Source organism: Pseudoalteromonas sp. SS15 (genome assembly GCF_049257195.1).
Classification (GTDB): Bacteria; Pseudomonadota; Gammaproteobacteria; order Enterobacterales; family Alteromonadaceae; genus Pseudoalteromonas.
The window spans coordinates 1-57,671 of sequence record NZ_JBMMUD010000014.1 but is presented as its reverse complement, the minus strand read 5'-3'; the positions used below and the strand labels follow the sequence as shown (position 1 = coordinate 57,671).

General features: G+C 42.9%; 57 protein-coding genes and 1 tRNA gene (1 of these 58 running past the window's edge). 30 read left to right on the top strand and 28 right to left on the bottom strand.

Features of this window, described 5'->3' with window-relative positions; translation table 11 throughout:
• Positions 1-448: the 3' portion of a hypothetical protein gene (locus AAEU28_RS20165; protein WP_421965695.1), read on the top strand. It extends 53 nt beyond the left edge of the window; only the last 448 of its 501 coding nucleotides appear in the window; its start codon lies off the left edge, out of view; the stop codon is at positions 446-448.
• Between the two features lie 119 nt (positions 449-567).
• Here the strand turns inward: AAEU28_RS20165 and AAEU28_RS20160 are convergent, their stop codons facing one another.
• Positions 568-1,776, bottom strand: a complete 1,209-nt coding sequence (locus AAEU28_RS20160) for a dipeptidase (RefSeq protein WP_421965694.1) — start codon at positions 1,774-1,776, stop codon at positions 568-570.
• Between the two features lie 185 nt (positions 1,777-1,961).
• Here AAEU28_RS20160 and AAEU28_RS20155 point away from each other — a divergent pair, with 185 nt between their 5' ends.
• The 3 genes from AAEU28_RS20155 to AAEU28_RS20145 all read left to right on the top strand — a co-directional run bounded on the left by AAEU28_RS20155 (position 1,962) and on the right by AAEU28_RS20145 (position 4,459).
• On the top strand, positions 1,962-2,612 hold the full coding sequence (locus tag AAEU28_RS20155; RefSeq protein ID WP_421965693.1) for a hypothetical protein: 651 nt from the start codon (positions 1,962-1,964) through the stop codon (positions 2,610-2,612).
• A 61-nt stretch (positions 2,613-2,673) separates the two neighbouring features.
• Positions 2,674-3,738: a sensor histidine kinase gene (locus AAEU28_RS20150; protein WP_421965692.1), complete on the top strand. Its 1,065-nt coding sequence runs from the start codon at positions 2,674-2,676 to the stop codon at positions 3,736-3,738.
• A complete protein-coding gene (locus tag AAEU28_RS20145) occupies positions 3,728-4,459 on the top strand; it encodes a LytR/AlgR family response regulator transcription factor (RefSeq protein WP_421965691.1) in 732 nt (243 codons plus the stop codon). Before AAEU28_RS20150 ends, AAEU28_RS20145 begins: the two co-directional genes overlap by 11 nt.
• Before the next feature lie 36 nt (positions 4,460-4,495).
• Here AAEU28_RS20145 and AAEU28_RS20140 read toward each other — a convergent pair whose 3' ends face one another.
• The 5 genes from AAEU28_RS20140 to AAEU28_RS20120 form a co-directional block, all read right to left on the bottom strand.
• The gene (locus AAEU28_RS20140; protein ID WP_421965690.1) at positions 4,496-4,759 is read right to left on the bottom strand and encodes a YheU family protein; all 264 of its coding nucleotides are present in this window, start codon (positions 4,757-4,759) and stop codon (positions 4,496-4,498) included.
• Positions 4,760-5,737: a hydrolase gene (locus AAEU28_RS20135; RefSeq protein ID WP_421965700.1), complete on the bottom strand. Its 978-nt coding sequence runs from the start codon at positions 5,735-5,737 to the stop codon at positions 4,760-4,762.
• A 418-nt stretch (positions 5,738-6,155) separates the two neighbouring features.
• The gene (locus AAEU28_RS20130) at positions 6,156-6,296 is read right to left on the bottom strand and encodes a DUF3149 domain-containing protein (protein WP_083496476.1); all 141 of its coding nucleotides are present in this window, start codon (positions 6,294-6,296) and stop codon (positions 6,156-6,158) included.
• Positions 6,297-6,431: 135 nt separating this feature from the next.
• Positions 6,432-6,878, bottom strand: a complete 447-nt coding sequence (locus AAEU28_RS20125; RefSeq protein WP_421965689.1) for a TIGR02444 family protein — start codon at positions 6,876-6,878, stop codon at positions 6,432-6,434.
• Positions 6,878-8,794 (bottom strand): ATP-binding cassette domain-containing protein, encoded by a 1,917-nt coding sequence (locus AAEU28_RS20120; RefSeq protein WP_421965688.1) that lies wholly within the window; start codon positions 8,792-8,794, stop codon positions 6,878-6,880. The genes AAEU28_RS20125 and AAEU28_RS20120 overlap by 1 nt, the downstream gene beginning before the upstream one ends.
• A 175-nt stretch (positions 8,795-8,969) precedes the next feature.
• On the opposite strand from AAEU28_RS20120, the gene AAEU28_RS20115 reads away from it, so the two are divergent.
• Positions 8,970-9,170, top strand: a complete 201-nt coding sequence (locus AAEU28_RS20115; RefSeq protein ID WP_058028474.1) for a YheV family putative zinc ribbon protein — start codon at positions 8,970-8,972, stop codon at positions 9,168-9,170.
• 39 nt (positions 9,171-9,209) lie between these two features.
• On the opposite strand, the gene AAEU28_RS20110 is transcribed toward AAEU28_RS20115, so the two are convergent.
• Positions 9,210-9,422 (bottom strand): SlyX family protein, encoded by a 213-nt coding sequence (locus AAEU28_RS20110; RefSeq protein ID WP_421965687.1) that lies wholly within the window; start codon positions 9,420-9,422, stop codon positions 9,210-9,212.
• Positions 9,419-10,408: a WD40 repeat domain-containing protein gene (locus AAEU28_RS20105; RefSeq protein WP_421965686.1), complete on the bottom strand. Its 990-nt coding sequence runs from the start codon at positions 10,406-10,408 to the stop codon at positions 9,419-9,421. The genes AAEU28_RS20110 and AAEU28_RS20105 overlap by 4 nt, the downstream gene beginning before the upstream one ends.
• Before the next feature lie 238 nt (positions 10,409-10,646).
• On the opposite strand from AAEU28_RS20105, the gene fkpA reads away from it, so the two are divergent.
• Positions 10,647-11,405 (top strand): FKBP-type peptidyl-prolyl cis-trans isomerase, encoded by a 759-nt coding sequence (fkpA, locus tag AAEU28_RS20100; protein WP_421965685.1) that lies wholly within the window; start codon positions 10,647-10,649, stop codon positions 11,403-11,405.
• A 96-nt stretch (positions 11,406-11,501) separates the two neighbouring features.
• On the opposite strand, the gene rsd is transcribed toward fkpA, so the two are convergent.
• A complete protein-coding gene (rsd, locus tag AAEU28_RS20095) occupies positions 11,502-11,972 on the bottom strand; it encodes a sigma D regulator (RefSeq protein ID WP_421965684.1) in 471 nt (156 codons plus the stop codon).
• Positions 11,973-12,432: 460 nt separating this feature from the next.
• Between rsd and hemE the strand changes: the two genes are divergently transcribed.
• Complete coding sequence (gene hemE / locus AAEU28_RS20090; protein WP_058028479.1) at positions 12,433-13,497, top strand: uroporphyrinogen decarboxylase; 1,065 nt, start codon at positions 12,433-12,435, stop codon at positions 13,495-13,497.
• 89 nt (positions 13,498-13,586) lie between these two features.
• Here the strand turns inward: hemE and mtnK are convergent, their stop codons facing one another.
• Positions 13,587-14,789 carry an S-methyl-5-thioribose kinase gene (gene mtnK / locus AAEU28_RS20085; RefSeq protein ID WP_421965683.1) on the bottom strand — a complete coding sequence of 401 codons (1,203 nt, stop codon included), beginning with the start codon at positions 14,787-14,789 and terminating at the stop codon, positions 13,587-13,589.
• A gap of 119 nt (positions 14,790-14,908) precedes the next feature.
• Here mtnK and mtnA point away from each other — a divergent pair, with 119 nt between their 5' ends.
• On the top strand, positions 14,909-15,931 hold the full coding sequence (gene mtnA / locus AAEU28_RS20080; protein WP_421965682.1) for an S-methyl-5-thioribose-1-phosphate isomerase: 1,023 nt from the start codon (positions 14,909-14,911) through the stop codon (positions 15,929-15,931).
• A gap of 89 nt (positions 15,932-16,020) precedes the next feature.
• Here mtnA and AAEU28_RS20075 read toward each other — a convergent pair whose 3' ends face one another.
• From AAEU28_RS20075 to AAEU28_RS20065, 3 genes are read right to left on the bottom strand one after another with little or no spacing between them, the layout of a single operon-like run.
• The gene (locus AAEU28_RS20075) at positions 16,021-16,563 is read right to left on the bottom strand and encodes a 1,2-dihydroxy-3-keto-5-methylthiopentene dioxygenase (RefSeq protein ID WP_421965681.1); all 543 of its coding nucleotides are present in this window, start codon (positions 16,561-16,563) and stop codon (positions 16,021-16,023) included.
• Positions 16,560-17,246, bottom strand: coding sequence for an acireductone synthase (mtnC, locus tag AAEU28_RS20070; RefSeq protein ID WP_421965680.1), 687 nt, complete (start codon positions 17,244-17,246; stop codon positions 16,560-16,562). Before mtnC ends, AAEU28_RS20075 begins: the two co-directional genes overlap by 4 nt.
• Complete coding sequence (locus tag AAEU28_RS20065; RefSeq protein WP_421965679.1) at positions 17,246-17,857, bottom strand: methylthioribulose 1-phosphate dehydratase; 612 nt, start codon at positions 17,855-17,857, stop codon at positions 17,246-17,248. The genes mtnC and AAEU28_RS20065 overlap by 1 nt, the downstream gene beginning before the upstream one ends.
• A 145-nt stretch (positions 17,858-18,002) precedes the next feature.
• Here AAEU28_RS20065 and AAEU28_RS20060 point away from each other — a divergent pair, with 145 nt between their 5' ends.
• Positions 18,003-19,097, top strand: coding sequence for a methionine aminotransferase (locus AAEU28_RS20060; RefSeq protein ID WP_421965699.1), 1,095 nt, complete (start codon positions 18,003-18,005; stop codon positions 19,095-19,097).
• Positions 19,085-19,873, top strand: a complete 789-nt coding sequence (locus AAEU28_RS20055; protein WP_421965678.1) for an amidohydrolase — start codon at positions 19,085-19,087, stop codon at positions 19,871-19,873. Before AAEU28_RS20060 ends, AAEU28_RS20055 begins: the two co-directional genes overlap by 13 nt.
• An 82-nt stretch (positions 19,874-19,955) precedes the next feature.
• Here AAEU28_RS20055 and AAEU28_RS20050 read toward each other — a convergent pair whose 3' ends face one another.
• The gene (locus AAEU28_RS20050; protein ID WP_421965677.1) at positions 19,956-20,429 is read right to left on the bottom strand and encodes a peroxiredoxin; all 474 of its coding nucleotides are present in this window, start codon (positions 20,427-20,429) and stop codon (positions 19,956-19,958) included.
• A 190-nt stretch (positions 20,430-20,619) separates the two neighbouring features.
• On the opposite strand from AAEU28_RS20050, the gene AAEU28_RS20045 reads away from it, so the two are divergent.
• Positions 20,620-21,024 carry a hypothetical protein gene (locus tag AAEU28_RS20045; RefSeq protein WP_421965676.1) on the top strand — a complete coding sequence of 135 codons (405 nt, stop codon included), beginning with the start codon at positions 20,620-20,622 and terminating at the stop codon, positions 21,022-21,024.
• Between the two features lie 56 nt (positions 21,025-21,080).
• On the opposite strand, the gene AAEU28_RS20040 is transcribed toward AAEU28_RS20045, so the two are convergent.
• From AAEU28_RS20040 to AAEU28_RS20010, 7 genes are all read right to left on the bottom strand, one after another.
• The gene (locus AAEU28_RS20040; RefSeq protein WP_421965675.1) at positions 21,081-22,217 is read right to left on the bottom strand and encodes a nuclear transport factor 2 family protein; all 1,137 of its coding nucleotides are present in this window, start codon (positions 22,215-22,217) and stop codon (positions 21,081-21,083) included.
• A gap of 86 nt (positions 22,218-22,303) precedes the next feature.
• Positions 22,304-23,332: a helix-turn-helix domain-containing protein gene (locus AAEU28_RS20035; RefSeq protein WP_421965674.1), complete on the bottom strand. Its 1,029-nt coding sequence runs from the start codon at positions 23,330-23,332 to the stop codon at positions 22,304-22,306.
• Between the two features lie 92 nt (positions 23,333-23,424).
• Complete coding sequence (locus tag AAEU28_RS20030) at positions 23,425-24,141, bottom strand: helix-turn-helix domain-containing protein (protein ID WP_421965673.1); 717 nt, start codon at positions 24,139-24,141, stop codon at positions 23,425-23,427.
• A 112-nt stretch (positions 24,142-24,253) separates the two neighbouring features.
• The gene (locus AAEU28_RS20025; RefSeq protein ID WP_421965672.1) at positions 24,254-25,351 is read right to left on the bottom strand and encodes an NAD(P)/FAD-dependent oxidoreductase; all 1,098 of its coding nucleotides are present in this window, start codon (positions 25,349-25,351) and stop codon (positions 24,254-24,256) included.
• Between the two features lie 63 nt (positions 25,352-25,414).
• Positions 25,415-25,633, bottom strand: a complete 219-nt coding sequence (locus AAEU28_RS20020) for a hypothetical protein (protein ID WP_421965671.1) — start codon at positions 25,631-25,633, stop codon at positions 25,415-25,417.
• A gap of 153 nt (positions 25,634-25,786) precedes the next feature.
• On the bottom strand, positions 25,787-26,242 hold the full coding sequence (locus tag AAEU28_RS20015) for a PaaI family thioesterase (protein ID WP_421965670.1): 456 nt from the start codon (positions 26,240-26,242) through the stop codon (positions 25,787-25,789).
• A gap of 28 nt (positions 26,243-26,270) precedes the next feature.
• On the bottom strand, positions 26,271-26,636 hold the full coding sequence (locus tag AAEU28_RS20010) for an RNA-binding S4 domain-containing protein (RefSeq protein ID WP_421965669.1): 366 nt from the start codon (positions 26,634-26,636) through the stop codon (positions 26,271-26,273).
• A 333-nt stretch (positions 26,637-26,969) separates the two neighbouring features.
• Between AAEU28_RS20010 and AAEU28_RS20005 the strand changes: the two genes are divergently transcribed.
• Entirely contained in the window at positions 26,970-27,245 is a 276-nt protein-coding gene (locus tag AAEU28_RS20005) for a hypothetical protein (RefSeq protein WP_421965668.1), read from the top strand.
• Positions 27,246-27,341: 96 nt separating this feature from the next.
• Complete coding sequence (locus AAEU28_RS20000) at positions 27,342-28,028, top strand: hypothetical protein (protein ID WP_421965667.1); 687 nt, start codon at positions 27,342-27,344, stop codon at positions 28,026-28,028.
• On the opposite strand, the gene AAEU28_RS19995 is transcribed toward AAEU28_RS20000, so the two are convergent.
• On the bottom strand, positions 28,025-28,975 hold the full coding sequence (locus tag AAEU28_RS19995) for an extracellular solute-binding protein (protein ID WP_421965666.1): 951 nt from the start codon (positions 28,973-28,975) through the stop codon (positions 28,025-28,027). The two genes, AAEU28_RS20000 and AAEU28_RS19995, sit on opposite strands and share 4 nt — an antisense overlap.
• Before the next feature lie 173 nt (positions 28,976-29,148).
• Here AAEU28_RS19995 and AAEU28_RS19990 point away from each other — a divergent pair, with 173 nt between their 5' ends.
• Both AAEU28_RS19990 and AAEU28_RS19985 read left to right on the top strand, forming a co-directional pair.
• Positions 29,149-31,779, top strand: coding sequence for a putative bifunctional diguanylate cyclase/phosphodiesterase (locus AAEU28_RS19990; RefSeq protein ID WP_421965665.1), 2,631 nt, complete (start codon positions 29,149-29,151; stop codon positions 31,777-31,779).
• 85 nt (positions 31,780-31,864) lie between these two features.
• Positions 31,865-33,202, top strand: a complete 1,338-nt coding sequence (locus AAEU28_RS19985) for a tetratricopeptide repeat protein (protein ID WP_421965664.1) — start codon at positions 31,865-31,867, stop codon at positions 33,200-33,202.
• Between the two features lie 87 nt (positions 33,203-33,289).
• Here the strand turns inward: AAEU28_RS19985 and cysQ are convergent, their stop codons facing one another.
• The 6 genes from cysQ to cysG are packed head-to-tail and all read right to left on the bottom strand — an operon-like array spanning position 33,290 to position 40,205.
• Positions 33,290-34,060: a 3'(2'),5'-bisphosphate nucleotidase CysQ gene (cysQ, locus tag AAEU28_RS19980; RefSeq protein ID WP_421965663.1), complete on the bottom strand. Its 771-nt coding sequence runs from the start codon at positions 34,058-34,060 to the stop codon at positions 33,290-33,292.
• A gap of 3 nt (positions 34,061-34,063) precedes the next feature.
• Positions 34,064-34,660 (bottom strand): adenylyl-sulfate kinase, encoded by a 597-nt coding sequence (gene cysC / locus AAEU28_RS19975; protein ID WP_421965662.1) that lies wholly within the window; start codon positions 34,658-34,660, stop codon positions 34,064-34,066.
• Positions 34,661-34,672: 12 nt separating this feature from the next.
• Positions 34,673-36,397, bottom strand: a complete 1,725-nt coding sequence (locus tag AAEU28_RS19970; protein WP_421965661.1) for an SLC13 family permease — start codon at positions 36,395-36,397, stop codon at positions 34,673-34,675.
• Positions 36,398-36,431: 34 nt separating this feature from the next.
• The gene (gene cysN, locus AAEU28_RS19965; protein WP_421965660.1) at positions 36,432-37,847 is read right to left on the bottom strand and encodes a sulfate adenylyltransferase subunit CysN; all 1,416 of its coding nucleotides are present in this window, start codon (positions 37,845-37,847) and stop codon (positions 36,432-36,434) included.
• Entirely contained in the window at positions 37,847-38,746 is a 900-nt protein-coding gene (cysD, locus tag AAEU28_RS19960; protein WP_058028504.1) for a sulfate adenylyltransferase subunit CysD, read from the bottom strand. Before cysD ends, cysN begins: the two co-directional genes overlap by 1 nt.
• Positions 38,747-38,783: 37 nt before the next feature.
• A complete protein-coding gene (gene cysG / locus AAEU28_RS19955; protein WP_421965698.1) occupies positions 38,784-40,205 on the bottom strand; it encodes a siroheme synthase CysG in 1,422 nt (473 codons plus the stop codon).
• Between the two features lie 338 nt (positions 40,206-40,543).
• On the opposite strand from cysG, the gene deoC reads away from it, so the two are divergent.
• The 15 genes from deoC to AAEU28_RS19880 all read left to right on the top strand — a co-directional run.
• Complete coding sequence (deoC, locus tag AAEU28_RS19950; protein ID WP_421965659.1) at positions 40,544-41,287, top strand: deoxyribose-phosphate aldolase; 744 nt, start codon at positions 40,544-40,546, stop codon at positions 41,285-41,287.
• Positions 41,280-41,780 carry a hypothetical protein gene (locus tag AAEU28_RS19945; protein WP_421965658.1) on the top strand — a complete coding sequence of 167 codons (501 nt, stop codon included), beginning with the start codon at positions 41,280-41,282 and terminating at the stop codon, positions 41,778-41,780. Before deoC ends, AAEU28_RS19945 begins: the two co-directional genes overlap by 8 nt.
• 142 nt (positions 41,781-41,922) lie before the next feature.
• Positions 41,923-41,999, top strand: a tRNA-Trp gene (locus tag AAEU28_RS19940).
• 132 nt (positions 42,000-42,131) lie between these two features.
• A complete protein-coding gene (gene secE, locus AAEU28_RS19935; RefSeq protein ID WP_390448884.1) occupies positions 42,132-42,509 on the top strand; it encodes a preprotein translocase subunit SecE in 378 nt (125 codons plus the stop codon).
• Positions 42,510-42,513: 4 nt separating this feature from the next.
• Positions 42,514-43,071, top strand: a complete 558-nt coding sequence (nusG, locus tag AAEU28_RS19930) for a transcription termination/antitermination protein NusG (RefSeq protein ID WP_130256507.1) — start codon at positions 42,514-42,516, stop codon at positions 43,069-43,071.
• A 162-nt stretch (positions 43,072-43,233) separates the two neighbouring features.
• Positions 43,234-43,662, top strand: coding sequence for a 50S ribosomal protein L11 (gene rplK, locus AAEU28_RS19925; RefSeq protein WP_010387320.1), 429 nt, complete (start codon positions 43,234-43,236; stop codon positions 43,660-43,662).
• A 6-nt stretch (positions 43,663-43,668) separates the two neighbouring features.
• Complete coding sequence (rplA, locus tag AAEU28_RS19920) at positions 43,669-44,373, top strand: 50S ribosomal protein L1 (protein ID WP_404392765.1); 705 nt, start codon at positions 43,669-43,671, stop codon at positions 44,371-44,373.
• Positions 44,374-44,705: 332 nt separating this feature from the next.
• Entirely contained in the window at positions 44,706-45,200 is a 495-nt protein-coding gene (gene rplJ / locus AAEU28_RS19915) for a 50S ribosomal protein L10 (protein WP_421965657.1), read from the top strand.
• A 77-nt stretch (positions 45,201-45,277) separates the two neighbouring features.
• Complete coding sequence (gene rplL, locus AAEU28_RS19910) at positions 45,278-45,640, top strand: 50S ribosomal protein L7/L12 (RefSeq protein WP_058028511.1); 363 nt, start codon at positions 45,278-45,280, stop codon at positions 45,638-45,640.
• Positions 45,641-45,903: 263 nt separating this feature from the next.
• Positions 45,904-49,929 carry a DNA-directed RNA polymerase subunit beta gene (gene rpoB / locus AAEU28_RS19905; RefSeq protein WP_421965656.1) on the top strand — a complete coding sequence of 1,342 codons (4,026 nt, stop codon included), beginning with the start codon at positions 45,904-45,906 and terminating at the stop codon, positions 49,927-49,929.
• A 96-nt stretch (positions 49,930-50,025) separates the two neighbouring features.
• Entirely contained in the window at positions 50,026-54,207 is a 4,182-nt protein-coding gene (rpoC, locus tag AAEU28_RS19900; protein WP_421965655.1) for a DNA-directed RNA polymerase subunit beta', read from the top strand.
• Between the two features lie 189 nt (positions 54,208-54,396).
• On the top strand, positions 54,397-54,771 hold the full coding sequence (gene rpsL, locus AAEU28_RS19895; RefSeq protein WP_010387308.1) for a 30S ribosomal protein S12: 375 nt from the start codon (positions 54,397-54,399) through the stop codon (positions 54,769-54,771).
• 102 nt (positions 54,772-54,873) lie between these two features.
• Positions 54,874-55,344: a 30S ribosomal protein S7 gene (gene rpsG / locus AAEU28_RS19890; protein ID WP_058028514.1), complete on the top strand. Its 471-nt coding sequence runs from the start codon at positions 54,874-54,876 to the stop codon at positions 55,342-55,344.
• A gap of 27 nt (positions 55,345-55,371) precedes the next feature.
• Positions 55,372-57,486: an elongation factor G gene (gene fusA / locus AAEU28_RS19885; protein WP_138632009.1), complete on the top strand. Its 2,115-nt coding sequence runs from the start codon at positions 55,372-55,374 to the stop codon at positions 57,484-57,486.
• Between the two features lie 62 nt (positions 57,487-57,548).
• On the top strand, positions 57,549-57,671 hold a 123-nt coding region (locus AAEU28_RS19880; RefSeq protein ID WP_249297365.1), incomplete at its 3' end, for a GTP-binding protein.

Genomic DNA, 57,671 nt, shown 5'->3' with positions numbered 1-57,671 from the left:
TTTTGCGTTGCTTGGATCTGCTTTCTTAAAACAAGACTTGATTACAGCGACACTGTTTTCCTCTATTGCAATCTTATTCTTGGTGAGCGGCCCTGAGAAAGAGGAGAATATTTTATGGTTGACTATTTTTAGTATTTTAGCGGTGTCTTTAATTGGGTCGATCATTTTCGCTATTCAGAACAGTTTAGAGCACAACTGGTACTTACCATATGTGTTATCTAGTTTATTGCTTGTGTATTGGGGCCTAATAGGCAGTAAAGAAAATAACGGTGTGGTGCTATTTTTGAAAAATACGCGACCTCTTCAAATAGTTGGTATTGCGTGTTTACTTCTTTACCTTATCGCTGGGCTCTTATCTATGAGTTTAAACAGCGCTGTTGATCATATGAATGGATTAGCGTTTGGACTTGGGCTTTTAGCATCGAATAAGTGGGTTAAGGTAAGGTAAACCTCAGGTAAAGCTAGGAGCAGTTGTTAAAAGAAACCGAACTTCAGAAGTTCGGTTTTGCTTTTGAATAAGTACTATAAAGAGCTTTAAATAAGCTCATTTCTCTATGCGCTCTGTCACTAATCTTTCGCGCTGACTTTCTCTGCGTATTCTTCAGCTTGACGCCATACGCGCATGGTGTTGCCACCTAAGATTTTCTTAATTTGCGCTTCGTTATAGCCGCGGTCTAATAACCCTTGCACTAGATTAGGATAAGTTGATACGTCTTTTAAGCCGATAGGTAGAGAGTCACCTACGCCATCGTAGTCAGAGCCAATACCAACATAATCAATACCGATAAGTTTGACTACATGGTCAATGTGATCAAGTACTTGCTCTAATGTTGCAAACGGGAATGGGTTTTTAGCACGGTAAGCTGCTGCGAAATCAGTGGTTGCTTTACCACTGTCTTCGGCTTCTTTTTTAGCCGCGTTACGTTTGTCGTACCAACCACGCGATGCACTAGTCACAAAGCTTGAACCAAAGTTAATCTGGATAACGCCGCCATTTTTCTTCAGGGCTAACAACATGTCGTCATCCATATTACGCTCAAAGCCTGGCGTGTATTTACGTAATGAAGAGTGTGATGCAATGACAGGCACTTTTGATAGCTCCATAACCTGATAAAACGCATCATCAGAAATGTGTGATACATCGATCAGCATGCCGATATTATTCATCTCTTTTACCAGCTCTTTACCGAATGGGCTTAAGCCTTTCCACTTTCTACGCACGTCATACGATGAATCTGAGATGTGGTTACTCTGCGAATGTGCCAAAGTGATATAGCGTACACCGCGGTCATAGAAGTGCTTTAGGTTCTTCATGTCGCCTTCCATCGGCGAGCCGTTTTCCATACCCATGGCAATCGACATTTTACCCAGTTTAAAATGGGTATAGGCATCTTTATATGAGTAAGCGATGGCAAATTTGTCTGGTGCACGGAACACCAGCGCCTCCATGCCATCAATTAATTGGTTCGCTAATTGGTAGCTTTTACCCTTACCTTCAAACTCTAAGCTGGCAGGAATATAAATCGACATAAATGGTACGTTCAAACCACCTTTTTTCGCACGAGGATAATCGAAGTCACCGCCTTCAGTTGCCTTACTGACATCATCCCATTTGTCGGCGATACGGTAAGGCACATCAATGTGGGTATCGATTAGAATGCTTTGTTTGGCAATACGCTCGGCACGCTCTGATGCGGTGTATTGTTTTTCTGCTGCTGATAAGTGTGCACTGGCAACCGCTAACGCGAGTGCGGCAAGAGTAAAAGTTGCTTTCATGGCTCAGTCTTTTATTGTTTTAAGTGCTTTGATTGTAACAACAATTTCTTCGTCCTGTATATTCTCCGCTTATCCTCTTTTCTGACCACTTATCACATTTCGCAAATTGCCATGGGGTGTTTTCCATATAGTTATACCCAACAGAGGCACACAGCCTAAACAAATTAAAATTTAAGGAAAACAACATGTCTAAATTCAATGCTAAAACAATCCGCCGTACTTTAATTGCAGCTATTTTAGGTTCAGTATCAAGTGCAGCCATTGCAACAGAAAACACTCAAACACTACAAGCAGAAAAGGTAGAAACTGCGGCCAAACTTGAGCTTAAGGAGGGTTTCAATATCAGTATGCAAAGTAATGAAATTGATAATGTTTTTGAAGGCAGTGGCCTAGGCATAAGCTATCAGACTAACTTTGGTAACCTGCTAACAGCACATGATGAGCGTTTAAATCTTTATGGCCGCATGCATTATCAAATAAACCGCAGTGATGAGGATGCTCAGCTTGCTCAGGCTGATATCACTCTGGGTTTGAATTTCGCTCACTCTGACAAGTTGCACGTTTATTTAGAGTCAGCGATGTTACAACAAGAAGTGTCAGGTCAACCACAAAGCTTTACTCGCAGCTATGACGTTACGCGTTTAGGCGCTCGTTACAACTTTAAAAAGAGTTTGGTGCTCAATGCCGCAACAATTCATAGAAATGGCGATCAGAACGAATTAGGGTATCGCATCGCTGTAGAATCAACCAAGAAAGATGCTTACTCAGTAGGTATGGGGTTTAGCAGTGTCGGTGACAATGATTCACTGTTTATTTCAATTTTTTCAAAGTTCTAAGTTGGTAATGAAAACGCGTATGGGTACAATTCATCGCATCGAAACAAGGAGTATTGTACCCATGAAGAAGTATTGGCTGTGCCAGTTAGCTGTTTTCGTTGTAATTTTGGCATTAAATAGCAGTATTTTGGCGACCATAGGTTTTAGTGAATTGACGAGTCAGCAGATAAGCTCCCTTTTTATCAGGGCGCTGCTTACTTCAGGCTTTTTTATCTTGTTTAGCCATTTTGTTATCAGAAATGGCAGTCGATGGTTTGCTCGTAAACGCGGCTTGAAAAGACCGACAATATCACTTTTATTGATAATGAGCTTGGTGGCCGCATCGCTTTATCACCTCTCTTACTTATATGTGGTTCAGCCTTTCACCCCGACAGGTTTGGCTGGTGAAGAAGTTTCTATGCAAGTGCAGGGTAGCAAAATTGACTTTCACGAAAACAAGAGCATCGAGTGGGTCGCCATCTTTATCAAATGTTCAATGTATTGGCTTTGGTCTGGCTGTTATTTGGCCGTGATTGCTAGAAGAGAAAAGCGTATGTTAAAAACGCAGTTAAAAGAGCAGCAACTCGCCAGCTTACAAAATCAGATAAATCCACATTTTCTATTTAATTCGCTGAATACTATTCGCGGTATGATCTACCAAGACCAAGATAAAGCCGCAGAGATCGTCACGCAGCTTTCTGAATTGTTTAGGTATAACCTAACAACAGACTTACGGACACATGTCAGCGTTGAGGATGAATGGCAAATTTGTGAAAACTACCTAGCTATTGAGCAAGTGAGATTTGGTGAGCGGCTCAAAGTACACTTTGATTGTCCACAGAATCTACTTAAAGCAACTTTGCCCAGCATGTCTCTACTTACGCTCGTTGAAAATGCGGTAAAGCATGGTATTGCACATCTTCCTAACGGAGGGGAACTACAGATCCATGTATCAGAGCGTGAAGGTAAAGTGCTGGTACAAGTCATTAATCCTTTTGATGAAAGCAGAGTTAAAAGTGGTACCCAGTTAGGGCTGGCAAATATTCAATCGCGATTAGAGCTTATGTTTGGGCAACAGGCACAACTATTGATTTCACAAGAGCGTCAGGAATTTAAAGCCGTTATGGAGGTGCCCCATGCAGCCTAAAGCAACAATTAAAGTGCTCATCATTGACGATGAGCCTTTGGCGCGTGCAGAGTTACAGCGTTTATTAAAAAAGCATAAGCAAATAGAAGTGCTGGGTGAAGCGCAAAATATTATCGAGGGGAAAGCCTTGGTCGATGATTTGGAGCCAGACGCAATATTTTTAGATATTGAAATGCCGGGTGGGACAGGGCTTGAGCTCGCTGAGCAATTAAAAGGTGAAATTCCTATCGTTTTCTGTACAGCTTATAACGAGTTTGCCGTGGATGCCTTTTCGCTCAATGCAGTAGACTATCTTCTAAAACCCGCAGCCCCAGCGCGGTTAGAAAAAGCCATTGAAAAGCTCACAAGTCTGCTATCAGAAACCGAAAGCACACAGCTTGAAGATGATTTTAAATTAATGGTGAAATTTGCTGACAAAATGAAAATCATCTTGTTGAGAGACATATTACGTTTTGAAAGTGTCGGTAATCATGCGGCAATTTACACCGAATTTGGCAAGTCTTACATTCATAGTTCGCTGAGTAAAATAGAAGCAAAACTTGACCCTGGTGTGTATTTGCGCGCAAGTCGCAGCGAAATAATTCGTTTGGATGCGGTGGTGCATCTAGAGGAGAGTATCAACTATGGGTTAACTGCGACCCTGAGTAATGGCTCAGAAGTCGATATATCTCGCCGCCAAGCTTCTGCGTTGAAAAAACAAATGAGCTTTGCAGCGTTTTAATAAGTGTTTTATTGCGTTAGCTTAGATTGACACTGATTACGCGTAATCAGTGTCATAGCCTTCGGTATATTCTTCACTCTGCATGGCGTTGAATTGGGCTTTTGAGACGATATTGACCGACTCATGGAGTTCAGAGAACACAATTAGGGCTTCACCTGATTTGAGCTGAGCTTTCACTTGCTTCACTTTTGTTTCAGTGTTTACTTCAGCATCACCATAGTCGGTGCCTTCGCGATGTACATAATGTTCAATGAGATTATTAAGCGTATTTGGATCAAGTTGCTGATATGGAATGAGCATCTACTTCTGACCTTTAAGGAGCGATTGAAAATAATGGGGAACGGCTTTTTCAAGCCAAAATTCAGGTTTGAACGGATTCTTACCACCAATAAAGCCGACATGGCCGCCTTTTTTAGACACCGCCAAAGTGACTTGGTCGCTGACCTGCTCGGCTTTAGGCACAGCCTCGAAAGACAGCATAGGATCATCTTCGGCATGGATCAGCAAAGTGGGTGTCGCAATATGCTTTAAGAAAGGCTGAGCACTTGCTTGTGCATAATAATCTTCAGCACCCTCAAAGCCATGTAGTGGCGCTGTTAATTGATTATCAAACTGCCACAAGTCGTTAATATCGGCTAATTCTTGCTTGTTTAACTTTATCGCTTCACCGATCTGTGGGTATTTTCTGGCAGATGACTTTTTTAAACGGTCTAACAAGTATTTTTGATATAAACCAAAACAGCTTTTTCTGATCACCTGACACGAAGAAGAAAGATGATGGGGCGCAGAAACAACCGCAGCACCGCTGAGGTTACTTTGCTTACCTTGTTCACCTAAATATTTGGCAAGTACATTACCACCGAGTGAAAAGCCAACGGCAAATAAAGAGCTTGGGTTTAAACGTGCTTTTAATGTTTGAATTAAAAACTGTAAGTCACCGGTTTCTCCGCTGTGATAAGCGCGCGGCAAACGATTAGGTAAACGTGAGCAGTTTCTAAAGTGCATGAGCACAGTATCAAAGCCTTGCTGAGTGAGGGCTTTTAGCATGCCTTTGGCATAAAAACTATCTAGGTTGCCTTCTAGACCATGTAGCACAATGGCAAGAGGTGAGTCTTTTTTGCCTGTGCGACTCCAGGCTAACTCTAAAAAATCACCGTCGGGTGTAGTCAGTTCTTCATATTCCACATCAACGCGCTGAAAAGGTCTAAAAAAACGGGGCAAGATAGTTTGTGCATGGCGATTCGACATCCACCAAGCACTTTCAAACTGATAACTCATAATTCTTCTTATTTGCATACTCGCAGGCAGTGTAGCAAAGAGTCGTGATGGGTTAAATAAGTAGAACTGTCGAGATAAAGCAGAGAATGGGTGAGAAAGTGCCAAATATTGTACACAATCTTTCTGCTTCAAAAATAAAAAGCACCCGACTAACTAGGTTAGTAAGGTGCTTTGTGCGTCGTGCTTAATTCGTCTCTATCGGGGAACAAATGCCTTTATTTAAAGTGGGTCAAAGGCAAGACCACTAATACTAATCCTCAATAATACTTAATCATTTTGAGGGACTAAAGCTGCCGCTAACTGCGTTGAACATTTATCATTTAGAATAACTAAATAGCAAAATATTCGCCTTGTTCTCGACAAGCTTTCCTTGCCTCAAAATAAATCACTTAATTAAGAGGATTAGTATAAAAACTATTTATTCAGGAGCTTCTGACTCGTTAATCTTCTTCATGAAGTAATAAACGTAGTAAGCGCATAGCACAATCACTGTGCCCAAGATACCAAATGAAAGAAACAACACTGGGTCGCTAAAAAAATCTCTAAAGAATACGTTCATGGCCTTGGCCTCCTAATCACTCGATGAAGTAATCATAGGTGAGGGATGAAGGGCTTGATATGATCGAGATCAAGTTTGTTTTCTGGTCAGCTAGGCTTAGGTTCAGAGCTTGATCTTGATCATGCTTTTTTGCCGCTAAAGGCACTGAAAAAGGCGGTTTTTATCTTGTTCAGATAAATAAAGAGCGAGGTTGTCAGCGCAGCTGTTAACGCTGATTGAACTCGGTAATACGTCTAATAATAAACTTTGCTGTAATTTCTCAAGGGCTAACTCATTTTCGAGTAATTGCTTTCGAATAACCGCATACTCAGTTCGCTGCGAATGGTGTTTTTTTAGGTTTTTTCGGGTTAAGCGGTGTGGGTTTAGTAACTGGGCATCACTGAGCGCAGCGGCATTGTCGAGCGCTGAAAACTGAGTCGGTGTTAGTTGTAGCTTTAGGCTGTCGAGGAATATCAATAATAAACATAGGTTCACGTTTTTTTGCTGCTCGTCTTGTAGCTCGAGCAGCAAAGGTTGCACGCCATTTTTACTATATATATCGCATGCAAATTGCCAAAATGTATCGGGCGTGAGTCTAGACATTAGGCGAGGCTTGCCTCAAATGCAGCTTGCTTCTCTTCCATCTCTTCAAGCGCCATTAATAAGTCTTCTTCTATTTGGTTCACTTTTGGTGTTAATTCAGCTTGTTTGCCAAGCAGCTCGGTAAGCTTCGCTTTGTTTTCATCACTGTACAAATTGTTGTCGCCAAGCTGGTTTTCAACGTCAGATAACTGCTCTGAAAACTTGTCTAGTTGCTTTTCAAGCTTATCGATTTCTTTCTTCAAAGGTTGAACTGACTTTCTGAACTCGGCTTCAAGGCGTTTCACTTCTTTACGGTTACTGCTTGAATGCGCTTTAACTTCGACTTGCTCTTTTTTGCTGTCGGCTTTATTGGCATTCAGTAACCATTGATAGTACTCATCTAAATCATAGCCAAATTGCGATACGCTGCCGTTATCTACCAGATAAAATTCATCGGCGGTATTTTTTAGCATGTGTCTATCGTGCGATACCGTCACCATCGCGCCTTCAAAGCCCTGTAGTGCCATAACGAGGGCATGACGCATTTCTAGATCTAAGTGGTTGGTTGGCTCATCCAGTAATAGTAAGTTTGGCTTTTGGAATACCAACATAGCTAGAACTAAACGGGCTTTTTCGCCGCCAGAAAACGGGGCAACTGGTTCTAAAGCGCGGTCACCGTTAAAGGCAAAGCCACCTAAGAAGTCACGTAGAGACTGCTCCGGTGCATCGGGTGCAAGACGTTGTAAATGTGTCACAGCGCTCGCTTGTAAATCTAATGATTCAAGCTGATGTTGCGCGAAGTAACCTATTTTCAATCCCTGATGCTGAAAGACTTCGCCAGATTGTGGCTGCAATTCGCCTGCAAGTAATTTGATCAGGGTTGATTTACCCGCACCATTGCGACCAAGAAGCGCAATGCGGCTGCCAGGTACTAGATTAAGTTTTATCTGATGCAAGATAGTGATGTCGCCATAGCCTGCTTGCGCGTTATCTAGCGTCATCAATGGGTTGGGTAGTGCACTTGGCTCGGCAAATTCAAAATCGAATGGTGAATCAGCATGTGCCGGGGCAAGCTTTTCCATACGCTCTAGGGCTTTAACACGGCTCTGTGCTTGTTTTGCTTTACTGGCTTTGGCTTTAAAGCGAGTGATGAACTTTTCTAAGTGAGCAATTTGCTCTTGTTGTTTGTCGAACAAGGCTTGTTGCTGCGCCATGCGTTCTGCTTTTTGACGCTCGAACTGAGAGTAATGGCCTTTGTAAACATTAATAAGGTTGCGATCAATGTGCCAAATTTGGTCCACCACCGCATCTAAAAACTCACGGTCGTGAGAGATCAGCACCAGTGTGCCGGTGTACGCACGTAAAAAGCGTTCTAACCAGTAAACTGCATCTAAATCTAAGTGGTTGGTAGGCTCATCGAGTAGTAGTAAATCTGCATCGCGAATAAGTGCTTGAGCAAGGTTTAAGCGCATACGCCAACCACCCGAAAAAGCACTGACTGGGTTATCGATTTGTTCGTTGCTGAACCCTAGACCGTGTAAAAGTTCACCGGCTTTGGCCTCAATGCTGTAGCCTTTTAGGTGTTCAATCTGTTGGTGTATTTGCGCTTGTTTTGCACCGTCATCGCTCGCTTCTGCATCACGCAGTGCAATGCGGCAGGCGTAATATTCAGGATGACCTTGCAGTACATAGTCAAGGGCACTGATCTCAAGCGCCGGGGTTTCTTGTTTTACCGAGGCAATAGACCAATCTTTTGGGAATTGAAACTCACCCGAATCTAACTGTAGTTCGCCTTTTAACAATGCAAACAAAGAGGATTTACCACAGCCGTTGGCGCCGACTAGGCCGACTTTGTGCTCTGGAAAAAGTGTTGCACTGGCGTTTTTAAGTAGGGTTTTGCCACCGCGAAGTAGCTCGATATCTGACAGTTGGATCATAGTGTTACAGCAACAATAAATAATGCGGCTATCATAGCATGAAGTGCTTTGTGGGGCTCAACTCTATCTTCTATTTGAAGGTCGGTATTATTTCTGTAAACAGAGTGAACGTGTTTCGTATAAATCGGGTATTGAGATAGAATAGGGCATAACTTAATCGCGGGTCGAGACGAAGATGAAACAGAAGAAACGCTTTATTGCTGGGGCAGTATGTCCTGAGTGTAATAAGCAAGATGTCATGATGCTATACAAAGAGCATGATGTAGAAAAAGTGGAATGTGTTGAGTGTGGTCATAAGATGACGCAACCAAAAGATGCGGTACAAGCATCAACACGCCAATTTGAGCAAGTAATTGGTGTATTTAAGCCAGAGTAACGCTGGCTTAAACGTATTTATTATTAACCTGGTACTCGGTTAGTAATGCGGCGGTGGTGGCTCTTGATGCTGAGGCATTAACCCACTGTCACCCCCTTCTTTAATTTTTTGTGCTAATAATTCTAATTGTCGCTGCATTTTTGCTAAATGCTTTTGATGGGTGCGAAGCTCATCGTTAAGTGTTTCGATGGTATCGTCCTGAAAAGCAACTTTTGCTTCTAACTCCATCACGCGGTTTTCTAATTCTGTCATTGTGTATCCAAATCGGTAAATATTTCTAGTAAACCACTAGAGCTCTCTGTGGTTAAACTGCGCTCGTTATCAGTAAAAGCAACATCAAATACCACCGCTGATTTTGGGCGGCTTCCTTCTCTTGGCTTCACTAAAAAGGTATCTAGTTGCTGGCCGTCATTCACCCGCCAAAGCGATAATTCGCGATTCGGTGAACCTGTGGCAATGAGCGTTGCACTTTCATTGAAGCGAACGGCGCTAAAGATTTTCTGGCGAGCAATATACTGTAATTGTGATACGAGATCACCTGAAGTGAGTTGCCAGACACTGGCTTTTTTTAAACTGTCGGCGGTAAAGGCATATTGACCACTGGCATCGAGGGCCACTTTGGTGACGCGACTGGGATGATTAAATCGGTGGAGTACTTGCCCAGTTTTAGTGTCCCAAAAATAGGCGGTGTAATCATTACCGCCACTTAACGCGAAATGGCCGTTAGGTGATAGCGCAATGCTATTGATTTTTTCTTGATGACCGAGGAACTCTAAGCGTCTACCGTTGACTAAGTCGAGATGGACGATGACATTATCACTGCGACCATACATTACATAGCGGCCTTGATTGCTAATTGCGATATCGCGGATCGTGGCTGTTTTTATTTGATAATAGCCTTGGTTTTTACCGGTTTGAATATTCCAAACGGCAAATGTATCGTTGGCGGCAGTTACAGCAAAGCTGTTGTCATAGGCGATAGCGAGCGAATGTACTAGGTTTTCGGGATCTGCTGAGTGCTGCCATTGGTATTTTAAGCCATGACTTTGATTGTCCCATAGGCTAACGCCATGCTCGACCGACGAAATCAAAGAGTATCGACCGTCTGCAGAGATAGCGGCTGCAAATGAGCCTCGCACAGCATGCTCTACGGTATGTGACGCTTGTTTTGCTGAAGGAGTACACGCTAACAGCAAGGTACAGAGTATAGTAGTAAGAAAGAGTCGAATACTTTGCATAGTTTAGTTTTTTCCCTTAACGCTCTGTTTCACAAAGGGTACACTTGCGCTCATGTCCATATAATGGCGCTTTTTATTGATAGTAGCGCATCAAAGCCGGAAAGTCGCGTTGTGAAGCTTGGATGACGATAGCCGCATGAGGATTGGCATCGAAGCATATGAATGATAATGTGGATACATAAATTTAACCTTTCAAGTAAAATAGACAAGGCCACAATAAGTGAGCCGGAGAAATAGAATGAAACAGACGATTAAACTGTCTTTAATTGCAGCGTCGGTATTGGCGCTAACAGCGTGTAATCAAAAAGCAGAAGCTGAACAAAAACCAGTAGAAGTAAAACTAGAAACAGAACTACAACAACAAGCTTATGGTATTGGTGCGTCTGTTGGTAATTTCTTACAAAAAGACCTTGCTGATAAAAAAGAGATCGGTGTAGAGCTGGATCAAGAACTTCTAATGCGTGGTTTTAAAGATGCATTAGCGGGTGAAGCAAAATTAGATGAAGCGAAAATTCGTGAAGTATTAACTGCACTTGATACGACGGTTCGAGCTAAGCAAGCTGAAAGAGCAGAAGCGTTAGCAAAAGAAAGCAAAGAAAAAGGCATTCAATACTTAGCTGACAACGCTAAGAAAGAAGGTGTAACAGTGACTGAGTCTGGCCTTCAATATGAAGTGATCACTCAAGGTGACGGTAAAAAGCCAGTTGCAACAGATGTAGTAAAAGTACATTACAAAGGTACTTTAATTGATGGTACTGAGTTCGATAGCTCATACTCACGTAACGAGCCTGCGACATTTGGTCTACAACAAGTAATCAAAGGCTGGACTGAAGGTCTTCAGCTAATGCACGAAGGTTCTAAGTTTAAATTCACGATTCCTTCAGAGCTTGCTTACGGTGAACGTGACCTTGGTAAGATCCCAGCAAACTCAACGCTAGTATTTGAAGTTGAGTTACTTGAGATCCAGCAAGAGAAAAAAGCGGCAGCAGCTGAGTAAGTATGATGAATGAGGTCTTTCAAACCGAAAGGCTTAAAATAGAAAAGGGTTCCATTGGAACCCTTTTTTGTGTCTAAAGTTTATCTTAATTCAGTTCTAATCAGTATGATTCGCGTAGAAGTTTTCGATTAACTCATCTTCTAGTTCAAAGCGTAATTCTAAAATCTCACCCAGCTTAGATAAGTCAGTGTCAAAATCGGCTAACATATTATCTTGGGTTACTTCTGCATACTTGTCATTGAAATCAAGTGCGACATCAGTGGTTTCTGAGATGCGAGGATAAAGCGCATTAGCCAAGGCGACGCTCTTTGGGCCTTTTTCTTTACAGGCCTGTACTATGTTGTCGTACACTTCAAAATGACCAGCGGATAAATAATCCATCATGATCTGACAAAAGCTTTGGATCTGCACTTGGTCAGGTAGTGCATGATCTTTTTTGTCATATGGTGCGAAACCAGCCAATTTACAAAACTGTAATAACAATTCCTGACGCTCAGTTAACCATGCATCGATAACGCTGTGACTACCACCCCATTTCTGTTGGGCTTCTTCAAATCTTGATAACATAGCGAACTCCTTTAGCGTGTTGTTTCCTCTATAAAAAGAAAATCTAGCTCAAAGGTCAACCATTTTTTTCATTATTTGTTCAGGTTTGCTTGTAAGTTGTTGAAATTAATAGGTTAAGAATTTTTGTGGTTGTGGGCATAAAAAAACCACCCGAAGGTGGTTTATCAATAGGTTTAGCAGTTTTTATTATTATTAAAATTTAAAATTATTTTTATTATTAAAGGTGTTTTGTTGTTATTTTTTTAACGCGGAGCAAGTTATACCAAGCTTTTTTTGTTGTTGCAAATAGTTTAACAAGATGTTTTTTAATTTTTTTACTTGTCTTTCCATAAGTGGTTGAAGCATTGGTGATTTAATCTAGATCATGACAATTCACTTTGCTAGGGCGTTTAGATAGAGCCTAAGCATAATTAGTGATACAATTTGCGCAATTTTTTAGGCTTTGGAATCGAGATACGCTATGAGCGAATTGAAAAACGATCGTTATTTACGTGCGTTAATGAAACAACCTGTTGATGTAACGCCAGTATGGATGATGCGTCAGGCTGGACGTTATTTACCAGAGTATCGCGCAACACGTGCGCAAGCTGGTGACTTTATGAGTTTGTGTAAAAACGCAGAATTGGCATGTGAAGTTACTTTACAACCACTTCGTCGTTACCCGTTAGACGCGGCAATTCTGTTCAGCGACATCTTAACTATTCCAGATGCAATGGGTTTAGGTCTGTACTTCGAAACTGGTGAAGGCCCTAAATTTGAACGCCCAATCAGCTCTTTAGCAGATGTTCAAAAGATCCCTAATATCGACCCGACTGACGAGCTTGGCTATGTAATGAACGCAGTAAGCACCATACGTCGTGAGCTGAAAGGTGAAGTGCCACTAATTGGTTTCTCAGGTTCTCCTTGGACGCTAGCTACTTACATGGTTGAAGGTGGTTCGAGCAAAACCTTTGGCAAAATCAAAAAAATGGCTTTTGCTGAGCCAAAAACACTTCACCTATTGCTAGATAAAGTCGCTGATTCAGTAATTGATTACCTAAACGCACAGGTTAAAGCAGGTGCACAATCGCTTATGATCTTTGACTCTTGGGGTGGTGTATTAAGCCCGCGTGATTATAAAGAGTTCTCACTGCAATACATGCACAAGATTGTTGATGGTCTAATTCGTGAAAACGATGGTCGTAAAGTGCCAGTGACGTTATTCACTAAGAATGGCGGCCAATGGATTGAAGCCATTGCTGCAACTGGCTGTGATGCGGTAGGCCTAGACTGGACGATTGATATTGGTGATGCACGTCGTCGTGTTGGTGATAAGGTTGCGCTTCAGGGCAACATGGATCCAGCAATGCTACACGGTACACCTGAGCGTATTCGTGAAGAAGTACAAAACATTCTAGCAAGCTATGGTGAAGGCTCTGGTCACGTATTCAACCTAGGTCATGGTATTACACCAGACGTAGATCCTGAGAACGCAGGTGTATTCATCAACTCAGTACATGAGTTCAGTGGTCAATACCACAAGTAAAAGCTAATGGCATAAGCTTTTAGAATTTGTATTAAAAAAGCCTTAACTTAATCGTTAAGGCTTTTTACTTGTTTAGAACGAGTAAATTGCTACTGGATTAAGCTCACAATCAGCTGGTAAGCCGACTCTTTGTTTTCACATTCTTCAGCATGCAAAATTAATTGCTCACCGAGTAATAAGGTTTGCTTTTTCACTTGCAGACGCGCGCTTTCATCTTCAATACCATCAATATCTACTACATGCGCAAGACCTATGGTTCTGCGAATTAATTCAGTGCCTGCGTAACCTAACGCGTCTTGAATGATTTGCTCTACAAACTGTTGAGCATAACCAGATGCTTGTAGACATAAATCACGGGTATGTTGTGCTGTTAATGTTAGCCAAATACTTTCAAAATCATTTAAACACAGTTGTATTTGGGTCAATAGATAAGACTGCATTTGACGACGCTTAGGGGTTTCTTCAATACGACCATTTTGCGCGCAGTAGTTGAGCAGTAGATTACCGATGAATGAGCCTAAGTCGAAGCCAATTGGACCGAAAAAGCCAAATTCTGGGTCGATTAATTTGGTACTGTTCTGATCGACAAAAATGCTGCCTGTATGTACATCACCATGTAATAAGCTTTGTGGTGCAGAGAAGAATAAGCTTTTCAATTGCGCAACTTGGCGAAGTAATTGAGGGCTTTGTCGTAAACGTTGCACATCGGTTTCTAGTTCGACCGGGTAGTTATTGCGTTCAGACACTCGATATGGGTCATCAAAGAACAAGTCTTCTGTTATTGAACATAGTTCAGGGTTTGTGAACTCTTGAACCAAGGTTTTCTTATCAGCTGGCTTTAAATAAAAATCTGAATAATAAAAGCTGGTCGTTGCTAGATAAGTGGCGACATCTGAACCTAAACGGTTAAACGTTTTTGCTTGGTTTAATTCACCACGCAAAATGGCCATATGGCCCAAGTCTTCAAGCACAGTAACTGCAAGGTCATCGTTGGTGTGCAGTACTTTGGCGGTATGTTGCTCGCACACTAACCCATGCTTTTTTAAAACTGACGCTTCAATACGTGCTCTATCTAGCGTTAACGGCCAAGATTCACCCACACAGCGGGCAAAGGGTAAGGCTTGTTTAAGAATAATGCTGTTGCCATTTTGATCCGCAATACGAAACACTAAATTTAAATTACCGTCGCCAAACTCGTTACAAGTGAGTTGTGCGTTTGGTTCAAAAAACTCGCCAAGCTGCTCGATATAATTCAGGGCTTGAGCGTTATCAAAAGCAATGTAGTCAGCCATACTCTTTTATCAATGTGTGGAACATAATTGTGGCATTCTATATTTTTAAATGTTTAGATGTCTATACTTCTTTGTGTCTTTATGTAAAATTTAGCGGTTATCATTTTGGAGTGACTTACATGCAAAATTTGCTGGCGCGCAGCCTTAAATATCAAGATGGAAAACTATATGTTTTAGATCAGTACCTTCTGCCGCATGAGCAACATTGGCACCTGTGTAATAGTGTGTCTGAGATGCAAGCATTAATTTTGTCGCTAAAAGTGCGCGGCGCACCTTTAATTGGCTTAGCTGCAACTTTGTTGGTGGCGCATCTTGCTGAGCAAGGTATGAGCCAAGCTGATTTAGCCCAAGCGATCGATGAGTTAGAAGCCACCCGACCGACTGCTGTTAACTTAATGCACTGTATGAAACAGATGCGTGAAGCCCTCAAGCAAACAGCGTTTGCCGATGCGTTAGTCACAGCGGCTGAGCGTTTATTCAATGAAGATGTTGCGCTATGTGGTGCAATGGCGAAACTGGGCGCTGAACTTGTGAAACCCGGTGAGCAGATTTTAACCCATTGTAATACCGGTGCGTTGGCCACCGCTGGTGTGGGTACGGCGCTTGGGGTGATCTATCACGCGCATCAACAGCATGGTGATATTCATGTCTGGGTAGATGAAACCAGACCATTATTACAAGGCGGACGTTTAACCGCGTTTGAGCTTGAAAGCTGGCAAATTCCATACACTTTAATTTGTGACAATATGGCAGCGAGCCTAATGGCGGCAGGCAAGGTAGATAAAATCTTTGTTGGTGCCGATCGCATTGCTGCAAACGGTGACTTTGCCAATAAAGTGGGGACTTACAACTTGGCGGTATTAGCGCATTTCCATGGTGTTGAGTTTTATGTCGTTGCGCCTACAACCACCCTAGATGTTGATTGCCCTGATGGTCAGCATATCCCTATTGAGCAACGTGCAGCGGCAGAGGTAACAGGGGTCAGTGGTAGCTTTGGAGATTGCCAGTGGGCGCCAAACAATGCGCAAGTATTTAACCCTGCATTTGATGTGACCCCTGCAAAGCTCGTGACAGGTTGGGTGCTCAATACTGGCGTCTATGATCAAGCCCAAGTAGCAGCAGGTGCGTTGAAGAATTTATAAATTTCGATAAAAACAGCGTAATAAAGTGAAAAAAGAGAGCGATGCGATCAACACCAGCGCTCTTTTTTTATTTATTTCAGAGGAAGAGTTTAATCTAAAATAGGAAATTGCGTGGCAATGTCGCTGTCAGTACTTTGTGCAACCCAACCCGCTTCGTTATTGAAAAAGCGAATGGCGGTAAACTCTGGGTCGCTACCCATATCAAACCAATGTTGAGTGTTTGCTGGTACAGAAATTAAATCACCTTGCTGGCATAGCACTTGATAAACGCGCTCGTTTAAATGCAAACAAAATAGCCCCTGACCTTTTACAAAGAAGCGCACTTCATCTTCGCTGTGAGTATGCTCGAATAAAAACTTTTGTCTTAATTCGGCGGCATTTGGGTTGCCTTTGGCTAACGAGATAACGTCGACGGTTTGGTAGCCACCATCTTGTTGTACGCGGGCAATGTCATCCGCGTAGGCTGAAATAATATCTTCTTGTGTACTTTCGGCTGCAATTTCGGCATTTGCTTGCCATTGCTCAAATAACACGCCAGCTTTGTTTAGCTCGGTTTGAATGGCTTTAAAGTCTGCGCTTTGGAAGATTGCTTGCGCAGGCTCATCATGACGGTAGATAGTTAAATTGCTCATACAAATAACGCTTCATTAAATTGTGTAAAATCTTCGATAAATGGGTGTGTTTCGCTACGGGCTTGGTCATCGCGCCACAGCTGTAAGGTATGCATACCTGCGGCTTTGGCTGCGTCTAACTCTGCTAACACATCGCTTAAAAATACCACTTCATTGGCCGCAAAAGGGATCTGCGCCAAGATATTTTTATAAGATGCTTGTTCTTTTTTACCACCGACTTTAGTGTCGTAATAGCTACTGAATAACTGACGAATATCGCCAAAATCAGAGTATTCAAATAACAAATGCTGTGCTTTTACTGAACCCGAAGAATACACATACAACTCGCGCCCAGCGGCTTTTTGCTCAGCAAGAAATTTTTGTGCATCAGGATAAATGTGGCCGGTAAAGTCACCTTGTTGGTAACCCGTTTGCCATATCAAACCTTGTAGTTGTTTGAGTGGCGTGATTTTTTTATCTTCGGCTATCCAGCCAAGTAGTGCATCAATGACTGTACTCAATGGCGCGTCAGGCTGTGCGATTTCGGTTTTTACCGCCTGTATTTGCTCAGCGACTTCTGGTTTGTCTTGGTTTTGCTCGACAAATTGCGCAAGGTGTTGAGCGGCATACGGGAACAGAATGTCTTTCACAAATGAGATACGAGTAATGGTGCCTTCAATATCGGTGATGATGGCTTTGATCATTAAGCTGACTCCAATTTAATGCGTTCTAATTCACAGGCGAATAAAAATTCTAGCCCTTCAATATGGCGACGGGTTTCTGCCACACTGTTACCCATGGCATATAAACCATGACCGCGGATCAACACGCCATGGACTACAGGCTCAGATTGATGGCGCTGTGCAACAAGCTCCGCCAGTCTGTCGATGTCTTGGTCATTGTCGAAAATGGCAATCTTTAATGCGTCTTCATGGCTGCTAATGCCGCGTAACGATTTTTGCATCTCATAGCCTTGTATAGACAAGGTGTCACCTTTAATAAAGCGTGATAGCACAGTTGCGGCGACTGAGTGAGTATGTAGTACACATTCAGTATCAGGCTGAAGTTGATACAGCTTTAAATGCAGTGCTGTTTCAGCTGAAGGCTTACCACTACCTGCGGTGATTTCGCCTTGTTGATTAAGTTCTAAGAAATGCTCAGGTGCTAAGTGGCCTTTATCGTAACCACTGGCAGTCACAACAAAGCCCGTTTCTGTTTTAATTGAGAAGTTTCCACCTGTCGCGGGTACCCAGCCTTTTTGACTTACCCAACGACCCGCTTCTATCAGTGCGCTTTTTGCGGCATTATTCTGCATAATAAAGAATCTCAAAAATAATTTTAGACGGCTATACATCTATTTTTGGCAATGATAGCATCGCTCGTGCGAAAGCACCATCAACAAAAAAGGGGCCCTTGTGCAAAGTAAATTACCTAATTTAGGCGTGAGTATATTCTCGCAAATGACTGGTTTGGCAAATCAGTATCAAGCATTTAATTTATCTCAGGGTTTTCCTGAATTTGATGCACCAACGCTGCTAAAAGAGCGATTGGCACATTACAGCCAAAGTGGTTTTAATCAATACGCGCCATCGAGTGGTGTCCCTGCTTTACAACAGCAAATCGCGCAATTGGTTGAGCGCAAGTATGGCCTGACGGTGAATGCAGAGCATTCTGTTACGGTGACATCGGGTGCAACCGAGGCTTTATATGTGGCTATTCAGGCATTAGTTAGTCCTGTAGATGAAGTGATTGTATTTGACCCAGCTTACGACTCTTATAAGCCAGCAATTGAGTTAGCAGGCGGTAAAACCGTGCATATCTCGCTAACCGCGCCAGATTATAAAATTGACTGGCAGCAAGTGGCTGAGGCAATTACAGATAAAACCAAAGCCATTATTATCAACTCGCCCCACAACCCAAGCACTAAGACGTTAAAGCAAGCAGATATTGAGGCGTTAAAACATTTACTTGAACAGCATGACTTATATTTGATCAGCGATGAAGTGTACGAGCACATTTGCTTTGATGGGCAAGCGCATTTAAGTGCTTTACGTGATGAGCGTTTATTTGCCCGCAGTTTTGTGGTGTCGAGTTTTGGTAAAACATTCCATTGTACAGGTTGGAAGATGGGGTACTGTGTTGCGCCTGCTGCATTGATGACGGAATTTCGTAAAATCCATCAGTATGTCAACTTCTCGAGTTTCACGCCAGCACAGTTGGCTATCGCCGATGCGATGGCCGAGCAGCCTGAGCACATTGACGAGTTAAGCGCGTTCTATCAGCAAAAGCGCGACCTGTTAATCGAAGCGCTTGCACCGAGTCGCTTTAAAATTTTGCCAAGCGAAGGCACTTATTTCTTACTTCTCGACTATAGCGATATTTCAGAATTAAACGATGTGGCGTTTTGCGAATACCTTGTCAAAGACGTGGGCGTTGCTGCCATTCCGTTAAGTGTATTCTATAACCAAGCACCAAACGACAAAGTGATCCGTTTGTGTTTTGCTAAAGAAGACTCAACCCTGATTGCAGCTGCGGAGAAGTTATGTCAGCTATAAACTCAGAAAATTTAAAAGTTGCCTTAGTACAAAGCGATATTGCCTGGTTACAGCCGCAGCAAAATCTAGACAACCTAACGATGCAATTACAGCACATTGAGTCGGTTGATTTAATTCTCTTACCTGAAACGTTTGCCACAGGGTTTGCGATTAACCTAGATGTTGCAGAAGCTGAGCAAGGGCCAGTTTTTAACTGGATGCAAACGCAAGCGGCTGCGCATAATGTAGTGGTTGCGGGTTCTGTACTGGTTGAGCAACAGGGCAAGAAAGCCAATCGTTTTTATTGGTGCTGGCCTGATGGCAGCTTTGAATTTTATGATAAGCGCCATTTATTTTGCTTAGGCAAAGAAGGTGACTTTGTGCGAGCAGGCGATTCTCGTAAAGTTTTCACCATTAAAGGTTTTAGATTGTTGCCGCAAATTTGTTATGACTTACGCTTCCCGGTATTTCAACGTAATCGCAACGACTATGATGTGATGGTCAATGTTGCTAACTGGCCAGCAGCACGTCGCCGCATTTGGGATACCTTGTTACAAGCGCGCGCCATTGAAAACCAATGTTACGTGTTAGCCAGTAATCGCGTAGGTGAGGATGGTAATGGCATTGCGCATAATGGTGGTACGGCTGCCTATGATTTTGTTGGTGAGCCTTTGGCTCAGAGTGAAGATAACAAGCCTGGAGTTGTGATCACCGAACTTAACAAAGAGAAACTTGAGCAATTTAGAAAAAGCTTTCCAGCCCATCTAGATGCGGATGATTTTTCGATTAATTTTTAGATATTAACGATTAGATAAATAAAAATGGGCGCGTAAATACGTGCCCATTTTTGTTACTCATGCTTTTTGCTTCAATAGCGCATTACAGTTTTTCTAAGATAGATTCCGCTTTTGATACTTCAAATTCACCTGCCGCTTCTACTGCAAGCTCAGTAACCACGCCATTTTCAATGATCATGGCATAACGCTGTGAGCGCACACCGCCAAAACTGCCTGTTTCTTTATCTAGACCAATGGCTTTAGTGAATGCCGCATCGCCATCACCTAGCATCATTAACTCGCTAGCATTATGTGCTTCGCCCCAGGCTTTCATTACGAATGCATCGTTAACAGACACACAAGCAATAATATCAACGCCTTTTGCTTTGATTTGATCAGCAAGTACCACATAGCCAGGTAGGTGAGCCGCTGAACACGTTGGTGTGAAAGCGCCTGGCACGGCAAATAAAACCACTTTTTTATCTGCAAATAACTCAGTCACTTGGTGGTTTTGCATGCCTTCAGCAGTCAGTTCTGTTAACACAACATTAGGTAGAGCTTGGCCTTGTTCGATCATGATAGTTTCTCTCAATGTAATTAATTTTAAAGAGTGTAGCTTTAAAATTAATAGATAAACACCGAGAAAGAGTAAGGTTTATTTGGTGTTTAATTAATGTAAATAAAGTGTTTATTTTTGTTTTTCTTGGTGGTAGGTTATTCCTTGCTCATTATTGAGTGAAATTAAAATATTAATAAGGATAATTAAGATGAAAAAACTAATCGCTTTGATGGCGCTTGTAGTAGGCCTATTCTCAACAAATACCTTCGCTAACTCTGTTTCTTGCTATGTAGATACAATGAAGTACGATAACTATACGCAAAACCGTTGTTGGGGAGCTGAGTCAAACCCGCAGTTCTCACCTAAAGTTGCGTTTAAAGTGAATACTTCAAAAGAAGTAGCACGTGTTGAATGGACGTTCAGTGGTATTTATGATCGTTCAAGTGCGAGTAAGTGCTCAGGCACGACTTGTGTCGTTGACGTTTATCAAATTGAAGAAGGCTACATGAAGGCATGTGTAGATAAGATCTATTATAAAGATTACACATGGGCTGATGTAAACTGGTGTGCGACGGCTGATTATATGTATTCACGCTCAGGCGTGTGGAACTAATACGTTTCTCAGACGACGAAAAATCAAGTGCCATAGTTATGGCACTTGTATTAGGACTACAACTTATTTAATGCATTCACCATAGCTTCTGCGACAGCCTTAGATGACTGAAAATTAGTACCTGTTATTATTCTTCCATCGATTTCAACATAAGACTGATTGCGTTCACCATATTTGAATGCGCCACCTCTTTGCTTTATGAGCGTTTCGATTTCAAATGGAAACTCTTGATAATAAGCGGCATCAGTTCTTTCAAAAGCAATAGGGTAACCGCTGATGGTTTTACCTGACACTAAATACTCGCCGTTACTCAATTTTAAATTCACAATACCTGCAGTACCATGACACACCGATGACACTATGCCCTGGTTTTGTTCGTATACCTGCATTGAAATTTCTTGAAGTGCTTTATTCTCAGCGACTTGATACATGGCATTACCACCACCAACATAGTGCACGGCTAAATACTGACTGGCATCGATTTGCTCTGGCTTTGAAGTGTTAGCCAACGCATACATAAAGTCTCGGTCATAGATATATGTGCGATGCATAGGATCTGAGGTATTGATATAAGCAAGTGGCAGCTGACCGCCTTTTGGGGTTACGAAGTCGACATGATAACCAGCCTTGATAAACACATCGTAGGCATGAACTAGCTCTGAAAAGCTGGTGCCTGTTGCTAGATTTGAATTACCATGAAAGTCTGCACTTGAGGCAATAAACAGAACGCGCTTACCCGCTGCAAGCTTGAGTTGCTTTTTGTTTTCCTCCGCTTCAATTTGGCTGGCTGTTTTACTGACGATTAGCCATTTGTCATCAAATCGTTTTAATAAGAACTGATCAATATACTGTTTTACTGGCTTGTCAGTGGTGATTTTGGCTCTAGCGACCGCTGTATCACCGTCTACTTTTAGCGATAATAAATGACCAGTTCTAGACTTTGATTTTTCACTAAACCAACTCGCGTATTCAGACGCTGATACTTGCCAAAAAGGTTTTTTACTGTGGTTAAGTAGTAGCTGTGCCTGCGGGTGGAAAGCCGATTTTATTAATGTTGGATCCGCGTTACTTGTACCGTCAAGATAGTTTTGAATAACCTGTTTTACCGCTAAGTTGTCTGCTAGGCGATTATTAGCCCAACCAATAGTCGGGCTTAAAAAGGTGGTGATTAAAATTAGATATAGCCATTTCATCTTTGTGCTCCATAAGTAATGTCTGCACAAAGTTAAATTATATTTATATATAACAATAAGCTAGGTTATATTTTAAGAGTCCAACCTTATATTTCAGTAGTTCGATATTGGTTTGGTGTCATACCCGTTTGTTGCTTGAAGGTACTATAAAACGTGGATGACGCGCTGAACCCACATCGCTCTGCTACTTCTTCTACAGGCATATCAGGATAAGCTTTCAAGCTTTCTTTTGCTTTGGTTATGCGTTGTGTATTAATGAACTGCTTAAAGTTCATTTGGTAGTGATCGTTGAGTAATTGAGAGAGCTGTGTGTGAGTGATGCCCATGCGCTTTGCAAGTCGCGGCAGAGTTAGTTGCGGGTCTAAATAAACCAACTCAGTCGCAATTAAATTATTTAGCAAGCTTGAGAAGCGGGTAGTTTGTTCAGTGCTGAGCTTATTATTTTGATACTTGTTTTGCGTGGTCGAAGTCTTCTCCTGCCATTTAGATTTAAGTGCCAATAGTAGAGTAAGATATAACACCAGTGAAAAGCTTAATGCTCCCATAATGTAAGAAGTATAAGAGGCGGTGAAATAGGCTGTCCAAATTAGCCAACTACCCGCTAATACGACAACAGGTTGTTGCGTTAATAAGTGCTTTGATAACGCTAATTTGTGGGTGTTTTTTCGAGCGTACATGACAGACGCTACGACTAAACTAATCAGCCATAAGTAACTCGAACCGCGGTAGATCCAATATTGCCATAGTTCTAGATATTCTTGATAAGGGAAGAGTATGCCAGTGATCACTGTTGCGATAGTAAAGCAGCCTAATGTTATTGTGAGTCGCTTCATTGATAAGTTTTTTAAGGTCGATTGTGCAACATAAGCAAGGATACAAGGGCCAATCAGCAAGCAAGCAGTCAACCCTAGCTGTAAAATGCTTTTATCCAACGTAGGTGTGAAGTAAAACGCCACCGACTTACCAATTCTAACACTCAGTAAAATCAGCAATATAGCCAACCAATTATCAGTCGCTTGCTTATCTTTCTTTAAAAGTAGAAACAGCGCTAACAACAGGCCATTGAATGCGCCCAGTGAGGAGAAGAAAAATAACAGGTGTGAAGAAACGCTCATACTATATTGGCTGTGTTTTTCTTTACTATCCCAAATCGTTTTAGTAAGTGCAATTTAAAGTATGTAAGCGTTTCTTTAAAGTCGTATAAAAACTAACGGCTTTGACGCGAAAGTTTTGGCTCAATGATAAGTAGCACTAAGCCAGCTATAGTGCTCAGTAAGCCGAAGAATTGCATTAGTACATTGCCCAGGCGGGTCTGCTCTCTCTCTGAAGTAACAACCTGTCTATACAGTCTTCTGTTATCGCCATCTGAAGTTGTAAATAGTACTCCTTGATAGGTATAGGTGAGTATGATCTTGATAGATTCTCTTTGACGTATTTCTCGCTTTTTAATTTCTCTTTGTTCAGGAGTGTCAGTAAATTGATGCCAGACAGAGAAAATATCTTCAGGCTCGCCTGTTAATACAACGCCTTCAGAGCGATATTCATATAAACGTTCTGGTAAGAGTACTTTTTGAAAGCCGACATAAAAGACTGCAGAACCTAGGGCAATCAATAGCATGGCGCTATAAAGTAATCTGCGCTGCTTATGCTCAGAGGTAACTTGCTGTGAGGCGTACCAGCTATCTAGATCGGGGATCTGTCTTAGTGACGCCATATTGCCTTTGTCTTTTAAACCCGACATAAATGCATCGACATCCATTGATAGCGCACTGAGCAATTGCCTAAAAACCTCATTAGAGGGAGTAGATTTATCATTCTCAAGTTTTGATAAATAACTTTGCTCTACCTGCATACGTTCAGCAAACTGCGGTTGGCTTAATTCCATATCTGTACGCAGCTGTTTGATATATTGTCCGAGTGTCATAACCGATTCCTGTTGTTGTGGCAATTGACGCCTTATTCTTGGTAATTCATCCATAAATACCAACATGAATATTTAGGAATGTTTATGAATATTAAGCTTTTTTATTTTAATTCTATGTTTTCAGCGTGTTTTTGACATGTTTTGCAATGGCCATGCTGGCGGTGAGGCCGGGGGACTCAATACCAAATAAATTTACCAGACCTGTTATACCATGTTGCAGCTCGGTTTGAATGACGAAATCTTGTTGACCGCTTAAAGTGAGCTTGGGGCGAATGCCTGCATAATCACTGTGCAGCTTGGTTTCGTCTAAGTTGGGCCAGTAGCGTTTTATCGCCGATACAAATTTGGCTTTTTGTGTCGCGTCAGTTTGATAATTCAGGTTATCAATAAATTCGGTATCAGGGCCAAACTTGAGCTGATTAGCCATATCTAGGGTCGCGTGGATCCCAAGGCCATGTTGTTCAGGTATGGGATAAATAAGGTGCTTGAATGGGTGTTTACCCTGATAGGTAAAGTATTGTCCGCGGCAATAATGCAGCTCAGGAATTAAGTCGTGATTGAAGCTTTCGATATGGCGCGCGACATCTTGTGCGAATAGCCCTGCGGTATTGATTAAGCTTTTACAATGCAACTGCATCTCTTCGCCATCACATTGTAAATAGACCACAAACCCATTTTCATTCGGTACGGCTTTCACAAAGCGTGTGTTTGCAACATACAGACTCTGATTTTGTTCAATCTGTGTGATAAAAGAGTACATCAGCTGGTGGCTATCAATAATACCAGTAGAAGGAGAGTAGAGTGCCTCGCATAGGTTAAGGTCTGGCGCATAGTTTGATAGTGCTTGCTTTGAAAGCCAGATTAAATCGTCAACGCCATTGTTAAGTGCTTGTAGGCGTATGGCTTCGAGCTTTTCTGTTTCATCATGGTTTTGTGCAATTAATACCTTACCAATAGGTTTGACGGGCACATGAAATGCTTGGCAGTGTTTGTAAAGGTGTGCTTTACCTTGCACACAGAGCGACGCTTTTAAACTATTTTCGGGGTAATAAATACCAGCGTGGATGACCTCGCTATTACGGCTTGAAGTGTGCTCACCAAAATGTGCATTTTGTTCAATCACTAAGACATTTTGTGATTGACTGAGCTCGGCACCGATTGCTAAACCGACGACGCCAGCACCAATCACTAAGGTTTCTATTTTATCCAAAACATCATGCTCTTAACTTAATGTGCTGTGAGTTTAACAAGCAGAACGATGCGTTGTCAGTGATTAGTGCTCTTCATTTTTCATTAGCAATATCGTCAAATAAATCTTAGTCGGTAATGAGCAAATCAAGCCTATCGCAATGCAAGCTGCGCCTATGATGAAACCTAGTGGGCCCATATGCGCGAGCCACTCTTTGCTGATAATAAAGTGGCCTGTCACTATGAGGAATAAACCAATTACGATGAAGACTTTTAGCAGTTTTATTTGTTCTTTAGCGGTCACAACTGAGCTCCAAATACATATTCCACTAAGGAGATAATTAGAGCCTAACTTGTAAAAACGTAGTGCGCGATAAACTACTCTGTCTATTATTGTGCTAAATCAAATAAAGAATATTAAACAGGTCATGTGTTGCTGAGATGGCTAAGTGGCGGTTTAAACCGGTAATTTGTTTGCTCGCTCAATAACTGCTGCTGTCATACGTGAAATACAGCACAATTCGCCTTTTGCATTGGTGATTTTAACTTCCCATACTGAGGTACGTTTACCCAAATGTAGCGGTTTCGCTATGGCCGTTAAGGTACCGTTACGCGACGCCTTAAGGTGATTGGCGTTGATCTCTTGGCCGACACAATAAAATTGTTCAAAATCGACAGCAAAATTAGCGGCGTAACTGGCGACAGTTTCTGCAAGCGCCACATTTGCACCGCCATGTACCATACCTATTGGGTTATGGTGACCGACTGTTGCAGGCATGGTGGCAACTAGGTAGTCATCACCAATTTCAGAAATTTCGATCCCTAAGGTTTTCATTAGGGAGCCTTTGCCATGTAAACCTGCATCCAGTTTTTGGCATAGCTCAAGTGTGATTGGGTGATACCAAATGGCCATCTTAACTTACCTGCTTATCGAGAGTTGGTTAACCAAAAGAGATAGGACGGCGGCCTGTATCGCTGTCTTTTTTGTTTTTACGGCTACGACTACGTTTGCGTTTAGCTGGGGCTTCTTCTATTGGCGGTGTAGGCTCTGCCTTTACTGCAGGTGTAACACCCTCAGCCAAGGTTAGTAAAAAATCTTCACCATTAAAATGTAGGCTGTCACCTGAGTACATTTTTTTTCGCTTAACAGTGCATAGTTCCATGTTAACGCCTACATAACCATCGGCGATCAACTGTTTTGCTTGCCCGCCTGTTTCGGCTAAATCTAGCACTTTGAGTAGGTTACATAGTTCTATAGGCTCTTCTTCTAGTTCAATTTCAATGTATTCAGGTTCGTATTCAGACATATTGCTAACCTTAAAAGTCGTCTTTGCGACAGTATAATACCAATCCTCAATAATACTTAATCATTTTGAGGGACTAAAGCTGCCGCTAACCTCGTTAAAAATCTCTCATTTAGAACAACTAAACAGCAAAATTTTTGCCTCGTTATCGACAAGCTTTCCTTGCCTCAAAATAGCTCACTAAATTAAGAGGATTGGTATAACGCTTAGTTGAGGCGAATGACGAAACTTTTTCGCGAGCCATTCGGTCTTAAGTTTTATTGCGCTTGTCATTTTTCTGCAGTAAATAACAGGTAACTTGCGCATCGCTTTTAAACAGTTAGGAGTAGGGTGAGCATGGGTGTAAGAAGTCAGCTAAGACGTGAATTAATGAACCTAGATGCTAATGGGCTAATGACCGCAGAGGATGTCAGAGTGCATTTGATGAAGTCTAAAGCGCTCGTGCGTCAAACCGGGCTAAGTTTGGTGGCACGATTTAATGCCCATCACAATAAAGTGTTGGCAGGGTTACCATGTCATGAAAAGGGTCTGGAGCATCAACAGCATAAATTGTTTAAAGAAGTCTTATATCCGCGTAACTCAGTTCAGACTTGGCTCTCAAAGGTATATTAAGTAAAAGTAATTCTTAGGGCGGTTAAGTCGCAGCAATTGACATTTAAGAGACATATTATGTAGGCTGGCCTAAAAAATAGGCATGGAGCCAGTCCATTGAATTTTAAACACCTTTCTACCTCGGTTATTGGTTTGTTAGTGCTTTCAGCTTGCCAACAGCCCGTTGTACATATCTATCATGAAGGTTTATCTGATACACAGCGCTTTCAATTAAAGCAACAGTTAGAGCAGCAGCAAATTAACTATGAATTTACTGAGTTAACTACGCCTGATAAGTACAACACGCCACACTTACTGTATTTCCCGGGTGATGTAACAGAGGCTTATATTCAAAATGTTGAACGTATTGTCAGAGGTTTGGGCTTCGATAGGTTTGACAGCCAAGTATTCAGTCATACTGGCCACTATTACACAAAAGGTAATCTAGGCCTTTATTTCCCTAGCGCTTACTCGGAGCGGGTATTGCCTGAGTTGCTGTTTGCCCATAATTGTGGCGATCAAGACTTTCAAATTAATATTAAAACTAACGGGCAATGGACAGCGATGAATAGCCCTGTTGATATAAAAGGCCTAAAGTTAGAGTGGGAGTTTAGCGAGCCATTTTTGACGCTCAGAAGACACTTTGATGATGGCACATATCAACAGCAGGCCTATCAAGCTAAACAACATCAAGTGAGAACATTGCAGGGCTACAAACCTGCGGTGACCTATGAAGTATTAGGACACCGCACCTATTCGTTTAGTTTATTCAATTGTGACCTGCAGGCGATATTTGCTGATTAGTGTTTTGCCAATAATTTATTGGCATCAGCTAAGCGCAGCAGGCCTTGTTTTATGGCCGGTAAGTTGGGCTTAAAAGGCACATGGCTGGTCATCATGTCATTCAACACCGGGAATTCGTGTAAGCTTTGCGCATAAATTTCTTGGGCTTTTTGTGTTAATAAGAAAGCGATAAATAGCTCCGCGTTTTGTTTGTTCGGGGCGTGTTTAGCAATGGCGGCCGAAGTGGTAGAAACTGGCGTAAGGCCGTCTTCGGTTTGTAAGAAATGAATGCTGAGCTTTTTCGCTAGCATTTGGTCACGCTTGTTATCGGCGCGCTTCATCATGTGCCAATAATAGTGGTTGGCGAAGGCCAGTTTGCAATGCCCTTGGGCCAGGGCGCGTAATTGATCGCGATCTCCGCCACTTGGTCGTTTAGCTAACAATTTATTACCGAGCTTTAACCAGTCACTGTCTTTTTTATTATCTGTTGTCAGCAGTGCAGCGGCCAAGGTTGCATTGTAGTTATGTTGCCAATCTCGAATACATAACGCACTTTGATAGTCAGTTTGCTTTAACTGTGCAAATGAATTTGGAATGGGTTGTGATGTTTGCTCTGACAGGCTGAATAATGCACGGGTACGCATTGAGATGCTGATCCAGTAGCCGTTTTCATCATACAGTGCACTAGAAACATTTTGCCATGCTTGCCTGTTTTCTATGGGTTGTAATAAATCCTTATGATTGTGAAGTTGTGCTAGATCTGAGCTCAAAATCACATCGGCTTGAGATGCTTCACCATCCTGTTTTAAACGAGCAAGCAATCGCTTTGATTTACCATTGACTAGATTCACCTTGATGCCGGACTCGGTTTCAAATTGGGTCAATACAGGCTTGATCAATTCATACTTTCTAAATGAATAAATGTTAATTTGCGGTGATTGAGCGTATACAGCGGTTGTTTGTCCCATAAAAAGGGATAAAATTAAAAGAAAGCTTTTCTTCATTGCAAATAAGAATTATTATCGGTTCTATATAGGATACAGTGCTTTTTTATACGATGTCTATAGTGACCCGATTTATTTCTTTTCTCCGTTCACCGCTTCAGTCCGGGACGATTTATTGTGGACTCTTTATCTCTTTAATGGCCTATGTTGGTGCTGTGGTAAACGAGTATTACCATAAACAAGAAGCGCAAAGTGCTGATTTACAGCTCGTTCAATACGAGTATCAACTTAACTCTAAGCTGGATCAATTAGGGCACCTTATTTATGCCATAGATGCGTTTTTACCAGCAACATCGACGCAATCTCTGTTTCACCAAGTTGCTCACTCGCAGTTATCTAATAGCGAACTGCCGATCAGCTTAGAGGTGTATCATGCTATTACAGCATCAGATGTCGCAGGGCTTGAAAAGTTATATCAAGAAAATGGTTCTTTTGATTTTAGAGTACAAGTGCCAGATCTAGCCTCACCAGAAGATAGTTTCTTCACTATCGTAAATGCTGCCCCTTTAGCTGACTATGGACACACACTTGGTGAAAGCTGTGCGATGAAAGAAGCGTTTAATCATATGCTGTTTGATACGCAAACCTTGCAAACTCTCAGTTGGCAAGACGGCAATAAGTGGAGTTTGATCTTACCTCGTCCTCAAGAGTTTGGGTTGCAAACTGCCATTGGTTTGAGTTTTGAGTTGTCGCTATTGCTTGAGGGGTTGTTTAGCCAAGTGTATCAAAATACTCAGCAGCACCTGAGAGTATTAGCTGATGAGCGTGTGGTGTTTAACAGTGACTGGCAAGATACTTATCAACTCGCTGATCTAGTGCCGAAAGTGTCTAGAGATATTGATTTTAATGGTCGAACTTTAACGTTACAGCTTTATACAAAGAAGCAGCTGAACCCCAATTTCCTAACGAGTAGGCAGCTCATTATTATTGGTTTTGTTTTTGTTGCCAGCATTTGCGGGATCTTAGTATGGCTTCAGCTAAGAGCGCTCGCTAACCGAAATCAGACTATCAATAACCTAGTCATAGAGCGCACCGCCAGTTTAGATCAAGCGAACCAAAAGGTATTACGAGAATCAGACAAGCGCTTACAAGCACTACAGCAGCAAGTGGTGGCAGAGCGAAAATATAAAAGTTTGTTCGTGAATAGCCGAGAAGGGTTATTTGTACTCAATCATCGAGGTCAGATAATCGAAGCCAATCCTGCCTTTAAGCAGCTGCTCGTGGGTGAGTCAGCATCGTTAGAGGGGGTTGCGCTAGAAGACTTTATACTTGATGAAGAAGTAAAAGCTTTATGGCAGCAAGTGGTTGTAGATAAACAACAGCATAAAGAGTTAGATTGGTTAGCACGCAGTGATCAGCATGGTACGATTTGGCTAAGACAGAGCGGACATTGGTTACATCACCCTGATGCCGTACTGTACGAAGGCAGGATCACCGATATCACTCAAGATAAACTATTTAATGAGCAGCTTAAGTATAAGGCACGTCATGACAGCTTGACCGACTTGCTAAATCGTTTAGCTTTTCTGAAGTTGGTAGATGAAGCCAGAGAAAGTAGAGGAAAGACATTCATCTTACTCTATATCGACTTAGATAGGTTCAAACTCATCAACGATACCTTGGGGCATTTAGCGGGTGATAAATTGCTGGTGGAGTTTGCGGGTCGTATGCAGCTGTTGCTCGGTAGTTTTGCAGATATTGCTCGTCTTGGTGGTGATGAGTTTGCAGTGTTATTTGATTTAGAAAATTTAGAAAGACCACTCGAAGGCATACTTGAAGATATGTTGTCAGAGATCCGTAAGCCATTTACTTATAAACAGCATACCCATAGCGTAAGCGGCAGTATCGGTGTACGCACATTCACAACCCCTTGCACTAATATTAAAGCTGAAAAACTGCTACATGATGCCGATATTGCGATGTACGAGGCGAAGAAACGTGGCAAAAATGCGTTTCATATCTACACCCGAGATATTGCATGTCAGGCTGCGCGCAAAATTGAGATAGAGCGTGCACTTCAAGATATCAATTTAGATCAAGAGTTGTCTTTAAACTTCCAGCCAATCTATTGTCAAAGAGGCAAAATATTAAAAGGTTTCGAAGCTTTACTAAGGTGGCAAAGTCCCAGCTTGGGTTTTGTGAGTCCAGCAGAGTTCATTCCAATTGCTGAAGAGTGCGCCAAGATCACTATGTTAGGTCAATGGGTGTTTGCAAAAGCCATGGCGTTTATGAAGCAACATAGTGGCAGCAATATTTTTATGAGTGTGAATGTTTCGCCTTTACAGTTACAGAGCCCGCAATTTATGGCTTGGTTGACCCAGCAATTCACTCACTCAGCCTTGCAGCCGGAGCAGTTTAAAATTGAATTAACCGAGTCTGCGATGATGGCAACCGAAGATAATCTGGTTGAGCCGCTCGAAGTACTGCATGAGCAAGGCTTTGGTATTTATATTGATGATTTTGGTACGGGTTACTCAAGTTTAGCACGTTTAAATCATTTACCCGTTGATGGTCTAAAGATAGATAGGGCATTTATCGAAGGGATAGAAAGTGGCGAAAAACCAAGACAATTAATTGAAGCCATTTGTGCAATTGCAAAGAGTTTTAATTTGGTTGTGACTGCAGAAGGCATTGAACAGTCTGAGCAATTAGATGTGCTGGTGAAATTACATTGTCAACAAACTCAGGGATACTATATGAGTCGTCCATTGAACAAAGATGATGCCAGTTCATTGTGTGCTCAACGAAGGTTAGCCATAGTCAGTTAAACTGGGCATTCAATTTAGGCTGATATATATTGCGATGCAAAGAACGATTTTTAGCGATGAGTTTGGCTAGAGTAAAGGGAAGAGAATGAAAATATCACAGATATCTATCGGGCTGGTGGCAGCGCTGATGCTCTCGGCCTGTACCAGTTTGGTTGAGAAAGGTGACAAGCTGTATGGTAAAGGTATGTACCAACAAGCAGCAGAGTTCTATGAAAAAGCGCTTTTAGAGGACCCTGAAGACGTAGAAGCAAAACAGCGTCTTGCAGAAACTCGCAGTAAAATCATCGACCGAGGCTTGATTGAAGTACGCATGTTGCGCTTGGGCGCGAACTATAGAGGTGCAGCGAGTAAACTAGAGTCATTGTTGGCTAGTCAAAACCAATGGCATGTTGAGACTATGGGGGCGCAGGCAGCAACACAGCGTGAAGAAGTGCTAGCCGTAGAAGGGTGGTTAAAAACCGAAGCCAAGCAACTTGCGGGTTTATCGCAACCAGATCCATTTAAGTGGTTTGAGCATGAGTATCGTAATTTAATTGCCAATGCTCAGCTTACAGGTGAATTACAGCAATACAGAGACACTTTAAATAAAGCCGGTAAACAGCAATGCTTAGCTCTTGCAAAGCAAGTGCAAGGTCAGCGTTTTTATTTACATGAGTTGACGCAACGATACTGTGCTCTTTGGCAACAGCCTGTGAGCTTTACAGTAGATAAATCTGATAAATCTCGTTTTACTGGTTTGAAAGTGAGTAAGCGTGAACGCTTTAAAACACCTAATGCACAGGCTCATCGCTATGCGTTGAATAATACACAGGCAGAGCTTGAGCAAGCCTTTCAGTCTAGTCCGTGGTTTAGTAATACAGGCTCTGCTACTTTGTCTCTTACTTTGGAAGGTAAAGTGCAATATCGTAAACAAACGTCTTACCGACAGGTTGAAAAGCGATATGTAGTGACTGAGCTAAAGCCTGATCCAAAAGATGCAAATAATAAGTTGGCGACAGATGTCGAAAAGGCATTCGCCTATCAGCTAAAGGAACATCAAGAAACCTATTCAGTGAATGTAAGCTATTCGGGTAATTTGCTGGGACTGCGCTTATCTAACAGTGAATCAGGCTCTTACGATAATCTCACTCGCAGTCATAATATTGAGTTTGCAGAAGCTGATGTTGTCCCGCTCAGTGCTGATTATCTCAATCAGGTGCAAAAGTTTGAGCAGCATTTAACGCAATTAAGTGCTGACTTTAGTGGTGACCTAAATAAGCTTTGGCAGCAAAGGTATTGCTCTATGGTTAATCAGTCATTTGTCGCCGAACAAGCTTTACGATGTGCTCAGATAGAACCAAATAATGACTTTGTGAACCGCTGGTTTAAACAAACGTTTGGTGTTGACTATAAAGCGATGCAGGTGCTGTACGGAATTCAATAGGATTGTTGTCTAATACAACGAAAAAAGCGAAGCCTTGTTATAAGTGCTTCGCTTTTTATTTAGTTTGTACAAGTTCAGCAAGTACGTTTAAGCCTCTAATCTAGATACGATAAAGTAAGGATTTAGGTAACTTTCTTTTTGATTGTACGTCAGTGCTGAACCATCAACTTGAGTAATGGTCGCGCCTGCAATTTCAGCCACAGCATGACCTGCACCTGTATCCCATTCAGACGTTGGGCCTAAACGCGGGTAAACATCTGCTTCGCCCTCTGCGACTAAGCAAAGCTTTAGAGAGCTGCCTTTCGGTACCATTTCTACATCATCAAACTGCTCAAGATAAGCGGCTAAATCAGGCGATGGATGTGAGCGAGAGCCAACTACTTTGATAAGACCAGTATTGGCTTTCTTTGTGACTTTGAGTTCTATACGTGCTTCGTCGCATTGCTTGAATGCACCGACGGCTTCTGCAGCAAGGTAACTCACATTTAAAGCGGGGGCGTGAACTACGCCTAAAATCGGCTTGCCCGCTTTGATAAGCGCGATATTAACGGTGAATTCGCCATTCTTTTTAATGAACTCTTTGGTGCCATCAATTGGGTCAACTAGCCAATATTGGTTCCAAGTTTGACGTGTTGCCCAATCAATACCAGCACTCTCTTCACTTAATACCGGAATATCAGGGGTAAGTTGTTGCAAGCCAGCTGCAATGACTTTGTGTGCAGCCAGATCTGCATCGGTGACTGGACTTTCATCTTCTTTGTACTCAACGTTAAAGTCTTTCGCATAGATGCCCATAATAGCATCGCCTGCTTCAACGCTCAGTTGTAAAATTTCTTCTAACAGATCCGTTTGATTCATTACTTATCCAATTACTTGCTTGTCTTTCAGATACGCTACCAGTTGTTGTACTGATTGTTCAAGACTATTCGCGCTGGTATCGATGCGGATCTCAGGATTAACAGGCACTTGGTAATCTGAATCTATGCCAGTGAAGTGTTTAATTTCACCTGCGCGCGCTTTCTTGTATAAGCCTTTCGGGTCGCGTTGCTCACAGACATCTAACGGTGTATCTAAAAAGACTTCGATGAATTCACCGTCACCGACAAGGTTACGTACCATGTCGCGCTCAGCTTGGAATGGTGAGATAAACGCGGTGAGTACCACAAGCCCCGCGTCTACCATAAGCTTGCTTAGCTCACCAACACGGCGAATATTTTCGACGCGGTCTGCATCGCTGAAGCCTAAGTCTTTGCATAAACCATGGCGCACGTTGTCGCCATCGAGTAGGTAAGTGTGCACACCTTGCTGGTGAAGGGCACTTTCTAGTGCGCCTGCAACGGTACTTTTACCTGAGCCTGAAAAGCCGGTGAACCATAAAATCACTGGCTTGTGACCTTTTTGCTCGCTGCGTTGTGACTTGTTTACGGCATAGTTATGCCAAACGATATTTTCATCCATTGCATCACCTATTTAAAAAGGGAAAACCAGCGGTATTAAGGTCAACACCGTGATTGAATAAATAATTGAAAGCGGTAAGCCGACCGTAACATAGTCTTTAATACGGTAGTTACCTGCACTGTACACCATGAGGTTGGTTTGATAGCCAAATGGTGAAATAAAACTCGCCGATGCACCAAATGCCACCGCCATTACAAAGGGGAGTGGGCTCACATCAAAGCCAATGGCGAGTGCAAAGGCCACAGGGAAAGAAAGCGCTGCCGCTGCATTGTTGGTAATAAGCTCAGTGAAAATGACGGTCATCACAAAAATAGCGATAAAAGCGCCATATGGACCGAAGTCGCCAAGTAGATAAAACAGGGCATCGGATATTTGTGATGCCAGTCCGGTGTCTATCATGAGTTTGGCCAAACCTATTGCACTTCCAACAATTGCAAGTAGTTCAATCGGGAAGCGACGCTTTAGCTCTGTCACTTTTACTGCACCCATTGAAAATAGCGCGATTAAGAATACCAGCAACCCTTTAACCAGCGGCACAACATCAAAAATGCTTAACCCGATAACAGCCACAAAACCCGCTAATACTAAATTAGACTTTTTCGGCTTAAGGTGGGTTTGTAAATCAAGGCCAGAAATATATACAAACTCACGCTTTAAATTAGGTAACTGATAAAACTCAGAGCCCGGTGCTAAAATAAGGGAATCACCCGCTTGCAAGCGCACTTGCCCTAGACCCCCTTGCAGGCGGTCATGACCACGGCGGATAGCAATGACGGCTGCGTGAACTTGCTCACGGAAACGCACCTCTTTGACAGTTTTACCGACAAAGCGAGACGATTGGCTGATCACCACCTCGACTAAATGCTCGACGTCTTTTTCATGCTTGTCATGGACTATTTTCAAACCATCAAAACGTTGTAATAAAGGCACTGATTTGATGTCACCAACAAACAATAAAGTGTCGCCTTGTTGAATAACTTGCTGAGGCGTCACGGCACAAATACGGCGGTCACCATGAATGATTTCAGCTAAGAATAAATCTTTTAAATCACGCAGACCGTTTTCTTCTACGGTGCGGCCAATCAGTTTTGAGCCTGCTTCGACTTTGCCTTCAAGGTAAAAAGGCACCACTTCTTGGTCTTGTTTACCGTGATCAGGTAAATACTTCAGTAGCACGATAATGGTGATCAGGCCGACACTGAGTGCGCCTAAGCCCACTAAAGTAAAATCAAAAAAGCCCAATGGTTGCATGCCCGCTTCAACGGCAAAACCATTGACGATTAAATTTGTAGAGGTGCCGATAAGGGTTAAGGTGCCCCCTAAAATGGCGGTATAAGACAGCGGTAATAATAATTTGGAAGGCGAGTGGGTTGGGCTGTCTTTTATCGCTGAAATTAACGACGCCACCACTGCGGTATTATTAGTAAAAGACGATAAAAACGCAGTCGATAAGCCAAGCTTCATGACTGATTTAGAAAGACTGCCTTTTGCTAACGATTGAGCAAGACCTTGCACTAGGGTTGTTTTCTCGATGGCAATCGACACCAAGATCAACAAAATAAGGGTAATAAGAGACGGGTTAGCATAGTTGGCTAACATCTCTTCTAACTCAATGAGACCAGTTAAATAGCCGGTGCCAATGGCACCGACAAATAACCAAGCTGGATTTAGGCGAGTGCCAAAGAGGCAACCCACCAATGCCAGCATAATGCCTGTTAATATGATCTGTTCGTACATCTAGCTTTAGCTCCACATAACAGGCATAAATAGCTTATTTAAGCTTGGTAATATCAAGCGCTTGCCAGTGCGGGAAGTGCTTGCGAACTAGGGCATTGAACTCAACTTCAAAGTCGCTAAACTCTGAGTGTTTCGTTGCTTGCTCTGAAAGCAACGCTTCGATCATACCTGCACCAATCGTCAGGTTTGATAAACGGTCGATCAGAATGAATGCGCCAGTTTCGTGGTTGTTGCGATATACATCAGCCACAATGCTTTCAGTCAGCTCTAGCGTCACAATCGCAATTTCGTTTAACTGTAGGCTATCAGCTTGACCTTGCTCTAAGGTGTTTACATCAATGGTATGGTCAATCTTCTTCACGATAGCAGCAGTGTTTTTGCTACCTAGCTTGAAGTTATAACTCTTACCTAGCACTAATGGCTCTTCGTGCATCCACACAAGTTTTGCTTGCACTTGGTTTGTTACAGCAGCTGTTGAGTCAGCAGGCACGATCACATCACCACGGCTTACATCAACTTCATCGTTTAATGTAATTGTGAATGCTTGACCTGTTTGCGCTTGCTCTAAGTTACCATCAAAGGTCACGAGCTCTTTGATGCTAGATTGCTTGCCAGATGGTAATACCTTAACCGCTTGACCAACCGTTAATGAGCCCGATGTTAACGTGCCCTGGAAGCCACGGAAATCAAGATTTGGACGAACCACATACTGAACAGGGAAGCGCGCTTCAAAGTCTGTGTTCGCTTGTGCTGCTGGAGAATCTTCAAGTAGCTCAAGCAGTGGTTTATCTGTGTAATACGGTGTGTGCTCAGAACGCGTTACGACGTTGTCGCCTTTAAGTGCTGACATAGGCACAAACTTGATGTCAGATACGTTTAACTGCTCAGCAAATTTCAAGTAGTCAGCTTTGATTTTTTCAAATACAGCTTCGTCAAAGTCCACGATGTCCATCTTGTTGATGGCAACAACGAATTGCTTGATACCTAATGAATCACAGATAAAGCTATGACGCTTAGTTTGAATTTGCACACCGTAGCGCGCATCAACTAAGATGATAGCCAGGTCACTGGTAGATGCGCCCGTTACCATGTTACGTGTGTATTGCTCGTGCCCTGGTGTATCTGCGATGATGAATTTACGCTTCGCCGTTGAGAAATAGCGATACGCAACATCAATGGTAATACCTTGCTCACGCTCTGCTTGTAGACCGTCAACCAGCAGTGCTAAGTCTAGCTCTTCACCAGCGTTACCCACTTTTTCGTTGTCTTTATGAAGTGCAGCAAGCTGATCTTCATAAATCTGGTGGCTGTCGTGTAATAGACGACCGATAAGCGTTGATTTACCGTCATCTACGCTACCACAAGTCATCATGCGTAAAAGGCTTTTGTCTTGTTGGCGCGCTAGATAAGCGTCGATACCTAATTCTCTTACTTCATTTGCCGTAGACATTAGAAATACCCCTCACGTTTTTTCTTCTCCATCGAGCCTGATGAATCATGGTCAATTACTCGGCCTTCACGCTCAGAAGAGGTAGAAAGCAACATTTCTTCGATGATGCCAGTCAGTGTGTTTGCTTCTGACTCAACCGCACCGGTTAATGGGTAACAGCCTAATGTACGGAAACGCACAGATTTCATCTCAGGCACTTCGCCTTCGTTTAATGGCATACGCTCATCATCAACCATGATTAACGTACCGTCGCGCTCAACAACTGGACGCTTTTCAGAAAGGTACAATGGCACGATTTCGATATTTTCTTGGTAGATGTATTGCCAAATGTCTAGTTCAGTCCAGTTAGACAGTGGGAATACACGGATTGATTCGCCCGGGTTAACCTGACCGTTGTAGGTGTTCCAAAGCTCAGGACGTTGGTTTTTAGGGTCCCAACGGTGGTGCTTATCACGGAATGAGTACACACGCTCTTTCGCTCGTGACTTTTCTTCGTCACGACGCGCACCACCAAAAGCAGCATCAAAGCCGTATTTGTCTAGTGCTTGTTTTAAGCCTTGTGTTTTCATCACGTCAGTGTGTTTAGCTGAACCGTGCGTAAACGGACCCACGCCCATGGCAATGCCTTCTGGGTTTTTGTGGACGATTAAGTCAAAGTTATATTCTTTTGCTAAGCGGTCACGGAATTCGATCATCTCGCGGAATTTCCAATCTGTGTCTACGTGTAGTAAAGGGAAAGGAATTTTCGCTGGGAAGAATGCTTTACGCGCTAAGTGTAGAAGTACCGATGAGTCTTTACCGATAGAGTAAAGCATCACTGGGTTTTCAAACTCGGCTGCGACTTCGCGAATAATCTTTATACTTTCAGCTTCTAATTGCTGAAGGTGTGTTAAAGCCATTGTCGTCGTCCTACTTAAAAATTAAAAAATAAAATCGTTACGCCACATCGGTCAGTGGCTGAGCAAAACTGCTGATCTGTGCACTTTGCCCAAACCAAGCTAACTCTTCATGTAAAGCAGCTACTTCTCCGATAATCAGTAGTGCTGGTGAGACAATCTCATGTGCCTCAATTTGTTCGGCCAATTGACCTAATTCGGTTCTAACCACGCGTTGATTCTTACGGGTACCATTTTCAACGATTGCCACAGGGGTGCTAGCACTGCGGCCATGTTCAAGTAACTTAGCCTGAATATGCGGTGATTTGATCACACCCATGTAAATTGCCAATGTTTGATTAGGCTTAGCAAGCCCTTGCCAATCTAATTCTTGGCCGTCTTTTTTACAGTGACCTGTTACAAACTGGATTGCCTGTGCATGATCTCTATGTGTCAAAGGAATACCTGCATAGGCGCTACACCCGGCTGCAGCTGTAATGCCCGGTACGATTTGATAACGTACATCATGGGCTTTCAGTACTTGTACTTCTTCACCACCACGACCGTAAATAAACGGATCGCCACCTTTAATACGGCAGACTTTTTTGCCCTGTTTCGCAAGGTCGACCAACATCTGATTGGTGTCTTCTTGCTTAACACTGTGGTAGTTAAGGCGTTTACCGACACAAATTAAATCTGCATCGCGACGAACTAAATCCATAATCTCATCAGAGACGAGGTAGTCATACACCACAACATCAGCTTGTTGCATAAGTTGAAGCGCTTTGAGTGTTAGTAGCTCAGGATCACCGGGGCCTGCACCAATTACATATACTTCGCCTTCTGGCTCAGCTTTAGCGTCGAGCATTTCGTGTAGCTGTTCGGTCGCAGCTTCGGTATTGCCTACCTGTACTTTACTCACCACGCTTGAATCGAACACGCTTTCCCAAAATTGACGGCGATCGGCAAAATGCTTAAAGCGTGCTTTTACCTTATCTCTGAAACTGCCTACTAGGGTAGCTAATGGGCCAATATGTTGTGGAATAAGGGTTTCTAACTTCTCTCGTAAACGTCGAGCTAAAACTGGCGCAGTCCCCGCACTTGAAATAGCAATGGTGATTGGATCACGGTCAACAATAGACGGGAAAATAAACGAGCACTTAGGCTGGTCGTCTACCACGTTGACGAAAATATTATGCTGGTTTGCCAATTCAAATACGGTGTTATTAACAGACTCAACATCCGTAGCAGCAATAACAAGCATTTTGCCTGCAAGGTGAGACTCATTAAAATAGTCTTTAATGAGCGTAACTTCGCCATCTTGCTCGGCTTCGAGTAACTCATGGCAGAACTCAGGGGCCACAATCGTTACATCCGCACGTGCTTTTAAAAACGCACGCGCCTTACGAAGTGCAACATCACCGCCGCCGACAACCAGCACCGGTTTGTTATCAAGTTTGGTAAAGATAGGTAAGTACTGCACCATTTGCCCCTTAGTTATACTCACATTCTGCTATTTTTATCGTGCAGAACATTACAGAGCAGCAGAATATAGCGGCTTTGAAACAGGAAAAAATAATTAAAACCTAGTCTATATAACTAAAAGTTATAGAAGGGGGTTTGATTTGGTTTAAGGCTTTATTTACAAGCCCTTGAGCTAAGTTTTAGCTGTCTAATTTAGCTTATTATGTTTGGTTATGAGATATGCTAAACAGGTAAATTTGATTTTGAGCAGAGTCTTTAGCGGACAAATGCCCTAGGATTGAGGTAATACATTCGCTTAATTATGGTGAATGACTTACACATATACGGGAAAGTACCATGACAATACAACAAGATGCAGCACAAGCACTGTCCCTAATGGACCTTACATCTTTAAATGAAAACGATACAGAGCAGTCTATATTGGCATTGCTAGATAGTGTGCGCCCTGAGATAGGTCTGCCAGCTGCCATTTGCGTTTATTCACAATTTGTTGGTTTAGTAAAAAAAGAACTGAGACGAAGAAACTGGCAGTCAGTAAAAGTTGCAACAGTGACAAATTTTTATGATGGTGAGCAGTCATTAGAATCTGTGCTTACTGAAACAAAACAAGCTTTATTAGACGGGGCTGACGAAATTGATTTAGTGATCCCCTATAAAGAAGTGATACAGGGCGAGCTTGAGAATACAAAATTGTTTGTTCATAAGAGCAAGCTGTTATGCACCGAATATGATGCTTGTCTCAAAGTGATCATAGAAAGCGGTGAGCTAAAAGCGCCTGAGCTTATTCGCAAAGCAAGTATCCTAGCGATAGAGGCGGGTGCAGATTTCATTAAAACCAGCACCGGCAAAGTGCCTGTTAATGCCACTTTAGAAGCAACTGAAATTATGCTTGATGCAATTAAAACATCAGGTCGAAAAGTGGGCTTTAAAGCCGCCGGTGGGGTAAGAACAGTGAGTGATGCGAGTGCTTACTTACGACTTGCTGAACAAAAGCTCGAATGCGATAGTTTGACGCCAGCGCAATTCAGATTCGGCGCATCAGGCTTATTAAAAGATATTCATAACACTTTAGATGCATAGATACAGCGAGCAAGAAAAAATAGAACTTGAGCATGAAGCGGCCAAGTTATTTTTAAAATGTTACGAAAAGGCGTATGGCACCCCTATGCGCCATATCTGGCATAATGAGCCACGAAAACCCGATGTCAGCTGTTATCAAGGCGATCAAAAACTCGACATTGAAGTGGCGCATTTGTATGCCAGTGAAACTGAGGCCATGGCAGTTCTTGGTAGACCGCTATCGTTATCGATGCAGCGAGAGCTAGCTGCGATGTCACAGACGCCATCTGAGCAGCAACTTAAAGTGGCGTTAGGACGGTTATTAAATCAAAAAGCCAAGAAAAGCTATCAATCAGAGCGGACATGGTTGTTGATCCGCAACGCCAGTCCGATTTGGCATTACGATGATTTTAAAAACGTGCAGGCACAATTATGCTTTCCTGATACCCACCCATTTGAGCAAATCTGGTTATTATGTGATTTTCATCATGGAGACCTGTTACAGCTGGCATAATCGTTAAAATACGTGAGTATTTCTGTTTGATTTATGACCATTGGTAACATGAGATTGTCGCAAGATTTGACAAAATTAAAATTTGCGCATCTTTTACTCTTGTTTTCGCTTTGTTCGTCAGTATAATGGGCTTCCACTTTGCAGGGGCGTAGTTCCAATTGGTAGAACAGCGGTCTCCAAAACCGATGGTTGCGGGTTCGAGTCCTGCCGCCCCTGCCAATTCATACAGCTAGTCTAAACCTAAAATAATGTGGCCGTTCAATGAACCTCTCGCTTATTTGTAGATTTGGATTAATGGATTTACCCTGCCATATGCAGGGTCGTTGTGTCTGTATTTAAGGTAAATTTTTTATGAGCACGAATGTAGAAACTCCGTCAAACTCGATGGATACGGTTAAGTGGCTAGTATCAATTGCATTGCTATTAGGTGCAGTTGTAGGTAATTACATGTACGCTGACCTATCTGTGTTAGTGCGTGCGGTAGGTGTTGTTGTTGCAGTAGCAGCCGCTTTAGGTCTACTGGCAACTACTGAAAAAGGTCGTACTTTTATTGCTTTTGCAAAAGAGTCTAGAATTGAAGTACGCAAGGTTGTTTGGCCAACGCGTCAAGAAACAACGCATACAACTTTTATCGTAATGCTAGCAACAGTGGTAATGGCGTTAATCCTTTGGGGTTTAGACGGCATTTTATTCCGTGTTGTTGGCTTTTTAACTGGATTGGAGATCTGATCCCATGTCGGATGAGAACAAAGAAAAGAAATTACGCTGGTACGTAATTCAAGCGTTTTCGGGTTTCGAAAAGCGCGTTGCTCAAACAATCATTGAGCACATTAAGATCGAAGGCTTAGAAGATAGCTTTGGTGAAGTACTAGTCCCTACTGAAGAAGTAGTTGAAATGCGTGCTGGTCAAAAGCGCAAATCTGAGCGTAAGTTCTTCCCAGGTTATGTTCTAGTTGAAATGGACATGAACGATGCGAGCTGGCACTTAGTAAACAGCACGCCACGTGTAATGGGTTTCATTGGTGGTACGTCTGATCGTCCAGCACCAATCAGCAAAAAAGAAGCTGACCGTATTCTTAACCGTATTCAAGAAAATGCTGAAGCGCCTAAGCCTGCAACATTATTTGAAGTGGGTGAAGTGGTACGCGTAAACGATGGTCCATTTGCAGACTTCAGTGGTGTAGTTGAAGAGGTTGATTATGAGAAGAGCCGCTTAAAAGTGTCTGTTCTTATCTTCGGTCGTTCTACGCCAGTTGACCTAGAATTTGGTCAGGTAGAAAAAGACAAATAATTTCTTTTCGAAGAGATTGAAAAAGGCCGCTGGTTAATCTATAATCAGCGGCCTTTTGTTATCTAGTATAACAAAAGCACAGATTTTTTTAATTTGGGAAGCCGCTTGAGTACGCGTCCTCGCGCGCACAAGGCAAAGACCCAACTAACGAGGTTATTTAAAATGGCAAAGAAAGTTGAAGCTCTAATCAAGCTACAAGTTGCTGCTGGTATGGCTAATCCTAGTCCTCCAGTAGGTCCTGCACTAGGTCAACACGGTGTAAACATCATGGAATTCTGTAAAGCGTTCAACGCACGTACAGAGTCTATCGAGAAAGGCGCTCCGGTTCCTGTAATCATCTCTGTTTACAACGACCGTTCATTCACTTTCGACATGAAAACTCCACCTGCTTCTTACCTTCTTAAGAAAGCAGCTGGCATCAAGTCTGGTTCTGGCCGTCCTAACACTGAAAAAGTGGGTACAGTAACACGTGCTCAACTAGAAGAGATCGTTGAGACTAAACGTCCTGATCTTACTGCTGCTGATATGGACGCAGCTGTACGCACGATTGCAGGTTCTGCACGTGCAATGGGCTTGAATGTAGAAGGGTAATTGAGAATGGCTAAATTAACTAAGCGTATGCGCGTAATCCGCGAAAAAGTTGACGTAACTAAAGAGTACGAAATCAACGAAGCTGTTGCTCTTCTTAAAGAACTAGCTACTGCTAAATTCACTGAAAGTGTTGACGTTGCTGTTAACCTTGGTATCGATGCACGTAAATCTGACCAAAACGTTCGTGGTGCAACTGTACTTCCAAACGGTACTGGCCGTGACGTTCGCGTTGCTGTATTCACAGCTGGCGCAAACGCTGAAGCTGCTAAAGAAGCGGGTGCTGATTTAGTAGGTATGGAAGATCTTGCTGAGCAAGTTAAGAAAGGCGAAATGAACTTTGACGTTGTTGTTGCTTCTCCAGATGCAATGCGCGTTGTTGGTCAACTAGGTCAAATCCTAGGTCCACGTGGTCTTATGCCTAACCCTAAAACTGGTACTGTAACGCCTAACGTTGCAGAAGCAGTTAAAAATGCTAAAGCTGGTCAGGTTCGTTACCGTAACGACAAGAACGGTATCGTTCACACGACTATCGGTAAAGTTGACTTCACTGCTGAACAGCTACAACAAAACCTTGAAGCACTACTTGTTGCGCTTAAGAAGGCTAAACCTTCTCAAGCGAAAGGTACTTACTTGAAGAAAGTAAGCATCTCAACAACTATGGGCGCAGGTGTTGCTGTTGACCAAGCTACTCTAAACACGCAAGTAGCGTAATTTAGAAATTAGCATTTACATGGCGTAAAATTTGAACTATAATTTTGCGCCATTTCGTTGAGAATGTGTTCTCTGCGAAGTAAAGAATTCGGGTTGAAGCGCATAATTTCGTAGTATTGTTAACCATTTGGTCTACAATCAAACGATAAATTGCGTTTCCGTCCAAGACCGTAGGTGGTGAAAGCCTTAATAATCCCTACGTAGACGGTGTGAATCCCAGCTAGATTTTCCTAATCTTCTGGCTCTCGCCGTAAAAAGCACCTCAGCATTTTTGTTGAGGTAAGAGTAGAACTGAAAACCATTAGGTTTTTAATTAACCAGGAGTAACACCCATGGCTTTAAACCTTCAAGACAAGAAAGCAATTGTTGCTGAAGTTAATGAAGTTGCCAAAGGTGCTCTATCTGCAGTAGTTGCAGATTCTCGTGGTGTGACAGTTGATGCTATCACTGCTCTTCGTAAAGAAGCTCGTGAAGCAGGCGTTTGGATGAAGGTTGTTCGTAACACCCTAGCTAAACGTGCTGTTGAAGGTACTGACTATGAGTGCCTTAACGAGTCTCTAGTAGGCCCAAGCCTAATCGCTTTCTCTTCAGAGCACCCTGGTGCTGCTGCGCGTATCTTCTCAGATTTCGCGAAAAAGAACGAAGCATTCGAGCTTAAGTCTGCTGCATTCGAAGGCAATATCGTTGACGTAGATATGCTTGCTAAGCTACCTACTTACGACGAAGCTGTTGCACGCTTAATGAGCGCTATGAAAGAAGCGTCTGCTGGCAAATTGTGTAAAACAATTGAAGCAGTTCGCGTTAAGAAAGCTGAAGAAGCTGCTTAATTTTAAGCCTTTATTCTCTTTCTCATTTAAAAATTTTTTTGAACCTCATGGGTTCGTAATTAATTAGGAAATTTACAATGTCTGTAACTAAAGACCAAATCCTTGACGCGATTGCTGAAATGTCAGTAATGGAAGTTGTTGAACTAGTTGAAGCAATGGAAGAAAAGTTCGGCGTAACTGCAGCTGCTGCTGTTGTTGCTGCTGGTCCAGCTGAAGCTGCTGAAGAAAAGACTGAGTTCGACGTAATCCTAGCTGCTGCTGGCGGTAACAAAGTTGCTGCTATCAAAGCTGTACGTGGTGCAACTGGTCTTGGCCTTAAAGAAGCAAAAGCTCTTGTTGAGTCTGCTCCTGCGCCAATCAAAGAAGCTGTTTCTAAAGAAGAAGCTGAAGCACTTAAGAAAGATCTTGAAGAAGCTGGTGCTGAAGTTGAGATCAAGTAATCTAGCTACGGCTAGGTTCGCTGCCTGAGCAATCAGGCAAGGGCTGGTGATTATTTAATCACCGGCCCTTTTGCGCTCTAGTATGTTCATATTTACTAGACGCAAAAAACTCTAAATTTCACTTTTATTTCAATAACTTAAGTTTTTGCTAATAGCAGTGGCATTTAGTGCAACAATGAGATGTTGTTATCATGGCTTAGATGCCAGTAATGCTGTTCTTACAAGAACAGGTTGGGTCAAAGATCAGCAAGCTGAGGAACCCCATGGCTTACTCTTATTCTGAAAAGAAACGTATCCGTAAGGATTTTGGTAAACGTCCACAAGTTTTGGATATACCTTTCTTACTGTCTACACAGTTAGAATCGTTCAAAAAATTCTTGAATCCTGACGCTGTAGGCGACTATGGACTGGAAGCTGCATTCCGCTCTGTTTTCCCTATTAAAAGCTACTCGGGTAATTCTGAGCTCCAATACGTAAGTTACCGTATTGGCGAGCCAGTATTCGATGTAAAAGAATGTCAAATTCGCGGCGTGACTTATTCTGCTCCACTTCGCGTAAAATTACGTCTTGTGCTAATGGATAAAGAAGCACCAGGCACAGTTAAAGACATTAAAGAGCAAGAAGTTTACATGGGCGAAATCCCGCTCATGACCGATACCGGTACTTTTGTAATCAATGGTACAGAGCGTGTTATCGTTTCTCAGCTACACCGTTCACCTGGTGTATTCTTTGATAACGACCGTGGTAAGTCACACTCTTCAGGTAAAGTACTTTATAACGCACGTGTTATTCCTTACCGTGGTTCATGGTTAGACTTTGAATTTGATGTAAAAGATAACCTTTATGTACGTATCGACCGCCGTCGTAAGTTACCGGCGTCTATCATTCTACGTGCTTTAGAGTTTACATCTGAAGAGATCTTAGCAATGTTCTTCGAAACGACTACGTTCGAAGTTGCTAACGGTAAAGTATTAATGGAGCTTGTTCCTTCACGTCTTCGTGGTGAAACAGCTGCATTTGATATTAAAGACAAAGACGGTGACGTGATCGTTGAAGCCGGTCGTCGTGTTACTGCTCGTCATATCAAGACTCTTGAAAAGAAAGAAATTACACAACTTGAAGTACCACATGAGTACATCATTGGTCGTGTAGTAGCGAAAAACTACATCGATGAGTCTACTGGTGAAATCATCGCAGAAGCGAATGCTGAACTTTCACTAGAGCTAATGGCTGAGCTAGTTAAAGCTGGTCACGCTAAAATTGACACACTTTACATCAACGATGTAGATAGTGGTGCATACATTTCAGATACATTACGTATCGATTCTTCTACAAACCGCTTAGAAGCACTTGTAGAAATCTACCGTATGATGCGCCCTGGTGAGCCACCAACGAAAGAAGCTGCAGAAGCTTTATTCGAAAACTTATTCTTCACTGAAGAGCGTTATGACCTATCAACTGTAGGTCGTATGAAGTTCAATAGCCGTGTAGGTTATGATTCAGATACAGGCCCAGGTACACTGAGCAAGGAAGATATCGTATCAGTAATGAAAGTATTGATCGATATTCGTAACGGTAAAGGCGAAGTGGACGATATCGACCACCTAGGCAACCGTCGTATCCGTTCTGTAGGTGAAATGGCTGAAAACCAATTCCGTGTTGGTTTAGTACGTGTTGAACGTGCTGTTCGTGAGCGTTTAAGCTTAGGTGATCTTGACAATGTAATGCCTCAAGACCTAATCAACGCGAAACCTATTTCAGCAGCAGTTAAAGAATTCTTTGGCTCTTCACAGCTGTCACAGTTCATGGACCAAAACAACCCGCTTTCAGAAGTGACGCACAAGCGTCGTATTTCTGCATTAGGTCCGGGTGGTCTTACACGTGAACGTGCAGGCTTCGAAGTTCGAGACGTACACGTAACACACTACGGTCGTGTTTGTCCTATCGAAACTCCTGAAGGTCCAAACATCGGTCTGATCAACTCACTTTCTACATACGCACGTACTAACGACTATGGTTTCTTAGAAACACCATACCGTAAAGTTGTTGATGGTGTAGTAAGCGACGAAGTTGATTACCTATCAGCTATCGAAGAAGGTCAATTCGTAATCGCTCAGGCGAACACGAACCTGAACGACAGCAATGAATTTATTGATGAGTTAATCCCATGTCGTCACAAAGGTGAATCGACATTTATGGGTCGTGATGACATCCAATATATGGACGTATCACCTCAGCAGGTTATCTCAGTTGCAGCAGCACTAATCCCATTCCTAGAACACGATGATGCTAACCGTGCACTAATGGGATCGAACATGCAACGTCAAGCAGTACCAACACTACGCGCTGATAAGCCGTTAGTAGGTACAGGTATCGAGCGTACACTAGCAAAAGATTCTGGTGTAACAATCGTTGCTAAGCGTGGCGGTGTTGTTAAGTATGCTGACGCAAGCCGTATCGTAGTTAACGTAAATGAAGAAGAGCGCATCCCAGGTGAAGCGGGTATCGACATTTACAACTTAACTAAATACACACGTTCTAACCAAAATACGTGTATCAACCAGAAACCTACTTGTATGGTTGGTGAGCCGGTTGTACGTGGTGACGTATTAGCAGATGGTCCTTCGACTGACTTAGGTGACTTAGCACTAGGTCAAAACCTTCGCGTGGCATTCATGCCATGGAATGGTTATAACTTCGAGGATTCAATCTTACTATCTGAGAACGTTGTAAAAGAAGATCGTCTAACAACAATCCATATTCAAGAACTTCAGTGTATCGCACGTGATACTAAGCTTGGTCCTGAAGAGATCACAGCTGATATTCCAAATGTAGGTGAGTCTGCACTTGGTAAACTGGATGAGTCTGGTGTTGTTTACATCGGTGCAGAAGTTAAAGGTGGCGACATCCTTGTAGGTAAAGTAACACCTAAAGGCGAAACGCAACTTACTCCTGAAGAAAAGCTACTACGTGCTATCTTCGGTGAAAAAGCATCTGATGTTAAAGACAGCTCACTACGCGTACCAAACTCTGTAACTGGTACAGTTATTGACGTACAAGTATTCACTCGTGACGGCGTTGAAAAAGACAAGCGTGCGTTAGAAGTTGAAGAAATGCAGCTTCGTGAAGCGAAGAAAGACTTCAACGAAGAGTTCAGAATTCTTGAAGGCGGTATTTTAACACGCGTACGCACATTACTTGTACAAGCGGGTCTAAGTGAAGAGAAAGTAGCTGAATTAAGCACTGACAAGCTACTAACTCAGAGCCTAGCTGATGAGCAGCAACAAGCTGATCTTGAGCAACTTGCTGCACAGTACGATGAGCTTAAAGCTGAGTACGACAAGAAGTTTGAAAACAAACGTCGCAAGATCACTCAAGGTGATGACTTAGCACCAGGCGTACTTAAGATTGTTAAAGTATACCTAGCTGTTAAACGTCGTATCCAACCGGGTGATAAGATGGCTGGTCGTCACGGTAACAAGGGTGTTATCTCGACAATCGTACCAGTAGAAGATATGCCATACGATGACAAAGGTCGTACTGTAGATATCGTACTTAACCCACTGGGTGTACCATCTCGTATGAACATCGGTCAGATCTTAGAAACACACATGGGTCTGGCTGCACGTGGTATCGGTGAAACGCTAGAAGAGATGATGAAAGAGCAGCGTGAAATTCACGAAATGCGCGATTTCATTGCAAAAGCTTACGCAGTAGGTGATTGCCGTCAGAAAGTTGATATTGCTAGCTTCTCTGATGATGAAGTTCGTCGTCTTGCGCACAACCTGAAAGGTGGTTTACCTATCGCGACTCCAGCATTTGATGGTGCACGTGAATCAGAGATCAAAGACCTTCTTGAGCTAGGTGGTTACCCACGTAGCGGTCAGGTAACGCTATATGATGGTCGTACTGGTGATGCGTTTGAGCGTCAAGTAACTGTTGGTTACATGTACATGCTGAAACTAAACCACTTAGTAGACGACAAGATGCACGCGCGTTCTACTGGTTCTTACAGCCTAGTAACTCAGCAGCCGCTGGGTGGTAAGGCACAGTTCGGTGGTCAGAGATTCGGTGAGATGGAGGTATGGGCATTAGAAGCATACGGTGCTGCCTATACACTTCAAGAGATGCTGACAGTTAAGTCAGATGACGTAAATGGTCGTACTAAGATGTATAAGAACATCGTTGACGGTAACCACAAGATGGAACCGGGTATGCCAGAGTCATTCAACGTATTGTTGAAAGAAATCCGCTCACTAGGTATCAACATCGAGTTGGAAGAAAATTAATCCGACAGCCGCAGCTAAGCTGCGGCTCCCCGGACTGAAAGAATGTAGGGGCAAGCATTGCTTGCCCTCGAGATTAACTCCGACAGGAGAGCTAAGGTGAAAGACTTACTTAAGTTTTTGAAGCAACAAAATAAGACCGAAGAATTTGATGCGATCCGCATCGGTCTTGCTTCACCAGACATGGTACGTTCTTGGTCTTACGGTGAAGTTAAAAAGCCTGAGACAATTAACTATCGTACGTTCAAGCCTGAGCGTGACGGCTTATTCTGTGCCCGTATTTTCGGCCCAGTAAAAGATTATGAGTGTTTATGTGGTAAATATAAGCGCTTAAAGCACCGTGGTGTTATTTGTGAAAAGTGTGGCGTAGAAGTTACTTTAACTAAAGTACGTCGTGACCGTATGGGTCACATTGAGCTAGCTAGCCCAGTTGCACACATTTGGTTCCTTAAGTCATTACCGTCTCGTATCGGCCTAATGCTAGATATGACACTTCGTGACATTGAGCGCGTACTTTACTTCGAATCATTCGTAGTAACTGAGCCTGGTATGACAACGCTAGAGCGCGGTCAGCTACTAGGCGAAGAAGAGTACCTTGATGCACTTGAAGAACACGGTGATGAGTTCGAAGCTAAGATGGGTGCAGAAGCTGTACTTGATCTACTTAAAGAACTAGACCTAGGTCAGCTTATCGCAGAAATGCGTGAAGAGTTACCAACAATCAACTCTGAAACTAAGCGTAAGAAAATCACTAAGCGTCTTAAGCTTATGGAATCTTTCCACCAATCAGGTAACAACCCTGAGTGGATGATCATGAGCGTGCTTCCGGTTCTTCCACCAGATCTTCGTCCTCTAGTACCACTAGATGGCGGTCGTTTTGCAACGTCTGATCTGAACGACCTTTACCGTCGTGTTATTAACCGTAACAACCGTCTTAAGCGTCTACTTGACTTAGCTGCACCAGATATCATCGTACGTAACGAAAAGCGTATGTTACAAGAAGCGGTTGATGCGCTACTTGATAACGGTCGTCGCGGTCGTGCGATCACAGGTTCTAACAAGCGTCCACTTAAGTCGCTTGCAGACATGATCAAAGGTAAGCAAGGTCGTTTCCGTCAAAACCTTCTAGGTAAGCGTGTTGACTACTCAGGCCGTTCTGTAATCACAGTTGGTCCTACGCTTAAGCTTCACCAGTGTGGCCTTCCTAAGAAGATGGCACTTGAGCTATTCAAGCCATTCATCTACGGTAAGCTAGAGCGCCGCGGCATGGCGACAACCATCAAAGCTGCGAAGAAGATGGTTGAGCGTGAAGTACCAGAGGTATGGGACGTACTAGACGAAGTGATCCGTGAGCATCCGGTTCTACTTAACCGTGCACCAACACTTCACCGTCTTGGTATCCAAGCGTTTGAACCTGTACTAATCGAAGGTAAAGCAATCCACCTACACCCACTAGTGTGTGCGGCGTATAACGCTGACTTCGATGGTGACCAAATGGCGGTACACGTACCGTTAACATTAGAAGCACAGTTAGAAGCTCGTGCACTAATGATGTCAACGAACAACATTCTATCACCAGCGAACGGTGAGCCTATTATCGTTCCTTCACAGGACGTTGTATTAGGTCTTTACTACATGACGCGTGATCGCATCAATGCCAAAGGTGAAGGCATTGTATTTAAAGATGCGAAAGAAGCTGAAAAAGCATACCGTACAGGTGTTGCTGAACTTCATGCTCGCGTTAAAGTTCGTATTACAGAAACTGTTATCGACGAAGAGACTGGTGAGCGTTCTCAACAGACTTCTGTTGTAGACACAACTGTTGGTCGTGCGATCCTTTCTCTAAGCACACCTGAAGGCTTACCATTTGAGCTTATTAACCGTGCATTAGGTAAGAAGCAGATTTCTGCACTTCTAAATGAGTGTTACCGTCGTCTAGGTCTTAAAGACACAGTCGTATTTGCTGACCAAGTGATGTACACAGGTTTCCACTACGCGATGAAGTCAGGTGTATCTATCGGTATTAACGATATGGTAATCCCACCGACGAAAGCGGGCATCATTGAAGCAGCTGAAGCGGAAGTATCTGAAATTAACCAACAGTTCCAATCAGGTCTTGTAACTGCGGGTGAAAAGTACAACAAAGTAATCGATATCTGGTCACGTGTTAACGAAAACCTTTCACGTGAAATGATGGCGAACTTATCGAAAGATACAGTTGTGAATGCACAGGGTGAAGAAGAAGAGCAACCTTCTTTCAACTCGGTATTCATGATGGCCGACTCAGGTGCACGTGGTAGTGCCGCTCAGATCCGTCAGTTAGCGGGTATGCGTGGTCTAATGGCACGTCCAGATGGTTCAATCATCGAAACACCAATCACGGCGAACTTCCGTGAAGGTCTAAACGTACTACAGTACTTCATCTCGACGCACGGTGCGCGTAAAGGTCTAGCCGATACAGCACTTAAGACAGCGAACTCGGGTTACCTAACTCGTCGTCTAGTAGACGTTGCACAAGACTTAGTTATCACAAACGACGATTGTGGCACGTTAGATGGTCTAACAATGAAACCGCTAATCGAAGGTGGTGACGTTGTTGAGCCACTTCGCGAGCGTGTATTAGGTCGTGTTGTTGCTGAAGACATCTTAAAGCCAGGTACTGACGAAGTACTTGTTGAGCGTAACATCATGCTTGACGAAAAACTGTGTGACCTTTTAGAAGAGCACTCGGTAGACGAAGTACGTGTACGTTCAGTTATCACATGTGATAACGACTACGGTGTATGTGCTAACTGTTACGGTCGTGACCTAGCACGTGGTCATATCATCAACGCAGGTGAATCAGTAGGTGTAATCGCTGCTCAGTCAATCGGTGAGCCGGGTACACAGCTTACGATGCGTACATTCCACATCGGTGGTGCTGCATCAAGAGCGTCAGCAGAAAACAGCGTACAAGTTAAAAACAACGGTAGCCTGAAGTTACATAATGCAAAATATGTATTAAACACTGACGGTAAGATTGTTATCACTTCACGTTCAACTGAGATCACTATCATTGATGATCACGGTCGTGAGAAAGAGCGTTATAAGGTACCTTACGGTGCTGTACTTTCTGTACAAGATGGTGCAGAAGTTAAAGGTAACGATATCGTTGCAACATGGGATCCGCACAGTCACCCAATCATTCTTGAGCATGAATCAAAAGTGTCATTCTCTGACATTGATGATAGCAACACAGAAGCGCAGACTGATGACCTTACAGGTTTAACACGTGTTGTTGTTAAAGACCTATCTAAGGTTAATGCGAAAGAGCCTAAGCTAATCATTGAGAACGAAGAACGTGGTCTTCAAGAGATCCGTCTACCTTCATTCACAACGATTGAAATCACAGATGGCGCAACAGCGGCACCTGGTCAGGTTCTAGCGCGTATTCCACAAGAAGGTTCGAAGACTCGTGACATCACGGGTGGTCTACCTCGAGTTGCTGACTTATTCGAAGCGCGTAAGCCAAAAGATCCTGCAATCCTTGCAGAAATCACAGGTGTTGTGAGCTTCGGTAAAGAGACAAAAGGCAAGAAACGTCTTGTTATCACACCTGAAGAGGGTGATGCATACGAAGAGATGATCCCGAAATGGCGTCAGCTTAACGTGTTCGAAGGTGAGATGGTTTCTAAAGGTGAAGTTATCGCCGATGGTCCAGAGTCTCCGCACGATATCCTTCGTCTTCGTGGTGTAACTGATGTATCTAACTACATCGTTAACGAAGTACAAGAAGTTTACCGCTTACAGGGTGTAAAGATTAACGATAAGCACATCGAAACGATCATTCGCCAAATGCTACGTAAGTGCATCATCCTAGACGGTGGTGATACTGAGTTCTTAGCTGGTGAACAAGTTGAAGTGGCGCGCGTTAGCATTGCAAACCGTGACTTAGAGAAGCAAGGTAAGATCCCAGCTAAGTATGAAATTCAGCTAATGGGTATTACGAAAGCGTCTCTTGCAACAGAATCTTTCATTTCTGCAGCATCATTCCAAGAAACAACTCGTGTTCTTACGGAAGCAGCAGTAAATGGTAAGAGCGATGAGCTACGTGGCTTGAAAGAGAACGTAATCGTAGGCCGTCTGATCCCAGCCGGTACAGGTTTCGCGTATCACCAAGAGCGTATGAACCGTCGCAAGCAAGTTGAGCTTCCAGTTGAAGAGCAAACAGTAAGTGCTGAAGAGGCAACTCAAGCATTAACTGATGCACTGAACGCTGATCTATTAGGTGGCGAAGAGTAATTCTTCCCACTAAATAGCAAAATATAATACGGGCAAGCCTGAGAAATCAGGCTTGCCCGTTATTTTTTGGTTGACAGCTCAATCTTTGCTCATTAAAATTCCGCCACCCATTTATTCGTTCGAATAAAAGAATGTTTAAATAGGGCAGATTTTTTCATTTTTCAGTAGTAATTAATCAGGAGCTATTTAATGGCAACTATTAACCAGCTAGTGCGTAAGCCACGTCGTAGCAAGGTTACAAAGAGCAACTCTGCTGCTCTTAAAGCTTGTCCACAGAAACGTGGTGTATGTACTCGTGTATATACAACAACACCTAAGAAACCAAACTCTGCATTACGTAAAGTAGCGCGTGTACGTTTAACTAACGGTTTCGAAGTAACTTCATACATCGGTGGTGAAGGTCACAACCTTCAAGAACACAGTGTTATCCTAATCCGTGGTGGTCGTGTTAAAGACTTACCGGGTGTACGTTTCCACACTGTTCGTGGTGCACTTGACTGTGCAGGCGTAAATGACCGTAAACAAGGTCGTTCTAAGTACGGTGCTAAACGCCCTAAGGGCTAATGGTTCTCCGTTAGTAAGGCCAAGCACTTAAATTTTTAATTTTTATATTTTGTTTTGGGAGTCGCTGAAGTAAAGCGAACCTGAAGATACCGGAGAAATAAAATGCCTAGAAGACGCGTTATAGGTCAACGTAAAATTCTTCCAGATCCTAAGTTCGGATCAGAACTTCTTGCTAAATTCGTTAACGTAGTAATGTTAGACGGCAAGAAATCTACTGCTGAAAAAATCGTTTACGGTGCGTTAGACGTGGCTGCTGAGAAATCAGGCAAGTCGCACCTAGAAATCTTTGAAGCTGCACTTGAAAATGTACGTCCAGCGGTTGAGGTTAAATCTCGCCGTGTTGGTGGTTCTACATACCAAGTTCCAGTTGAAGTACGTCCAGTACGTCGTAACGCATTAGGTATGCGTTGGTTAGTTGACGCTTCTCGTAAGCGTGGCGAAAAGTCAATGGGCCTTCGTCTAGCTCAAGAGATGCTTGATGCAGCTGACAACAAAGGCACTGCGGTTAAGAAACGTGAAGACGTTCACCGTATGGCTGAAGCGAACAAAGCATTCGCTCACTACCGTTGGTAGTCTGCTAACACCTTTTAAGAGGATATTATGGCACGTACAACTCCTATTGAGCGTTACCGTAACATCGGTATTTGTGCTCACGTAGATGCAGGCAAAACCACCACAACAGAACGAGTTCTGTTCTACACGGGTCTTTCTCATAAGATCGGTGAAGTTCATGATGGTGCTGCAACTATGGACTGGATGGAGCAGGAGCAGGAGCGTGGTATTACCATTACTTCTGCTGCCACAACGTGTTTCTGGAAAGGGATGGATGCTCAGTTTGATGAGCATCGTATTAACATCATCGATACACCAGGACACGTAGATTTCACTATCGAAGTAGAGCGTTCATTACGTGTACTTGATGGTGCAGTCGTGGTTTTATGTGCTTCATCAGGTGTACAACCACAAACGGAAACAGTCTGGCGTCAGGCCAATAAATACGAAGTTCCTCGTATGATCTTCGTAAATAAAATGGACCGCACAGGGGCTGACTTCCTAGCAGTTGTGGATCAGGTGAAGAACCGTTTAGGTGCGACACCTGTGCCAATTCAGTTACCAATTGGGGCTGAAGACGAATTTAAAGGTGTTATCGATCTAATCAAAATGAAAGCAATCAACTGGAACGAATCGGACCAGGGGACGACTTTCACTTATGAAGAGATCCCGGCAGACCTTCAAGACCTAGCAGAAGAATGGCGAGCAGAAATGCTTGAGTCTGCTGCTGAAGCGTCTGAAGAGCTAATGGACAAATATCTTGAAGAAGGTGACTTAAGCGAAGCTGAGATTAAAGCTGCGCTACGTCAACGCACACTGGCCAATGAAATCGTGCCAATGACTTGCGGAAGTGCATTCAAGAACAAAGGGGTTCAAGCAGTGCTTGACTCGGTTGTTGAATACATGCCTTCGCCTACAGAAGTAAAAGAGATCCAAGGTATCCTCGAAGACGAAACCGAAGGAACTCGACCAGCAGACGACAATGCACCTTTTTCTGCATTAGCATTTAAAATTGCAACTGACCCGTTTGTTGGTACATTGACTTTCTTTAGAGTTTATTCAGGTACAGTGAAGCAGGGCGATGCAGTTTATAACCCTGTTAAATCGAAAAAAGAGCGTTTAGGCCGTATTGTACAAATGCATGCTAACTCTCGCGAAGAAATTAAAGAAGTTCGAGCGGGTGATATTGCAGCAGCAATCGGTTTGAAAGATGTCACTACGGGTGACACGCTTTGTTCGAGTGACTCAGTGATTACCTTAGAGCGAATGGAGTTTCCTGAGCCGGTAATTTCTGTAGCGGTTGAACCGAAAACTGTAGCTGACCAAGATAAAATGGGTATTGCACTAGGTAAACTAGCTGCAGAAGATCCATCTTTCCGTGTTGAAACAGATGAAGAGTCTGGCCAAACCATCATCTCTGGTATGGGTGAGCTTCACCTTGATATCATTGTTGATCGTATGAAACGCGAATTTGGTGTTGTGTGTAACGTGGGTAAACCTCAAGTTGCATACCGCGAAACAATTCGTGCTTCAGTGGAAGCTGAAGGTAAATTTGTACGTCAATCAGGAGGTCGTGGTCAATACGGTCATGTTTGGCTTAAACTTGAACCAATGGAAATTACGGACGACGAATCTCCTACTTACGAATTCGTGAACGAAATCGTAGGTGGCGCTGTTCCGAAAGAATATATTCCAGCGGTTGATAAAGGTATTCAAGAGCAGATGCGCCAAGGTGTTTTGGCTGGTTATCCGCTACTTGGTGTTAAAGCAACGTTATTCGATGGTTCTTTCCACGATGTTGACTCTAACGAAATGGCCTTTAAGATTGCAGGTTCAATAGGTTTCCGTGATGGTGCGCTGGAAGCAGATCCAGTTATCCTAGAACCTGTTATGAAAGTTGAAGTAATCACTCCAGAAGAGAACATGGGTGATGTAGTAGGCGACTTAAACCGTCGTCGTGGTATGATCGAAGGTATGGAAGAAGCGTTTGGCGGCTTGAAGCAAGTCAATGCTCAAGTACCACTTTCTGAAATGTTCGGTTATGCAACTGATCTTCGCTCTGCAACGCAGGGTCGCGCATCATACTCAATGGAATTCTCCAAGTATGCTGAAGCGGCGAAAAACGTTACAGAGGCAATAATTGCAGCTCGCGCTGTAAGATAATTTTAGTTCGGTCCGATTCATACTGGATCGGACTTTAATTTCTTTTATAGGAAATTTTTAAGATGGCAAAAGAAAAGTTTGAACGTTCGAAACCGCACGTAAACGTAGGTACAATCGGCCACGTTGACCACGGTAAAACAACTCTAACTGCAGCAATCACTAACGTACTTGCAAAAGTATACGGT

Coding starts and splice junctions, on each gene's coding strand:
- AAEU28_RS20160 (WP_421965694.1), bottom strand. CDS start 1,776: ATGAAAGCAACTTTTACTCTTGCCGCACTCGCGTTAGCGGTTGCCAGT.
- AAEU28_RS20155 (WP_421965693.1), top strand. CDS start 1,962: ATGTCTAAATTCAATGCTAAAACAATCCGCCGTACTTTAATTGCAGCT.
- AAEU28_RS20150 (WP_421965692.1), top strand. CDS start 2,674: ATGAAGAAGTATTGGCTGTGCCAGTTAGCTGTTTTCGTTGTAATTTTG.
- AAEU28_RS20145 (WP_421965691.1), top strand. CDS start 3,728: ATGCAGCCTAAAGCAACAATTAAAGTGCTCATCATTGACGATGAGCCT.
- AAEU28_RS20140 (WP_421965690.1), bottom strand. CDS start 4,759: ATGCTCATTCCATATCAGCAACTTGATCCAAATACGCTTAATAATCTC.
- AAEU28_RS20135 (WP_421965700.1), bottom strand. CDS start 5,737: ATGAGTTATCAGTTTGAAAGTGCTTGGTGGATGTCGAATCGCCATGCA.
- AAEU28_RS20130 (WP_083496476.1), bottom strand. CDS start 6,296: ATGAACGTATTCTTTAGAGATTTTTTTAGCGACCCAGTGTTGTTTCTT.
- AAEU28_RS20125 (WP_421965689.1), bottom strand. CDS start 6,878: ATGTCTAGACTCACGCCCGATACATTTTGGCAATTTGCATGCGATATA.
- AAEU28_RS20120 (WP_421965688.1), bottom strand. CDS start 8,794: ATGATCCAACTGTCAGATATCGAGCTACTTCGCGGTGGCAAAACCCTA.
- AAEU28_RS20115 (WP_058028474.1), top strand. CDS start 8,970: ATGAAACAGAAGAAACGCTTTATTGCTGGGGCAGTATGTCCTGAGTGT.
- AAEU28_RS20110 (WP_421965687.1), bottom strand. CDS start 9,422: ATGACAGAATTAGAAAACCGCGTGATGGAGTTAGAAGCAAAAGTTGCT.
- AAEU28_RS20105 (WP_421965686.1), bottom strand. CDS start 10,408: ATGCAAAGTATTCGACTCTTTCTTACTACTATACTCTGTACCTTGCTG.
- fkpA (WP_421965685.1), top strand. CDS start 10,647: ATGAAACAGACGATTAAACTGTCTTTAATTGCAGCGTCGGTATTGGCG.
- rsd (WP_421965684.1), bottom strand. CDS start 11,972: ATGTTATCAAGATTTGAAGAAGCCCAACAGAAATGGGGTGGTAGTCAC.
- hemE (WP_058028479.1), top strand. CDS start 12,433: ATGAGCGAATTGAAAAACGATCGTTATTTACGTGCGTTAATGAAACAA.
- mtnK (WP_421965683.1), bottom strand. CDS start 14,789: ATGGCTGACTACATTGCTTTTGATAACGCTCAAGCCCTGAATTATATC.
- mtnA (WP_421965682.1), top strand. CDS start 14,909: ATGCAAAATTTGCTGGCGCGCAGCCTTAAATATCAAGATGGAAAACTA.
- AAEU28_RS20075 (WP_421965681.1), bottom strand. CDS start 16,563: ATGAGCAATTTAACTATCTACCGTCATGATGAGCCTGCGCAAGCAATC.
- mtnC (WP_421965680.1), bottom strand. CDS start 17,246: ATGATCAAAGCCATCATCACCGATATTGAAGGCACCATTACTCGTATC.
- AAEU28_RS20065 (WP_421965679.1), bottom strand. CDS start 17,857: ATGCAGAATAATGCCGCAAAAAGCGCACTGATAGAAGCGGGTCGTTGG.
- AAEU28_RS20060 (WP_421965699.1), top strand. CDS start 18,003: ATGACTGGTTTGGCAAATCAGTATCAAGCATTTAATTTATCTCAGGGT.
- AAEU28_RS20055 (WP_421965678.1), top strand. CDS start 19,085: ATGTCAGCTATAAACTCAGAAAATTTAAAAGTTGCCTTAGTACAAAGC.
- AAEU28_RS20050 (WP_421965677.1), bottom strand. CDS start 20,429: ATGATCGAACAAGGCCAAGCTCTACCTAATGTTGTGTTAACAGAACTG.
- AAEU28_RS20045 (WP_421965676.1), top strand. CDS start 20,620: ATGAAAAAACTAATCGCTTTGATGGCGCTTGTAGTAGGCCTATTCTCA.
- AAEU28_RS20040 (WP_421965675.1), bottom strand. CDS start 22,217: ATGAAATGGCTATATCTAATTTTAATCACCACCTTTTTAAGCCCGACT.
- AAEU28_RS20035 (WP_421965674.1), bottom strand. CDS start 23,332: ATGAGCGTTTCTTCACACCTGTTATTTTTCTTCTCCTCACTGGGCGCA.
- AAEU28_RS20030 (WP_421965673.1), bottom strand. CDS start 24,141: ATGACACTCGGACAATATATCAAACAGCTGCGTACAGATATGGAATTA.
- AAEU28_RS20015 (WP_421965670.1), bottom strand. CDS start 26,242: ATGGCCATTTGGTATCACCCAATCACACTTGAGCTATGCCAAAAACTG.
- AAEU28_RS20010 (WP_421965669.1), bottom strand. CDS start 26,636: ATGTCTGAATACGAACCTGAATACATTGAAATTGAACTAGAAGAAGAG.
- AAEU28_RS20005 (WP_421965668.1), top strand. CDS start 26,970: ATGGGTGTAAGAAGTCAGCTAAGACGTGAATTAATGAACCTAGATGCT.
- AAEU28_RS19995 (WP_421965666.1), bottom strand. CDS start 28,975: ATGGGACAAACAACCGCTGTATACGCTCAATCACCGCAAATTAACATT.
- AAEU28_RS19990 (WP_421965665.1), top strand. CDS start 29,149: ATGGCCTATGTTGGTGCTGTGGTAAACGAGTATTACCATAAACAAGAA.
- AAEU28_RS19985 (WP_421965664.1), top strand. CDS start 31,865: ATGAAAATATCACAGATATCTATCGGGCTGGTGGCAGCGCTGATGCTC.
- cysQ (WP_421965663.1), bottom strand. CDS start 34,060: ATGAATCAAACGGATCTGTTAGAAGAAATTTTACAACTGAGCGTTGAA.
- cysC (WP_421965662.1), bottom strand. CDS start 34,660: ATGGATGAAAATATCGTTTGGCATAACTATGCCGTAAACAAGTCACAA.
- AAEU28_RS19970 (WP_421965661.1), bottom strand. CDS start 36,397: ATGTACGAACAGATCATATTAACAGGCATTATGCTGGCATTGGTGGGT.
- cysN (WP_421965660.1), bottom strand. CDS start 37,847: ATGTCTACGGCAAATGAAGTAAGAGAATTAGGTATCGACGCTTATCTA.
- cysD (WP_058028504.1), bottom strand. CDS start 38,746: ATGGCTTTAACACACCTTCAGCAATTAGAAGCTGAAAGTATAAAGATT.
- deoC (WP_421965659.1), top strand. CDS start 40,544: ATGACAATACAACAAGATGCAGCACAAGCACTGTCCCTAATGGACCTT.
- AAEU28_RS19945 (WP_421965658.1), top strand. CDS start 41,280: ATGCATAGATACAGCGAGCAAGAAAAAATAGAACTTGAGCATGAAGCG.
- secE (WP_390448884.1), top strand. CDS start 42,132: ATGAGCACGAATGTAGAAACTCCGTCAAACTCGATGGATACGGTTAAG.
- nusG (WP_130256507.1), top strand. CDS start 42,514: ATGTCGGATGAGAACAAAGAAAAGAAATTACGCTGGTACGTAATTCAA.
- rplK (WP_010387320.1), top strand. CDS start 43,234: ATGGCAAAGAAAGTTGAAGCTCTAATCAAGCTACAAGTTGCTGCTGGT.
- rplA (WP_404392765.1), top strand. CDS start 43,669: ATGGCTAAATTAACTAAGCGTATGCGCGTAATCCGCGAAAAAGTTGAC.
- rplJ (WP_421965657.1), top strand. CDS start 44,706: ATGGCTTTAAACCTTCAAGACAAGAAAGCAATTGTTGCTGAAGTTAAT.
- rplL (WP_058028511.1), top strand. CDS start 45,278: ATGTCTGTAACTAAAGACCAAATCCTTGACGCGATTGCTGAAATGTCA.
- rpoB (WP_421965656.1), top strand. CDS start 45,904: ATGGCTTACTCTTATTCTGAAAAGAAACGTATCCGTAAGGATTTTGGT.
- rpsL (WP_010387308.1), top strand. CDS start 54,397: ATGGCAACTATTAACCAGCTAGTGCGTAAGCCACGTCGTAGCAAGGTT.
- rpsG (WP_058028514.1), top strand. CDS start 54,874: ATGCCTAGAAGACGCGTTATAGGTCAACGTAAAATTCTTCCAGATCCT.
- fusA (WP_138632009.1), top strand. CDS start 55,372: ATGGCACGTACAACTCCTATTGAGCGTTACCGTAACATCGGTATTTGT.